Raw genomic sequence first — 56664 nt, 5'->3', positions numbered from 1 at the left:
CGGATGAGCGATCTGAACCGCACACCACTTTTTGATCTGCATGTTGAGCTGGGCGCCAAGATGGTGCCATTCGCAGGCTATGAAATGCCCGTGCAATATCCGCTTGGCGTGATGAAGGAACACCAGCATACCCGCGAGGCCGCAGGTCTGTTCGACGTCAGCCACATGGGCCAGGTGATCCTGTCGGGCCCGTCATGGGAGGCGGTCGCAACAGCGTTTGAAACACTGGTGCCGATGGATGTGCTGGGGCTGGGCGATGGTCGTCAGCGCTATGGGTTGTTCACCAATGACGCTGGCGGAATCGAAGATGATCTGATGTTTGCCCGGCGCGGCGATGATCTGTTCGTGGTGGTGAACGCCGCGTGCAAGACGGCCGATATTGCCCGCATGAAGGCGGCGCTCGAACCTGAGATCACCGTGACTGCCTTGACGGATCGCGCGCTGATCGCGGTGCAGGGGCCTGGCGCAGAGGCGGCGGTTGCCGCGATGGATGCCGCGGCGGCAGATATGACGTTTATGGATGTGCGAGACCTGACACTGGACGGGATCGCGGTTTGGGCCTCCCGGTCCGGCTATACAGGCGAGGACGGCTATGAAATTTCCGTGCCTGAGGCGCAGGCCGAAGCGCTGACGCGCAAGCTGTTGGCGCAAGACGGGGTCGAGGCGATTGGCCTTGGCGCACGGGATTCCCTGCGCCTTGAGGCCGGGCTTTGCCTTTATGGACATGACATCGACGCCACAACTAACCCTGTCGAGGGCGCATTGAACTGGGCCGTGCAAAAGGTACGCCGTGCAGGCGGCGACCGCGCTGGCGGGTTTCCGGGCGCAGAGCCCGTGATGGCCGCCTTTGAAAACGGCGCCGCCCGCAAGCGTGTGGGGCTGTTGCCTGAAGGACGCGCCCCGATGCGCGACGGCGTGCCGATTTTTGATGCGGCCGAAGGTGGCACACAGGTTGGTACGGTCACTTCCGGCGGTTTTGGCCCGACTTTTGGCGGGCCGGTTGCGATGGGATATGTCGCCACAGAGCACAGCAAAATCGGCACGCCCCTTTGGGGCGAGGTCCGCGGCAAACGTCTGCCATTGACGATTGCCAAGCTGCCCTTTGTAGCGGCAAACTTCAAAAGATAATCAACAAAGGAACGACAACATGAAATTTACCGAAGAACACGAATGGCTGCGCGTTGAAGGCGATGAAGTGGTTGTGGGCATTACGATCCACGCGGCAGAGCAATTGGGCGACGTCGTTTTTGTGGAACTGCCCGAAGAAGGCACAACCGTCAGTAAAGACGACGAAGTGGTGGTGATCGAATCTGTCAAAGCCGCCTCTGACATCCTTGCCCCGATTGACGGTGAGATCACCGAAGTGAACAGCGCACTGACCGACAATCCCAGCATGGTCAATGACGACCCGCAGGGCGAAGCGTGGTTTTTCAAGCTCAAGGTCAGCGATGCATCGCAGATGGACGAGTTTATGGATGAAGCCGGATACCAGGCCTTCATCGGGTAACGCATGATGCCCGCCGGGGATGCCTCCGGCGGGAATATTTACAGCCAAAAAGAAAAGGGCGGGTGCCATGACCTTCAAGCCTACCGATTATCTTCCGTATGATTTTGCCAATCGACGCCACATCGGCCCGTCACCCGAAGAGATGACGCAGATGTTGGAGACGGTTGGTGCCAAGTCTTTGGACGCGTTGATTGATGACACCCTGCCGGGCGGCATCCGCATGAAAGGCAAGCTGGATTTCGGCAAGGCCATGTCAGAGCGCGAAGTGCTGGAGCACATGCGCATCATCGCCTCCAAGAACAAGGTGATGACCAGCCTGATCGGTCAGGGCTATCATGGCACGGTTACCCCTCCGGCCATTCAGCGGAACATTCTTGAGAACCCGGCGTGGTACACCGCCTATACGCCTTATCAGCCTGAGATCTCGCAAGGCCGGCTTGAGGCGCTCTTGAACTTTCAGACCATGATCAGCGATCTGACCGGTCTTGAAGTCGCCAATGCCTCGCTCTTGGATGAGGCAACAGCCTGCGCCGAAGCGATGACCATGGCGCAGCGCATGTCCAAGTCCAAGGTCAGCGCCTTCTTTGTGGATCACGATTGTCATCCGCAGAACATCGCGGTGATGAAAACTCGCGCTGCCCCCTTGGGCATCGAGATCATCGTCGGCGATCCGGACAAGATGGAAGCGGACAAGGTCTTTGGCGCGATATTCCAGTATCCGGGCACCTATGGCCATGTGCGCGACTTCACCAGCCACATTGCCGCGCTGCACGAGAACAAGGGCATTGGGATCATTTCTGCCGATCCGCTGTCCCTGACCCTGCTGAAAGAGCCGGGGGAGATGGGCGCAGATATCGCCGTTGGCACCACACAGCGTTTTGGTGTGCCCGAAGGATACGGTGGCCCGCACGCCGCCTATATGGCCTGCAAGGATTCGATGAAACGGTCCATGCCGGGCCGGATTGTCGGGGTATCTATTGATGCCCATGGCAATCGCGCCTACCGCCTGTCGCTGCAAACCCGCGAACAGCACATCCGCCGCGAAAAAGCGACTTCCAACGTTTGTACAGCGCAAGCTTTGCTGGCGGTGATGGCGTCGATGTATGCCGTGTTCCACGGGCCGAAGGGCCTCAAGGCGATTGCACAGCGCATCCACCGCAAGACCGTGCGTCTGGCCGAAGGGCTAAAACAGGCGGGCTTTGAAGTGCGCCCTGCGACCTTCTTTGACACGATCACTGTTGAAGTTGGTCCATTGCAATCTGCCGTGATGAAATCAGCGGTTGAAGAGGGCGTAAACCTGCGCAAAGTGGGCGAGACCAAGGTCGGCATCACCCTGGATGAGCGCAGCAAACCCGCCACGATCGAGGCGGTTTGGCGGGCCTTTGGCATTGATCGTGCGGACAAGGACTACACCCCGCATTACCACATGCCGGAGAAGCTGATCCGGCAAACCGAATACCTCACCCACCCGATCTTCCACATGAACCGCGCCGAAACCGAAATGATGCGCTATATGCGCCGTCTGGCGGACCGCGATCTGGCGTTGGACCGGGCGATGATCCCGCTGGGCTCTTGCACGATGAAGCTGAACTCGGCCGCCGAAATGATGCCGGTGAGCTGGCGCGAATTTTCTTTGATGCACCCGTTTGTGCCGGACAATCAGGCGTTGGGCTACAAGGAGATGATCGACGATCTGTCCTCCAAACTTTGTGACATCACCGGCTATGACGCGATCTCCATGCAGCCAAACTCGGGCGCGCAGGGGGAATATGCGGGCCTGCTGACCATTTCGGCCTATCATCGCGCCAATGGCGAAGGGCACCGCAACATCTGTCTGATCCCGATGAGTGCCCATGGCACCAACCCGGCTTCGGCCCAAATGGTGGGCTGGAAGGTCGTACCGATCAAATCTGCCGAAAACGGTGATATTGATCTGGACGATTTCCGCGCCAAGGCACAGCAGCATGCGGAGAACCTTGCCGGATGCATGATCACCTATCCTTCGACCCATGGGGTGTTTGAGGAAACCGTAACCGAGGTGACCAGGATTACCCATGAACACGGTGGTCAGGTCTACATCGACGGGGCCAATATGAACGCCATGGTCGGCCTGTCGCGCCCCGGTGATCTGGGCGGCGATGTGAGCCACCTCAACCTGCACAAGACCTTCTGCATCCCGCACGGCGGCGGCGGACCCGGCATGGGACCCATTGGCGTAAAGGAGCACCTGATTGCGCATTTGCCGGGCCATCCGAACGATGGCGGCAGCGCCGTGTCGGCGGCGCCATATGGCTCGCCTTCGCTGCTGCCGATCTCATGGGCCTATTGCCTGATGATGGGCGGAGACGGCCTGACCCAAGCCACCCGTGTCGCGATCCTGAATGCCAACTACATCGCCAAGCGTCTCGAAGGAGCCTATGACGTGCTTTACAAGGGGCCATCAGGCCGGGTGGCGCATGAGTGCATCATCGATGTGCGCCCCTTCGACGAAAGCGCCGGTGTGACGGTGGATGACATTGCCAAACGTCTGATCGACTGCGGCTTCCACGCGCCCACGATGTCCTGGCCTGTGGCAGGTACGCTCATGGTTGAACCGACGGAAAGCGAGAACAAGGCAGAGCTGGACCGGTTCTGTGATGCGATGCTGGCGATCCGTGCAGAGATTGACGCCATTGAGAAAGGCGATATGCCGCGCGAGAACAACCCGCTTAAGAACGCGCCGCATACGGTTGAGGATCTGGTGTTGGAATGGGGTGAACGCCCCTATACCCGCGAACAGGGCTGTTTCCCTCCGGGTGCATTCCGGGTGGATAAATACTGGCCACCGGTGAACCGCGTTGACAACGTGCATGGCGACCGCAACCTGATTTGCACATGCCCGCCGATGGAGGATTACGCCGAAGCGGCGGAATGATCCGGCGGAATTGAGAAATGGCAAAAGGCGGGGCTAAAGGCTCCGCCTTTTTTGCATCTGGCCCGTTCAGGCGCTGTTCGGCTCTTGCCTCACAAGAAAATCAAAGACCTTGCGCAGCCGGTTCCATGTGGTGCGGTCCGGCGCGACCAACAGATGACCGTCGCGGCGGGCGGCGGTATAAGGCCCACCGTCCAGCATTTCCACATGGGCACCGGCCTGCGCACAGATCAATGCTCCGGCGGCGTGATCCCACGGGTGCAACATTCCTGTCAGAAGAAAATCCACATGGCCCTGGGCCACCATCCTGTATTCATGCGCAGAACAGCGCAGGCTGCTGATGCGGGCGAAACTTGGCAGAGTCGCAGCGACCTGTCGCAACACCGGCCCATTGAACAGGCTGAGCGGGATATATCCTGACAGGTTCTCAATCTGCTTGCCCATTGCAACCTTCAGCCGCGTGCTGTTGCCATTGGCCTTTTGCATTTCGGCGAGGTCCGTCGCGCTGTCCGCAATGGCCCAATCGTCGGCAATTGGATCGTAGATCAGCCCAAAACCGGGTTTGCCAAATTGCGTGACCGCAAGGATCACGCCAAAGACCGCCAGACCATGCGCAAAGTTCCATGTGCCATCCACCGGATCGAGAATGAACGCCAGGGGCGCAGCGGCCAAACCGTCCAACAGGGACGGATCTTTGGAAACAGCTTCCTCGCCGATCACCAAGGCATCGGGAAACGCGATCTTGAGCGCCCGTGTCATCATCGCCTCGGCCTCCAGATCGGCGCGGGTCACCAGATCGTCGGGGCGTGATTTGCTGCTGATATCTGCGGCAGCGAGGGCGCGAAAACGCGGCAGAATTTCTGCCTTGGCGGCGCGGCGGACAATGTTCAGGACGTGCTGCTGCTGCGCGGGGCGCAAGGCGGGGGGCAGGGGGGCAGGCAGGTCCTGGGTCATGTCACATCCGGTTGCTATTCACGGGCACGCAAAACCTGCGCGGGCCGGGCATTGAGAGACCTCAGCGCAAAGCCGAGGCCGGCAAGGACGGTGGCCAACACGCCGCCTGCAATGATCATCAGGGCCGATGGCCAGATGATTGTAAAGTCGGTTTCCATCACAAACCGGCTTACCGCCCAACCACCCAGCACCCCTGCAAGCAAGGCAACCGCCCCGGCAAACACACCCAAAAGCGCGGCCCGCAGCATGAAGCTGGCTGCGATGGCACGGCGTGATGCGCCCAGTGTTTTCAGAAGTGCGGCTTCGTAGGTGCGGGCCTGCGCCCCGGCTGCGGCGGCCCCGATCAACACCAGAAATCCGGTCAGCAGGGTCGCCAAAGCGCCATAGGACGTAGCGGCCGCCAGACCGGCCAGTACAGCAGAGACCCTGTCAATCGCGTCGCGCACCCGAATGGCGGTGATGTTCGGGTAGGCGCTGGCCAGATCGCGCAATATCTGCGCTTCGGCTTCCGCTTCGGCATAGACAGTTGAGATATACGTATGCGGTGCGCCGGACAATGCAGCGGGGTTCATCGTCAGAACAAATCCGATACCAGCGGTGGAAAAATCGACCTCTTGAAAGCTGGCGATGGTGCCCTTGATGTCGCGGCCCAGCACATTGATCGTCAGTGTGTCGCCCAAAGACAGGCCAATCTCTTCGGCCTCTTCGGTGGCAAAGCTGATCAGCGGCGGGCCGGAATAATCCTCGGCCCACCATGAGCCGGCAGTCAAACGGGCATCGGGGTCAGGCGCGGCGGCATAGGTCACGCCGCGGTCGCCGCGCACCACCCAGTGATCACCTGCAACCTCGTCGGCGGGCTGTCCATTGATCTTGGTGATAACCCCGCGCAGCATGGGGGCGCTGTCGATGCGGCTGACGGCAGGGTCATTTTCCAAGCGTTCAGTATAGCCGTCGATCTGATCTTTCTGGATATCGACAAAGAAATACGAGGGCGCAACATCCGGCAAATTGCCGGAGATCGCATTGCGCAGGTTTCCGTCAATCTGGCCCACAGCGGCCAGCACCGACAGGCCAAGGCCCAGTGACAGAACCACCGCGCCGGCTCCTTCGCCCTGACCGCTGATCGCGGCGAGGGCCCACCGCAGGCGGGGACGCCCACGTGCCAGCCGCGCCGCACGGCGCGACAACAGGCGCAGCAGACCAGCGGCGAGAACCAACAGCAAAAGCGCCCCGGCGATCCCGCCCAACGTCCAGAGTGTGAGCATCCAAGATCCGTTGAACCAGGCCGCCAGCCCGACCAGCGTGGCGACAATCAACCCGATCACTGCCAGATAGCGGGGCGCAGGAAGGCGCCGGGCGCCTTGCCATGCATCGCGGAACAATGTGGCGGCCCGCACGTCTTCGCTGCGGGCCAGGGGCCAAAGGGTGAAGGCCAGTGCGGTCAGCAAGCCATAAATTGCGGCCTCGGCCAAAGGCAGTGGGTAAAACGCAAAGCGTGCAGGCACCGGCAACCGCGCCTCAATCAGTGGCGACAGCAGCATCGGGGCAACCGCGCCAAGCACCACACCAATCATCACACCCAAGATCGACAGGATGCCGATCTGGAGGAAATAGGTCTGAAAGATCGTCGCGCGATCCGCCCCAAGGGCGCGCAAGGTGGCGATCACCCCGGTTTTGCCATTCAAGTAAGACCGCACAGCCGCAGACACACCCACGCCGCCCACCGCCAGACCGGAAAGCCCGACCAGCACAAGAAACGCCCCAAGACGTTCGACAAAACGGGCCACACCGGGGGCGCCGTTCCGCGCATCCGTCCAGCGCATTCCGCTGTTTTCGAATTGCTCCAATGCGTCATTCTTCAGCGCGTCAAGATCAGTATCTGGCGGCAAGGTCAGACGGTATTTGGAGTTAAACAGCGTCCCCGGTCCCAATAACCCCGAACCATCCAGCGCATCACTGCGCAAAAGGGTGCGCGGACCAAGGGCAAAACCGCTGGCCGCGCTGTCAGGTTCGCGCAGGATCAGCGCGGACAGGTGGTAGGTCTTGCGTCCAAGCTGGAAAGTGTCACCCGCCGCAATGCCAAGCCGGTCAGACAACGCCCGTTCCATCACCGCGCCGGGATGTCCTCCTTGATCGGCCAGCGCTGCGTCCAGGGGCATCGCCGGGTCAAGAACCATCTGCCCGACCAAGGGATAGGCATCATCAACGCCTTTGATCTGCGTCAGTGCCCTTTCGTCGCCCACCACTGCCATGGACCGAAACTCAACAATTTCAGAGACGGACGTTGCGCGGCCCGCGATCCAGTCCTGTTCCTCGGCGGTTGCAAACCGGTAGGTGAAATCCAGCTCTGCCGCGCCGCCCAGAAGGGCCGCACCTTCGCGCTGCAAACCAGCCTCAATCGCAGCGCGGACTGACCCAACGGCGGCAATCGCGGCTACGCCAAGCGCGAGGCAGGCCAGAAACAGACGAAAGCCTTTGAGGCCGCCGCGCATTTCACGGCGGGCAAAGCGGCTGGCAAGAGACAGGCTCATGCGATTTTGCCGTCGGCCAGGGCCACGGACCGGTCGCACCGCTCCGCGAGCGCGGGATCATGCGTCACCAGAACCAGCGTCGCGCCATAGGTGTCTCGCATCTCAAAGAGCAAATCCATGATCGCGCTGCCGTTTGTGCTGTCCAGATTGCCGGTGGGTTCATCGGCAAGCAAGATCGCCGGGCGGGGCGCACAGGCTCGCGCAAGGGCGACGCGCTGTTGCTCGCCGCCAGACAATTGGGCGGGGTAGTGATCAACGCGGTGGCCAAGGCCAACCGCCTCCAACGCCTCACGCGCACGATCAAAGGCATCCGTCTGACCCGAAATTTCCAGAGGCGTGGCAACATTTTCCAAGGCGGTCATGGTCGGGATCAGGTGAAAGGATTGAAACACAATCCCCATGCGTCCCTGCCGGAATCGCGCCAGGGCATCCTCGTCCATCGTGCTCAAATCATGGTCCAATGCCTCAACCGTGCCGCCGGTGGCCTGTTCCAGGCCGCCCATCACCATCAGCAAGGAAGACTTACCAGACCCCGAGGGACCAACCAATGCAACACTTTCGCCGCTGTGGACCTTCAGGGAAATTCCGCGCAGGATATCGACCTGTCCGGCATTGCCTCTGAGCGAAAAAGCCACATCTTTAAGCTGGAACACGAGGTCTGTCATAGGGCCGCCTTTAAATAGGTATCTGCTGGATATGGAGGTCAGTTTGAAATGCGCAAGGTAATGATTGGATTTCTGGCCTGTTTCGCAGGGACTGCGCAAGCCGATGAGGTGGTTATTGCCGCCTTGGGCGACAGTCTGACCCAAGGGTATGGCTTGCCCGCCGAACAAGGGTTTGTGCCGCAATTGCAGGCCTGGCTGGATGCGAATGGCGCGGACGTGCGATTGATCAATGCCGGGGTTTCCGGCGATACCACTGCCGGTGGTTTGTCGCGGGTGGACTGGACCCTGACACCAGATGTGGACGGTATGATCGTGGCTTTGGGCGGCAATGACGTGCTGCGCGGGCTGCCACCGGAACAAGCGCGGCAGAATCTGACCGGTATCCTGACCGCCGCCCAAGCCGCCGAGGTCGAGGTTTTGCTGGTTGGTATGCAAGCGCCGGGGAATTATGGCGAAGACTACAAGGCCGATTTTGAGGCGATCTACCCCGACTTGGCCAAGGATTTTGAAACACTCTATCTTGAAAGCTTTTTCGCGGGGCTGACAGAGGGAGAGGAAAACGAGGATCTGAGCGCCTATCGGGCGCTGTTTCAGGGTGACGGGGTCCATCCAAATGCCGAAGGTGTGGCGATGATCGTGGCCCGGTTCGGGCCGGAGCTGTTGGATCTGGTCAATCAGATAAAGGGCTAACCGATGCCCGGTCGCCTGTTTTTGACATCACCCCTTGCGGAGATAAGCGATGTTCTGGGCATCGATACATCAGCGTACGATAATGACCCGCCCCGCCATAACATTGCACCGGGCCAAGAGATTCTCTGCCTCACCACCAAGGGCGTTTCCCGCATGAGGTGGGGCATCATTCCAGTGGGCCGCGTCAATGCGCGGGGCCGTCCGGTGATGGAAACGCTGATCAACGCAAGATCAGAGACGGTTTTTGAAAAATCCGCCTATGAAGGCACAGGGCGGGCGGTTGTGCCGGTAGACGGCTGGTATGAATGGACCGGCGAGAAACGAAAAAAGACCGCGTGGCGGATATCGGCAAAGGATGGCGGATTGCTTTTCTTCGCGGCGATCACCGATGTCTGGCGCGGCCCCGGCGGCATCAAGGTGGAGCAGGTCGCCACAGTGACTTGCCCGCCAAACGCAGATGTTGAACCGATCCATCACCGCATGGGTGTTCTGCTGAGGCCGAGCGATATCGCGCTTTGGCTGCAAGGGCAGGTCTCAGAGGTGCAGAGGCTCATGGTCCCATGGCCCGAAGGCTTGTTGCGGATCGAGAAAGCGGAAGGCGTTGATTGGTCGGGAGCTTAAGCATCCTGATCCTTGCACATTTCTTTGGCATCCCGCGCCCATGGTGCATTTTCTTACCCTTTCAATAATTTTACCAGTTGATAAAAAAATGAATCCGTGAGACCGTTTTTAAAAATCAGGTCATTCAGGGGTGTACCAGATGTCATCAGACGTTTTTGCCGAAGGGATCAAGCCGGGCCGGTTGGATCAAGAGAGTTATGAGGCGCAGTTTTCGGATTTGCATCCGCCACTTGATGCGCATGAAGCGCTGGTGGCCGCTGATCGCTGCTATTTCTGCCATGATGCGCCCTGTATCACGGCCTGCCCGACGGACATTGATATCCCGCTGTTCATTCGCCAGATCGCCACAGGCACGCCGGATGCGGCGGCCAAAACGATCCTGAGCCAAAACATCATGGGCGGCATGTGCGCACGTGTCTGTCCGACAGAGACATTGTGCGAAGAGGCCTGTGTGCGTGAATTGGCCGAGGGCAAGCCGGTGCTGATTGGTCAGTTGCAACGCTACGCCACCGATCATTTACAAGAACAGGGCGTGCATCCCTTTGAACGAGGCGCGCCTTCGGGCAAGACGGTTGCGGTGGTCGGTGCAGGGCCAGCGGGCCTTTCTGCGGCGCACCGTTTGGCGATGATGGGGCATGATGTCGTGGTACATGACGCGCGGCCCAAGCCCGGCGGGCTGAACGAATACGGGATCGCCGCCTACAAGACCCCGGATGGTTTTGCGCAAGGCGAGGTGGATTGGTTGCTGAAAATCGGCGGCATTACCCTGAAACATGACGTGGCCTTGGGGCAGGGGATCACCCTGCAAGGGCTGCGCGATACCTACGATGCGGTTTTTCTCGGGATTGGTCTGGGCGGTGTGAACGCGCTTGGCGCGGATGGCGAGGACAAGGACGGCGTGACCGACGCGGTGGATTTCATCGCCGATTTGCGGCAGGCCAGTGATCTGGCCAGCGTACCGATTGGTCGCGATGTTGTGGTGATCGGCGGCGGTATGACCGCTGTTGATGCCGCCGTGCAGGCCAAGCTGCTGGGCGCATTGAATGTCACGTTGGTGTATCGCCGGGGCCGCGACCGTATGAATGCCAGCGCATTTGAACAAGACCTCGCAGCCTCAAAGGGCGTGCGGATCGTGACTCATGCAGTGCCAAAGGCGGTGCATGGCAACGGCGCGGTGCGTGAGATCGAATTCGAATACGTAGACGAGGACATGAACGGCACGGGCCAGACACTGCGCCTTGCGGCGGATCAGGTGTTCAAGGCGATTGGTCAGACCCTTGAGGGGGACGACCTGCCAGAGCTGGATGGCCGCAAGATCAAGGTGGATGGCACGGGTCGGACATCGCTTGATGGTGTATGGGCCGGGGGCGATTGTGCGTCAGGCGGTGACGATCTGACAGTGACAGCAGTTGCCGAAGGCCGCGATGCGGCTATGGATATGCATGAAGTGTTGAGCGCCTAATGCAATATTTTCACACCACCCTGCCTTTGAATGGACGAGGGGAATGAGCGGCGCTGTCGATCATATCGAACGGCATTATGCGCAGTCGGACCTCTTCGAGAAGATCATCGAAAAGCTTGCTCAGTCAGGGATCGAGGAGGCGCAGATCACTGCGCAAATCCTCAAGCCGATTGATGAGTTTCATATTGGCGGCATCGCGGCAACCAAGGCTTTGCTTGATCCGCTGGGGCTGACTGCGGACACGCGGCTGTTGGATATCGGATCGGGGATCGGTGGAACGGCGCGTTTCATTGCCAGTGAATATGGCATCAAGGTCGTCGGCATCGACCTGACGCCGGACTTTGTAACCTGCGCTGAAAAGCTGAGCGAGATTGTGGGCGCGAAGACGTCCTTTGAGGTGGGCAGCGGAACGCAGTTGCCTTTCGCCGATGTCAGTTTTGACGCGGCCACGTTGATCCATGTCGGTATGAACATCCAAGATAAGGACAAGCTGTTCGCGGAGGCTGCACGGGTTCTGACCGATGGCGGAGTCTTTGCTGTCTATGATGTGATGCTGTTCGGCGGGCAGCCGGAATTTCCAGTGCCTTGGGCGACCACGGCAGAGGATTCTTTCCTCGGAACGCCAGCTGACTACAAAACTGCGGCACAAAAGGCAGGTTTCACCCTTGAGATCCGCAATGACCGGGGTGCGTTTGCAAAACAGTTCTTTGCCGACATGCAGGCCAAGATAGCGGCCTCGGGGCCGCCGCCGGTAAGCTTGCCAATGCTGATGGGGGACGCAGCCCCAAACAAGATGGCCAACATGATTGGCGCGGTCCAGGCAGACCACATCCAACCCGTAGAAATGATTTTTAGAAAGGGCTGAGGCCCGACAGGAGACGCAAGATGGCAGATCTTTCTTCGAATTTTATCGGGATCAAATCCCCAAACCCGTTCTGGCTGGCCTCTGCGCCGCCGACGGACAAAGCCTACAATGTGCGCCGCGCCTTTGATGCGGGCTGGGGCGGTGTTGTGTGGAAAACCCTTGGGTTAGACCCACATGTCGTCAACGTGAACGGGCCGCGTTATGGCGCAATTTACGGTGCTGACCGGCGACTCTTGGGCTTGAACAACATCGAATTGATCACCGACCGTCCGTTGCAGACCAATCTGGACGAAATCAAAGAGGTCAAACGCGACTACCCCGCCCAAGCGATGATCGTGTCGCTCATGGTGCCTTGCGAGGAAGAGCCGTGGAAGATGATCCTGCCGATGGTCGAAGAGACAGGCGCGGATGGGGTTGAGCTCAACTTTGGCTGCCCACATGGGATGAGTGAACGTGGCATGGGCTCTGCCGTGGGGCAGGTGCCGGAATACATTGAAATGGTCACGCGCTGGGTCAAGGCGAACACGCGTATGCCAGTGATCGTCAAGTTGACGCCAAACATTACAGACGTGCGCAAGCCCGCCGAAGCGGCCAAGCGTGGCGGCGCGGATGCGGTGAGCTTGATCAACACAATCAATTCGATCACCTCGGTTGATCTGGACCTTTTTGCGCCGGAACCCACCATTGACGGAAAAGGCGCGCATGGCGGCTATTGCGGCCCTGCGGTGAAACCCATTGCCTTGAACATGGTGGCGGAAATCGCCCGCGATCCGGGCCTGCAAGGCCTGCCGATCAGCGGCATTGGCGGCGTGACAACCTGGAAAGACGCGGCGGAGTTCCTCGCGCTTGGGGCTGGCAACGTGCAGGTCTGCACCGCCGCGATGACCTATGGCTTCAAGATCGTGCAGGAAATGATCTCGGGTCTGAGCGATTACATGGACAGCAAGGGCATCTCATCCGTTGACGAAATCGTCGGCCGCGCGGTGCCAAATGTAACGGACTGGAACCAGCTGAACCTGAACTACATCGCCAAGGCGAAAATTAATCAGGATCTGTGCATTTCCTGCGGCCGTTGCTTTGCCGCTTGCGAGGATACTTCGCACCAGGCGATCGCCATGTCCGAAGACCGCACATTTACAGTCATCGATGAGGAATGCGTGGCTTGCAACCTGTGCGTCAACGTTTGCCCCGTCGAAGACTGCATCACGATGGAGGCAATGGCACCGGGCGAGACTGATCCACGGACAGGAAAAGTTGTCCAACCGGATTATGCCAACTGGACAACCCATCCCAATAACCCTGCGGCCAACGCTGCAGAATAACATCTCCTCCCGACCTGTTGACCTTACCCTTTCTTGAGAAAGGGCGAGGTCGGCAGCGGATCGGGCATCGACACTTCAGGAAGGCCGGCACCTGGTAAGGGGGCCGGTTTTTCTGTTTGGGTTTGCGCAGCGACGACCGAACTTCGGGTCGCATCCGCAGGGCGGGGAAAGGCGCCGCTGATCCTTTTGCGAAACAGCGCTGCATTTGCGCCTTGATCGCTGGTGCCACTGCTGCCAGATCCGGAAAAACCGGTGCTGTTGCCTGCCGCACGCCCCTGCGCGGCGGCGATGGTCGGCGCGATGACGGGAACAGTGTGGGTTTCTGCCGACACACCTGGCGGAGGCGCCTGTGTGACAAAGGGGTTTGAAAGTAAGATAGAACTCATCCTGTGCTCCGATCTTGATCAAGAGGAGCCCGCCACCCGCAATTACCTTGGGGCAAATGTGTAAATGATTTCCTAATACAGTGGACCAGCGTCAATTACGGTAAACCAAAGGTTCACGGTGCCAGCAATTTCCGAAACATGGTTTGCAGATGGGTGGCAGCGCCGTCAAAAACCTCTGCACCGCCCCCCAAAAGCGTATCCACCTGAACTTCGAAATCGGCATAATGCTGGGTTGTTGCCCAGATCGAGAACAGCAAGTGCCGTGGGTCCACCGGTGCGAGCTTCCCCGCCTTGACCCAACCCGTGATTACGGCACATTTTTCGTCAAACAATGGTTTCAGCCCATCATGCAATTGCGCCCCCATGCGCGGTGCGCCTTGCAGGATCTCGTTGGCAAACAAGCGGCTTTCGCGAGGCAAATCGCGGGTCATGTCCAGCTTGCGCTGCACGTAGGCCAGGATTTCCTCCAATGGATCGCCGCCCGCGTCCATCTCGACCAAAGGATCAAGCCAGGTTTCCATCAACTGGCTCAGCAGCGTGACGTGGATCTCTTCCTTGCCGTTAAAGTAATAAAGGATATTGGGTTTGCTCAGTCCGGCCTCAGTCGCGATCTGGTCAAGAGTCGCGCCGCGATACCCATGGCGGGAAAAGACTTCGAGGGCGGCATCAAGGATCACGCGGCGATTGCGCATCTGAATGCGACTTGGCTTTTTCGTATCTGGCACCGTGGCGAAATCCTTGTTGTTGCCGCAAAAACAGGCATCCTAGGTCTATACCGCCTTTGCAGGTAAAACCAGTTCTTGACAGGGAACATGGTAGACGCAATCGTGTATTTACCAAATGGTAAAATTTCTGATGATAGCCGATCAAGGAGCCCGCCCATGCCTGCCCCCGGAGAAAACCTTAAGATCAACCCCGATCGTTTGTGGGACAGTCTGATGGAGATGGCCAAAATCGGGCCGGGCGTGGCAGGCGGTAACAACCGCCAGACACTCACCGATGAAGATGGTGAAGGCCGGTCGCTCTTTCAAAAATGGTGCGAAGATGCAGGCTGCACCATGGGGTTGGACCAGATGGGCAACATGTTTGCCCGCCGCGAGGGCACAGATCCCGATGCATTGCCCGTCTATGTGGGCAGCCATCTGGACACCCAGCCAACAGGCGGCAAATATGATGGCGTTTTGGGGGTTCTGGGCGGGCTTGAGATCCTGCGCACGATGAATGATCTGGGGATCAAGACCAAACATCCGATTGTCGTGACCAATTTTACCAATGAAGAGGGCACGCGCTATGCGCCCGCGATGCTGTCATCGGGAGTGTTTGCTGGCATTCATACGCAAGACTGGGCTTATGACCGCGAAGATGCCGAAGGCAAGAAATTTGGCGATGAACTCAAGCGGATTGGCTGGCGCGGTGAAGAAGAAACCGGTGCCCGCAAGATGCACGCCTTTTTCGAACTGCACATTGAGCAGGGCCCGATCCTTGAGGCGGAGGGCAAGGACATCGGAGTTGTCACGCATGGGCAGGGTCTGAGCTGGACGCAAGTGACGATCCACGGCAAGGACAGCCACACCGGATCAACGCCAATGCCGATGCGCAAGAATGCCGGGCTGGGCATGGCGCGCATTTTGGATAAGGTGGACGAGATTGCATGGTCCCATGCGCCCCATGCCGTTGGCGCGGCGGGGCATATTGATGTCTTTCCCAACTCACGCAATGTGATCCCGGGCAAGGTGGTATTTACCGTTGATTTCAGGTCGCCCGAGTTGAGCGTGATCGAAGATATGGAGGCGCGCTTGCGTGTCGAGGGTCAGAAGATTGCCGATGACATGGGCCTTAAGATCGAATTTGAGAAGGTCGGCGGATTCGATCCGGTGGCCTTTGACGAAGGCTGCGTGACTGCGGTGCGCAATGCGGCGGAGCGTTTGGGCTATTCGCATATGAACCTGATCTCCGGTGCAGGACATGATGCCTGCTGGATCAACCGTGTTGCACCTACGGCGATGGTTATGTGCCCTTGTGTTGATGGTCTGAGCCACAATGAAGCCGAAGAAATTTCCAAAGAATGGGCGATGGCCGGGGCGGATGTGCTACTGCATGCGGTGGTAGAAACAGCGGAGGTTGTGGGGTGAGACGTGCGACGATCCTTTTGAAAAGATCGGGCCGGAATTTTCATAAATTCCGGCGATGACGGACAGCGGTCACCAGCCTTCAACAGCGCAGCGGGTTGATGCCTTGCTGGACGCCGAACTGGACGAGGCCGCAAACAGTCAGGACACCGTGCTGCGGCAGACAGCGCAGGATTTTGCGTCGCTGCGATGTCCGCCCGCCGAGGTCACTGTGAATTTCTCCGGCGGGCTGACCCAGCGTTGTTGGTCTGTCAGTCGGGGCGATGGCACCTACCGGGTGGTCTATCTGCCCAAGGCGGGATATTTCTCGCTATGTGTGGAGAGCGATTTTGGGCCGCTGGATATCGGTGTGCATGGGCCTGCGCTGGGTTGTTTTGGATCGGTTTGACTTGGGGCGCTGCCCCAAACCCCGGAGTATTTTGGGGCCAAAAAGAAAGAAGATGGGAGAAAGACGATGAGCAAGGTGATCAAGGGCGGAATGGTTTGCACGGCAGACCGGACGTGGAAAGCAGATGTGCTGATCGAGGGAGAAACGATCAAGCAGATCGGTGAGGACCTCAAGGGAGATGAATACATCGATGCCGAAGGCGCCTATGTGATCCCCGGCGGCATTGACCCGCACACCCATTTGGAAATGCCCTTCATGGGCACCACGGCGGCAGAGACATTCGAGACCGGCACATGGGCGGCGGCCTGTGGCGGGACAACGATGGTGGTCGATTTCTGTCTGCCCGGCGCGGATGGGTCGATCAAGAACGCGATCAACGAATGGCACCGCAAGTCGGCGCCGCAGATCTGTTCGGATGTGGGCTATCACATGGCGATCACCGGTTGGGACGAGAATGTCTTTAACGAGATGAAAGATGCCGTGGATATGGGGGTGAACTCCTTCAAACATTTCATGGCCTACAAAGGCGCATTGATGATCGAGGATGATGAGATGTTCGCCTCTTTCAAGCGCTGTGCCGAGTTGGGTGCCTTGCCGATGGTGCATGCAGAGAACGGTGATCTGGTCGCCGAGTTGCAGCAGAAGTATTTCGATCAGGGGATCACCGGTCCGGAGGGGCATGCCTATTCGCGCCCGCCGGAGCTTGAGGGCGAGGCGGCAAACCGCGCGATCACGATTGCCGATACTGCAGGTGTGCCCTTGTACATTGTGCATGTGTCCTGCGAGCAGACCCATGAGGCGATCCGCCGGGCGAGGCAGAAGGGGATGCGGGTTTATGGCGAGCCGCTGATCCAGTTCCTGACCTTGGACGAGAGCGAGTATTTCAACAAGGATTGGGATCATGCCGCGCGGCGCGTGATGTCGCCTCCGTTCCGGTCAAAGGACCATCAGGACAGTTTGTGGGCCGGGTTGCAAGCAGGCAGCCTCCAAGTGGTGGCCACGGACCATGCGGCCTTCAACACCGACCAGAAACGCGCCGGGCGTGATGATTTCCGGATCATTCCAAACGGGTCGAACGGGCTTGAGGAACGTCTGGGCGTGCTTTGGACCGAGGGTGTGGAAACCGGACGCCTGACGCCAAATGAATTTGTCGCCGCGACCTCGACCAATGTGGCGAAGATTCTCAACATCTATCCGCGCAAGGGTGCCATCGTTGAGGGGGCCGATGCCGATATCGTGGTATGGGATCCCAAGATCACCAAGACCATCAGCCCCGCCAATCACCATTCGATTTTGGATTACAACGTTTTCGAGGGGTTTGAGGTCACGGCCAACGCACGCTACACGCTCAGCCGCGGTGATGTGATCTGGGCCTGGGGCCAGAACAGCCAGCCACAACCGGGCCGAGGCAAGTTTATTCCGCGTCCTGCGTTCCCAAGCGCCAATGTGGCGCTGAGCAAGTGGAAGGCGCTGACCAGCCCGAAGATGATCAAACGAGACCCACTGAACATTCCGGCGGGTATCTGATAGGACAAGACATTCAAAAGGGGTGGCCGGGCGCTGCCCCTTTGCGAGGGACATGAAGTGACTGAAAAGCAGAGCGTGATCAGCGCCAAGAACCTAGACCTGACCTTTCAAACCAATGACGGGCCGGTACATGCGTTGAAAGACGTGAACCTTGAGATCAAGGACGGCGATTTTGTATCGTTCATTGGCCCGTCAGGCTGTGGCAAGACCACATTTTTGCGGGTCATGGCGGATCTGGAGCAGCCCACGGGCGGGACCGTGACCGTGAATGGTGTGAGCCCCGAAGAGGCACGACGCCAGCGGGCCTACGGCTATGTGTTTCAGGCGGCGGGGCTTTATCCCTGGCGCACGATTGGTGGCAATATCCGGCTTCCGCTTGAGATCATGGGGGTGCCACGCGCGGAGCAGGCCGAGCGGGTGCAGCGGGTTTTGGAGCTGGTTGAACTGGCCGGTTTCGAAAAGAAATTCCCCTGGCAGCTGTCGGGCGGGATGCAGCAGCGTGCGTCGATTGCGCGGGCGCTGAGCTTTGATGCAGACATTCTGCTGATGGATGAGCCTTTTGGCGCGTTGGATGAGATCGTGCGCGATCACCTGAATGAACAATTGCTGCATCTGTGGGAACGAACGGGCAAGACCATCGCCTTTGTCACCCATTCAATCCCCGAGGCAGTTTATCTGAGCACAAAGATCGTGGTGATGTCGCCGCGTCCGGGGCGGATCACGGATGTGATTGACAGCCCGCTGCCCAAGGACCGCCCTTTGGACATTCGCGACACGCCGGAGTTTCTCGAAGTGGCGCACCGGGTGCGTGAAGGGCTGCGTGCGGGGCATCAAGATGATTGACCCGCAGTGGACGCAGACAGGTCAGATGAGTTTTTCTAGCCAAATGAAGCAGGGGGGCGGCGCATGAGGGGATCTGTTGTTCCTGTTTTGAGCGTTGTCGGGTTTTTGCTGGTGATGTGGTACGCGGCTGCGGTCTGGCTGAATGCACCTTGGGCCTATGATAAAGCCACGCGCAGCGGTGAGGTTCTGACCACCTCGACCCTGATCGCGGATACGTGGTCACAAGAAAAGCCCAAACTGCCTGCACCACATCAGGTGGGCAAAGAGATTTGGAAAACCACGGTTGAGAAAAAGATCACCTCCAAACGGTCGTTGATCTATCATTCCTGGGTGACACTCAGCGCGACTTTGCTGGGCTTTGTAATGGGCACCGGGCTTGGCATTTTGTTGGCGGTTGGCATTGTCTACAATCGCACCATGGATATGAGCGTGATGCCCTGGGTCATTGCCTCACAGACCATTCCCATTCTGGCGATCGCACCTATGATCATCGTGGTGCTCAACGCGGTTGGCATTTCGGGGCTTTTGCCCAAGGCGATGATTTCGATGTATCTGTCGTTTTTCCCTGTGGTTGTCGGCATGGTCAAAGGCCTGCGCAGCCCCGATCAGATGCAGCTTGATCAGATGCGCACATGGTTTGCGAGCAAATCCCAGACGTTTTGGAAGCTGCGCCTGCCGGCGTCGATGCCATATCTCTTTACATCGCTCAAGATCGGCATGGCGGCGTCACTCGTCGGGGCCATTGTGGGCGAATTGCCAACAGGCGCGGTGGCCGGTTTGGGTGCACGTTTGCTCGCTGGTAGCTATTATGGCCAGACAATACAAATCTGGTCTGCTTTGTTGATGGCGGCGGCACTGGCAGCGACGCTTGTCGGCATCATTGGGATCATTCAGCGTGTCACGCTGAAACGGATGGGGATGGCGTGATGGGCTGGCTTGTCTTTGCAGCGGTTGCCTGGATCGCGGGTTGGATGCTCAACGTCTGGCTGGCGCGGCGCCCGCCGTCGCGGCTCACGGGGCTGGCCTCTCCCATCGTGTTTGGCATCACGTTGATTGCGGTCTGGGAAGGGGTCGTGAACGGCTTTGAGATCAATCAGGTCTTGTTGCCCGCGCCCAGCGTCATTGCCGTGCGCTTTGCATCCTCCACTGCGATCTTGTGGGTGGATTTTGTGCAGACGGTCCTCAAAGGCGCACTTTCGGGATATATCATCGGCTGTGGGTCGGCATTCCTGATTGCGGTGGCCATTGACCGGTTCCCGTTTTTGCAACGCGGGCTGTTGCCGGTCGGCAATTTTGTGGCCGCTTTGCCGGTGATCGGGATGGCGCCCATTCTGGTGATGTGGTTCGGGTTTGACTGGCAATCCAAAGCGGCGGTGGTCGTGGTCATGGTGTTCTTTCCGATGTTGGTGAATACTGTGCAGGGATTGCAATCAACCGATGCGATGCAGCGCGACCTGATGCGGACCTATGCGGCGGGCTATTGGAAGACCTTGCTGAAGCTGCGGTTGCCTGCTGCAATGCCGTTTGTGTTCAACGGCCTCAAGATCGGGACAACGCTGGCGTTGATCGGGGCGATTGTTGCCGAATTTTTCGGCTCTCCGGTCAAAGGCATGGGGTTTCGCATTTCAACATCGGTCGGACAGCTTGCGCTTGATCTGGTCTGGGCCGAGATTGTGGTGGCGGCGATTGTCGGATCAGCCTTTTATGGGTTGATGGCGCTGGTCGAAAAACATGTGACATTCTGGCATCCAAGCCAGCGGAAATAACTACGATATGAAGACCAACCAAGAGGGAGATAACAAAATGAAAAAATTTACAAAATTGGCAGCCGGTGCGGCGCTGGGTCTATGGGGGACCATGGCGCAGGCGGCAGACGATGTCACATTGCAGCTGAAATGGGTCACGCAGGCCCAGTTCGCGGGCTACTACGTGGCGCTGGACAAGGGCTTTTACGAAGAAGAAGGCCTCAACGTTACAATCAAACCGGGCGGCCCTGACATTGCGCCCACACAGGTTCTGGCTGGCGGCGGCGCAGATGTAACCGTTGACTGGATGCCATCTGCATTGTCAGCACGCGAAAAAGGCTTGCCGATGGTGAACATCGCCCAGCCGTTCAAAAGCTCTGGCATGATGTTGACCTGCCGCAAAGATGCAGGCGTGACCAGCACAGACGATTTTAAAGGCAAAACGCTGGGCGTATGGTTCTTTGGCAACGAATTCCCGTTCCTGAGCTGGATGAGCAAACTGGGCATTTCGACCGATGGCGGCGATGATGGCGTCACGGTGCTCAAGCAGGGTTTCAACGTGGATCCGCTTTTGCAGAAACAGGCCGCTTGCGTGTCAACCATGACCTACAACGAATACTGGCAGGTGATTGATGCGGGTCTGACACCGGACGATCTGCAGGTGTTCAAATACGAAGACCAAGGCGTCGCGACGCTGGAGGATGGCCTGTATGTTCTCGAAGACAAACTGTCTGATCCGGCGTTTGAAGACAAAATGGTCCGCTTTGTACGGGCGTCCATGAAGGGCTGGAAATATGCGGAATCCAATCCGGATGAAGCCGCGGAAATCGTTCTGGACAACGATGCATCCGGCGCACAGACGGAAATGCACCAAAAGCGCATGATGGGCGAAGTGGCCAAGCTGACCGCGGGCAGCAACGGCGCACTTGATCCGGCCGATTATGAGCGCACGGTGGCATCCTTGCTGTCTGGTGGTTCCGATCCGGTGATCTCCAAAGCGCCTGAAGGGGCCTGGACACATCAGATTACGGACAAAGCGCTGAACTAAAACGACCTTGCATTGAGACGCGAGAGGGCTGGCCACGCGCTGGCCCTTTTCATTTTGAGGAATAACCGATGAAAAAGGTAAAGGGCGATTTGATCGCCTTGGCACAGGCCGGTGCTTTTGATGTGATCGTGCATGGCTGAAACTGCTTTTGCACCATGGGCGCAGGAATCGCACGAGGAATTGCGAAGACATTCCCCGAAGCGCTGGCGGAAGACAAAAGAACGGGTAAGGGGGATCGCGGCAAGTTGGGCCAGATCTCGGTTGCCGAGATTGCACAGGGTGATCTTCGGCTGACGGTGGTCAATGCCTACACCCAGTTTGATTGGCGCGGGCAGGGGCGGAAGGCAGACTATGATGCAATTCGCAGCAGCTTTTCCATCATTGCAGATCGGTTTGCCGGAAAGCGGATCGGCTTTCCGATGATCGGCGCAGGGCTGGCGGGCGGAGACTGGCAGGTGATCGAAGGCATTATCGAAGCTGAGTTGGCCGGGCTCGATTACACATTGGTTGTCTTTGACAGCTAGTATCCTGAGCCTAAGTAAAAAGGGCCGGCGCAACGCCAGCCCTTTCCATCAAACGAATACGCGGCAGGTCTTATAGAACTGTCACAACTGTCCCGACGGGCACACGTTCGTACAGGTCTTTCACGTGCTCATTCAGCATCCGGATACAGCCGTTGGACACCGAGCGGCCGATGGAATTGGGCTGGGTGGTGCCATGGATGCGGAAATATGTGTCTTTGCCGTTCTGGAACAGATACAGCGCCCGTGCGCCCAAGGGATTGTCAGGGCCGCCGGGCTGGGCTTCGGTGTTGCCGATGAACCGCTTGTAGGCTTTGGGGTCGCGTTCGATCATCTCGTCGGTCGGGCGCCATGTGGGCCATTCTTTCTTGAGCGCAATCGTCGCCGTGCCGGTAAATTCAAGGCCGGCCTTGCCGACACCAACGCCATAGCGGATGGCTTTGCCCGGTGCGGTGACGAAGTACAGGTAATGGCTGCGCGGCAGAATCAGCAGTTGACCGGGCTGATACTGGCGTTTGATGCGCACCTCTTGCGGAGTGGGATCATAGGCGGCGGACTCTGCCATGGCGAGTTGTGGAAGGGCGGTGGCGGCCAGCGTGCTGGCCAAAAATGTGCGGCGGCGCATAGGTCGCTCCATGTTCGTTATGTAAAACCAATTTTATTGTCGCAAACTAAGGCGCGTTGGCAACCCTAAGGCAACAAAAAACCGGCCTACTGTTGCCAGTAGACCGGTCAATTTTGCGTGTGGGCAAATGCCCCCAGCCCTTAGGCCAGTGCGATGTTTGTCGCGCTTTCGCGGCCGTCACGGCCTGCTTCGACGTCGAACGTCACTTTTTGGTTGTCGGCCAGACCTGTCAGGCCTGCGCGCTCAACAGCAGAAATGTGAACGAAAACGTCCTTGCTGCCGCCATCGGGTGCGATAAAGCCGAAGCCTTTAGTTGTGTTGAACCATTTTACGGTGCCAGTGGCCATATCCGTATTCTCCATTTTAGTGCCATCCGCGTAGATGCGATGGCCCGGCTCTGTTGGTCTGGATCGAAACTGAGCGCCGTAAAAGGAGACAGGGGTCGAAATAGAATAACGTTTGCAACCCGCCTTATGGCAGTTTGATCAGATTCGCACAAGAGGGCGTAACAGGGCGGGCGAAAGCTTGCCCATGTGACAGTTCTCGTCCCTTTTTGCCTTATTCTCGGCCAAGTTAAGGCGAACAAACCCAATATATTAAGGAATACCCTGAAAAGACTGGAAAACACCAAGACCTAGAATTGTCTTAAATCGGTCGCAAAGAAGCCCGCAATAGGGGGATAACTTGGCCATATGCCAGAAGGTTGTGCCGATGGGGGTCGGTACCAAAATCTTGAACGAGAGGGAATAGAAATGCGCATACTTGCAGTTGATGACGATCCAATTATCCTTGATCTGCTCAAGGGTTCACTGAACAAAGACAACAGCGGCGATCTGATCTGCTGCGAAACGGCGGAAGCCGCGCTGGAGGTTCTGCAAGCTCAGACCACTCCGATTGACTGCTTCCTGCTGGATATCATGCTGCCGGGTATCGACGGGATCGAGCTGTGTGAGCAGATCCGCGCGATGAAATCATATCGCACCACACCCATTATCATGATCACCGCCAGCCGCGAAGCTGATCTGATGGGCCGGGCATTCCATGCGGGGGCAACTGATTTTGTGTCCAAACCGCTTGATGGGATCGAACTTGGCGCGCGGATCAATAGTGCGGGCATGCTCAATGACAGCCTGCACCGTGAGCGCCATGCGCAACACACGCTGGCGGAACTGACCGAAAAGACCAAGATCCGGTTTGATCAAGCCGTGTCGCTGGACACCGGCGGTGTCACCGATCTGCTGGCGCTTGAAAATGAATTGCTGCGGATGCCGGCGGGTGTCTATGCGATGAACCTTGTTGCCATCGACGTGATGGGCCTGCGCGGTGTATTGCGGGCTGCGGGCAGCCCCGCGTTCCGCCGCAACCTCGAACAGGTCGCCGAGGCTGCCAAAGAGGCACTTGATGGCCGGGTCTGGAAGATGGGCTATGCAGGCAGTGGCCGTTTCCTTGCTGTGGTCATGGGCCGTGCGCGGTTGAACCACGCAGATTTGCAGGAACATATGAACGAGGCGCTGACCAGTGGTTGGAATATGGAAACCAACGGCACGCCAATGCCACCGGAAATTCAGGTCACGCCAATGACTGACAAACGTCTGTGGACAGGGTTGAGCGCCAGCGACATGCTGCGCGAGCATCTCCAGAACAAGGACATGATGCAGGAACTGGCCGCCGACCGTGAGAACGAGCTGTTTGAACCGCTCGAGAACGCGGCCTGAACCTAGACCTCTTTTAATTCAAAAGGCGGGGCATGATCATCTCATGCCCCGCCTATTGTTTGTTCGGAAGTGTCCAGATCGCGATTAACGCACGAACTTTTTATGCTTCAAGCGCTTTGGCTCAAGCGCGTCGGCGCCCAGACGCCGCTTCTTGTCTTCTTCATAGTCTTCAAAGTTGCCTTCGAACCATTCGACGTGCGCCTCGCCTTCAAAGGCGAGGATGTGTGTGCAGATCCGGTCGAGGAAAAAGCGGTCGTGGGAGATGACCACGGCGCAGCCGGCAAAATCGACCAGCGCATCTTCGAGGGCACGCAGGGTTTCGACATCAAGGTCGTTGGTCGGTTCATCGAGCAGCAGGACGTTGCCACCTTCTTTGAGCAGGCGCGCCATGTGGACACGGTTGCGTTCCCCACCCGAGAGCAGGCCAACCTTCTTCTGCTGATCGCCGCCCTTGAAGTTGAAGGAGGAACAATAGGCGCGGGAGTTCACCTCGGCGTCCCCCAGTTTGATCAGTTCGGCGCCGCCGGTGATTGCCTGCCATACAGTATCATCATCGGCCAAGTCATCACGGGACTGATCAACATAGGAGAGATCAACGGTTTCACCATATTCGATGGTGCCTGCATCGGGCTTTTCCTGACCGGTCAGCATCTTGAACAGTGTTGATTTACCCGCGCCGTTGGGGCCGATCACGCCGACGATGCCACCGGGGGGCAGATCAAAGCTGAGATCTTCGACCAGCAGTTTGTCGCCCATGGCTTTGTTCAGGTTCGCCACCTCGATCACCTTGTTACCAAGGCGGGGGCCATTGGGGATGACGATCTGGGCACGGGTCAGTTTCTCGCGCTCTGACTGGTCGGCCATTTCGTTATAGGCGTTGATACGGGCCTTGGACTTGGCCTGACGGGCCTTCGCGCCCTGGCGCATCCACTCAAGTTCGCGTTCAAGCGTTTTCTGTTTGGACTTATCTTCACGGGCTTCTTGCGCCAGACGTTTGGCTTTCTGCTCAAGCCAGTCAGAATAGTTGCCCTCGTAAGGCACACCTTTGCCGCGGTCGAGTTCCAGAATCCAGCTGGTGATGTCATCCAGGAAATAACGGTCGTGGGTAACGATCAGGATGGTGCCTTTGTAGTCCATCAGGTGCTGTTGCAGCCATGCGATGGTTTCGGCGTCAAGGTGGTTGGTCGGTTCGTCAAGCAGCAGCATGTCAGGCGCTTCAAGCAGCAGTTTACACAGCGCGACGCGGCGGGCTTCGCCGCCCGAGAGGTCTTTGATGTTGGCATCATCGGGCGGACAGCGCAGGGCCTCCATCGAAACATCGATCTGGCTGTCCAGATCCCAAAGGTTCTGCGCGTCAATGTCATCTTGCAACTTGGCCATCTCGTCGGCGGTTTCATCCGAGTAGTTCATGGCCAGCTCGTTGTAGCGATCAAGGATCGCCTTTTTGTCGGCCACGCCCAGCATGACGTTTTCGCGCACGGTCAGGCTTTCATCCAGCTTGGGTTCCTGCGGCAGGTAGCCCACTTTGGCCCCCTCGGCGGCCCATGCCTCGCCCTGAAAGTCCTTGTCCAGACCGGCCATGATCTTCAGCAGGGTAGATTTACCCGCACCGTTTACACCGACGACGCCGATCTTCACGCCCGGCAAAAAGTTCAGGTGGATATTCTCAAAGGTTTTCTTACCGCCCGGATAGGTCTTGGAGACGCCGGACATGTGATAAACGAATTGATAGGCGGCCATGAGGGATTCCTGTCTGGTCAAAAGTGGATTCAGACCGCAATATCCCGCGGATGGGGCAAGATCAACGCAGACATGTCGGGTTGAAGCTATGCAGATGGCTGTTGGTGCTGGTTCTTGCGGGATGCAGTGCCGCGATTGAGCTGTCGCAGCCGCCCAACCTGTACCTTGATGGCCGGAACTATCCAGAACAGTTGGTGCCGATTGCCCTGCGTGTTGTGGATCCGCCGATCTTTTTCATGACGGACAGGGAGCCGGTGTATAAAAATGGCGTCGTAACAGATTATGGCACGGGCCGGTCCAATGCGATGGCCTTTGGCGCGACAGAGGTACGGTTTGGTGCGGTAGACTGGCCCGATCTTGTGGCACGTACCCATCTGGGCCAAGGCGGCCGGATTTCGCGGCTTGAGGTGCAAGAATTGCGCGAGATTGTCCGGTTTCCGGATATTCCACTTGAGGCGGAGCGAAAGGATGGCCGGTTTGAAGTTCTGCGAACGGCACAGGCGGATTACGACCGACATGCAAAAACGTTCCAAAACGCCATTCGGGAAGAGGTGCGCCGGACGGGCAATGGACGCATCTTGATTTTTGTGCATGGGGTACGCAACGAGTTTGACGCCTCGCTGCAAACACTGGCAAACATTTGGCATTTCACAGGGCGGAGGTCCGTGCCCATCGTGTTTTCCTGGCCCGCAGGCAACAATGGCGTCCTTGGATATTTCCGGGACCGCGAATCCGGTGACTTTAGCGTTTACCACGCCAAGGAATTTCTGCGCCTGCTCGCCGAGATTCCGGAGGTCGAAGATATTGATATCGTCACCCATTCCCGCGGCACATCGGTCATGACGCAAGCACTGCGAGAGTTGGTGATCCATCACCGTGCCAAGGGACGCGCGCCCAAGGCGGCGATGAAAACCGGCACGCTGATCCTTGCCGCGCCGGATTTGGACACCGGCATCGTGCGGCAGCGGCTTTTGTCAGAGCGCGTTTCAGAGGCTTTCGAGCAGATCAATATCTACGTGAACCCTGATGATGTGGCCTTGCGTTTGTCTTCGATCCTGACCAACGCCCCGCGCATCGGCGCGGCGACGGATAAGGACTTTGAAGAAGGCGAATTGAGGTATTTGCGCAAACAAGCGTTGATCCATTTTATCCGGGTCGAGAAATCCATTGGGTCTGACAGCCATTCATACTTTCGCGCCAATCCCGCGGTTTTGTCCGATATCGTGCTGGCCCTGCGCACCCGGGCCTTTCCCGGCGGTGAACTACGCCCGCTTGAAGAAGATCCGGATCTGATCTGGCGTTTGCATCCCGACTATCCACTGGACCGTTTGCCCGATTTGAAGGTGGATGTGGGCCGCTAAGGCGGCACCTTCCTCGTGGTGGCCCGATTGACAACAGCAGGCAAACACCGTTGAACCTGTGGGAAAATTACGGGGGCCGCATGTTGCGCCATCAATTTCCTTATGCCGCGCCGGGACAGGTTGTTGGTCTATTGGGCGGATCGTTTGATCCGGCCCATGCAGGGCATGTGCATATCACCCGTGAGGCGCTCAAACGGTTTGGTCTTGATCAGGTGTGGTGGCTGGTCAGCCCCGGAAACCCGCTTAAGGAACGGGGTCCAGCGCCCTTGGGCAAACGGATGGAACGAGCGCGGCAAGTGATGCAGCATCCGCGTGTGCAGGTCACCGATATCGAGGCCGCGCTGGGCACCCGCTACACCGCTCAGACACTTGCAAAGTTGCGTCAGAGTTACCCCAAGGTTCGGTTTGTCTGGTTGATGGGGGCTGATAATCTGGCGCAATTCCACCTTTGGCAGGACTGGCGTCAAATTGCCCAGACCGTTCCGATGGGCATCCTGGCCCGCCCCGGCCAACGTATTTCGGCCCGGATGAGCCGCGCTTCGGCGCTTTTTGCGCCCTACCGGATTCCGGGGCGTTATTCGCAATTGCTTGCCCAGGCGGAAGCGCCAGCGTGGTGCTTTGTGAATGTGCCGATGCATGACGCCTCGTCGACAGAAATCCGTGCGAGGGGTGGCTGGTCAGCGCAAACGGGTTGAGGCTAGGCCAGCGCCGATGATCAATACCAGACCTGCCCATGTGAGGGCATCGGGCAGTGTGTTGAACAGGGCCCAGCCAAGAAGAACCGCGGCAATCAGTTGGAAATAGACCAACGGGGCCAGCCGCGTGGCCGGTGCCAAACCATATGCATAAAGCAACAGCAGATTTCCCAGCATCGAAAACAACGCCGAGGCCAGTGTCATTGACGCCATTGGCAGGCTCGCCTCTGGCAGATTGGTCAGCCCAAATGGCAGCAGCAAGACCATGCTGATCGCCAATTGGGTAAAGGTCAGCGCCAAAGGTTTTCCCAGATGCGCAAGCCAGCGTGACATGGTCAGAAACGCGCCATAGAACAGCCCCGCAGCGACGGCCCAAAGCACATCGGCATCGCCGCCGGTTCCCGGTCGGACCACCAGTAAAACCCCACCAAAACCGAGCAGGATCAGAGCCGTGCGCACCACAGTGACCTGTTCACGCAGGAATAGGGTGGCCAGCACATAGCTGAACATCGGTCCGATAAAGAAGGCAGCAAAAACCGTGGCGATATCAACCGTGCGCAACGCGAACTGGATGCAGGTGATCCCGCCGCACAGCATCGAGGCGCGCAGCCAAATGCGCCAATTGCCAAGCAGGGCAAAGCTGCCTTTGGGCAGGAACGGCAAGACCAGCACCGTGCCGAGCGCAAACCGCGACCACGCCACAAAGACAGGCTGCGCACCCAGCCCTGAGGTCAGGATCTTGCCAGCGCTGTCCCCGACGGGGATCAGCGACATGGCCACCAGCATAATAAGAACCGCGCGTTGCATGGCACGCGCTTAACATGGGCGTAGGGGATTGAAAATCTGCTCCTCAGGTTCTTGTGGCGGACGCCGGACTGCGGTTTAACCGGACCATGGGTAACGATTTTTCAAGACGTGGTTTTTTGGGCTGTCTGGCCGGGTTCGGGATTGCTGGCACCGGTGCATTGGCCGCGCCGCCCGCCACCAGTTTGCGGCCCCATCTGCGCGGTGAGGGCTTTTACAAACGCGCCGTTCCGAGCGCGCAAGAAATTATCAGCGGCGAAAAGCTTTCGGGCCGGGTGGCCTTTGCGGTGGCGGATGCACAATCCGGCAAATGGCTGGAATGCGAGAACGAACAGACCGGCACCGCGCCTGCCAGCGTGGCCAAAGCCCTTACCGCGCTTTATGCGCTTGGGACATTGGGCGCGGCGCATCAATTTGAAACAACGCTCATGGCAACAGGCGGTGTGGTGAATGGCGAAGTGCAGGGCGATCTGGTTTTGGTGGGCGGCGGTGATCCGACCCTTGATACCGACGGTTTGGCACAGATGGCGGCACAGCTGAAAGAGGCAGGCATCATCGGGATCAAGGGCGGCTTCAAGGTGTTTGAAGCGGCCCTTCCGGTGTTGCGCCAAATCGATCCGGCGCAGCCCGATCAGGTTGGCTATAATCCTGCGGTCTCGGGTTTGGCGCTGAATTTCAATCGTGTGCATTTCGAATGGAAGCGGGGCAGCAATGGCTATGCCATCACGATGGAAGGGCGCAGCGAACGTTACCGTCCTGCCGTGACCATGGCGTCCATGCAAATCCGCGACCGCCGCGCCCCGATCTATACCTATGAAGACCAGCCGCAGCGCGACAGTTGGACCGTCGCCAAAGGCGCATTGGGCAAGAACGGTGCGCGTTGGTTGCCGGTGCGCAAGCCAGGGCTATATGCGGGGGATGTATTTGCCACTTTGGCTGGGGCGCAGGGTATCCGGTTGGCCAAGCCGGAGGTGATTGAAGCACTGCCACAGGGCGAGACCATCGTCACCCACCAAAGCGGCCCGTTGCTCGGTATTTTACAGGATATGCTGAAGTATTCCACCAACCTCACGGCTGAAATGGTCGGCCTTGCCGCGACGAAAAAGCGGATCGGTTTGGTAGCGGATTTGCAATCTTCGGCGGCCGAGATGAACCGTTGGACGATCAATGATCTGGGGCTGAGTGCACCCAAGCTTGTGGACCATTCCGGCCTGGGCGATGCCAGCCGCATGACTGCGCAGGATATGGCGCTTGCCTTGGTCAAAGTGCATGGCAGCACGCTGCGGAGCATTCTGAAGCCTTTCAAAATGCGCGACGAAAAAGGGCGGCCAATCAAGGATCACCCGATCACGGTCGAGGCCAAAACCGGCACCTTGAATTTTGTCTCTGGTCTGGCGGGATATTTCACGGCGGAGGATGGGCGGGTCTTGGCCTTTGCCATATTCGCAGCGGACGAAGACGCCCGCGCTAAGATCAGGCCTGAAGAACGCGAACGCGCGCCGGGTGCAAAAACATGGAACAGGCGTGCCAAGCGCGTGCAGCAAGGGCTGATCGAACGCTGGGCGGCACTCTATGGCACTTGAAGCGGATCTGACTGGCTGGGCCGCGCTGGAGCGGGAGCTTTCTCTATGGAAGCAAGCCGGAGAGATCCCGACATTCTGGTGGCGCGACGACGATACGCAGGGGCCGACAGCGGCGCTTGATCAATTGATCGGGCTATCGGATCGTTTTGGTGCGCCCTTGCATCTGGCTGCGGTGCCAAAGGGGGTTGAACCTGCCCTAGCGGCGCGTCTTGAACCTTGTGACCAAGTTTTTGTGGTGCAGCATGGCTTTGCCCACATCAATCATGAACCTAAAGGCAAACGTGCCTCGGAGATTGGCGAAAGCCGTGATCTACCGTTGCAGATTGCCGATCTGCGGGCGGGCTGGGAGATGTTGTTGGCTGCAGAGCTGCCCAATCTTTTGCCTATCGTCGCGCCGCCATGGAACCGCATTGGACCGCGCACCGTGCAGGCGCTTCCGCAGGTTGGTTACAAGATGCTGACTGCATTCGATCCCCGCCTGAGCGCCAAGACGCCAGAGGGGCTGTTGCAGGTCAATTGCCATATTGATCCGGTACGCTGGAAAGAAGGCGCGGCGTTTCGCGGAACCGACAAGACCTTGCAGCAAGTCGTATCCCACCTTGCCGCGCGGCGGACAGGACAGGCGGACCGGCAGGAGCCCACGGGGCTATTGACCCACCATCTGCAAACCGACACTGCGACCTGGGATTTTGTAGAGGCGCTTTTGGATCGGTTGACCGGGGAAGGAGGCGGCGCCTGGATCACGTTGGCGTCCCTGTTGAAGCAAGGGCAGGCCAATGGTTGAGATCCGTTTTGCCAGACCGGATGAACGCGAAGATGTGGTGCAGTTCATGCATCAAAGTTTCCCCCGCGCGAAATGGTCCATCGACGGTTGGCGCAAGCTTCTTTCCGGGCGCTGGGCGCAGGAAGATGACCCCTTTGCCGTGGTCGTGCGCGATCAAGGCAGGATGATTGGCGTGCTGGGCCTTGTGATGTCACGGCGGCAGATGGATTTTGGCACGGCCCGCCTATGCAATTTGACCTCATGGTACGTCGATAAGGCCTATCGCGGGCAAGGGATCGGGCAAAGGGTGATGCAATTGGTCACGGCAGATCCTGCGCTGACCTGTACCAACCTAAGCAGCGCGCGCGGGGCGTTGGGCGTGGTCGCCAATGTCGGGTTGCAGGTGCTCGACGATACCCGATTTATCTGGGAACGGTCGGGGCCATCAAGATTGCTGGTTCACGATGATCTGGATGGCACTGAAGGCGTGCTCTCAGAACGGGAGCAGCAAATTATGAAGGATCACGCTGACCTGAAACTCTGTCCCTTGGTGATCGAAACATCCGGCGGGCCGTGCTTTATGATGATCTCGGTCCAGCAAAAGGTCGATGCATATGTCACGCACGAGGTGATGTACCTAGGGGACCGCGCTCTCTTTGCCCGCTATGCCCGTGAAATTGCCGATGCGGTACTGCCGGAAGATCACGCGGCGGTTCTGTCGGTCGATAGCCGGTTTGTTGCGGAGGGGGTCGTGCCCGACCGCACAGAGCCGATCCCGGTGCCGCGATTCTATAGTCCGGGAAACCTGTCTCCGGAAGCCATTGATCACCTCTATACCGAGATCGTCTTGCTGGGGATGAAGTTATATTAAGCCTACGGCTGCCTTTAGATCAGGTGCCGCGCACGTGCCCCGCGCTCAATCGCGGCGGCGTGCAAGCGGTCGATGTTAAGCTCATACCGGATTTCTTCGAGCAGGCGTAGCTCTGTTTCTTCGAGCGTCCCGTCCGCCGCCGCCACATCACAGGACAGCGCATAGGCGGTTTCATAGAGGCGCTCAGGCAGGCCGCCGCGGATCAGCCCAAACAGCGCATCGAGGCCATCTTCTTGATCAAAAAGGTCAAAAACCGTTTTGCTGATGATGCTGAGGCGATCAATGTCAAAGCCTGCAAAGATCGGCAGGATATTCACTGCCGTCTGAATCTTGATCAGCTCAGTGGTACCGACATCCTCATCTGAGGCGGAAACAGCAACCATGAGAGCGATCAGGCAATCTTGAGGGCTGAGCGGGGAAGGGAGAGTATCCGGCATCGTGCTGCATCCTTTGCGGGGTCATGTTGCAGTGCAGAATATTGACGCTTCGACAGTGACGCAATAGGTAGACCCGCAGTCCTGCGCAAAGTGTGCGGGACAATATGAAATGGATGACCCCTATGTCCGAGACGCGTGACGCTGCAATGACAAGCAAAGCCTGGCCTTTTGAAGAAGCGCGCCGGGTGCTCAAACGCTATCATAAGGCGCCGCCGGAAAAGGGATATGTGCTGTTTGAGACTGGCTATGGTCCGTCTGGTCTGCCGCATATCGGCACCTTTGGCGAAGTGTTGCGCACCACGATGATCAAACGGGCGTTCGAAGAAATTTCGGACATTCCGACCAAGCTGATCTGTTTCTCCGATGATCTCGACGGTATGCGCAAGGTGCCGGGCAACGTGCCCCAGCAAGAGATGCTGGCCGAACATATGCACAAGCCGCTGACTTCGGTGCCGGATCCCTTTGGCACGCACGAAAGTTTTGGCCATCACAACAACGCCATGCTGCGCCGGTTCCTCGATACCTTTGGTTTTGAGTATGAGTTTTATTCGGCACGTGAGTTTTACCGCACGGGCCAGTTTGACAAGATTCTGCTGCGGGCGGCGGAAAAATACGATGAGATCATGGCAGTGATGCTGAAATCCCTGCGCGAGGAGCGCCGCCAGACCTATTCGATCTTCCTGCCGATCCATCCCGAAACCGGGCGGGTGATGTATGTGCCGATGAAAGAGGTAAATGCCAAGGATGGCACGATCACCTTTGACACCGAAGAGGGCGAGGAAATGACCCTGCCTGTCACTGGCGGCAATGTGAAGCTGCAATGGAAGCCGGATTTTGGCGCGCGCTGGGCGGCGCTGGATGTGGATTTCGAGATGTATGGCAAGGAACATGCCACCAATACGGCGATTTATGACCGGATTTGCGAGATCCTGGGCGGCAAAAAGCCAGAGCATTTCAGCTATGAGCTGTTTCTGGATGAGAACGGGCAAAAAATCTCCAAGTCTTCGGGCAATGGCATCTCCATTGATCAGTGGCTGACCTATGCGAGCACCGAAAGCCTGTCGTATTTCATGTTCCTCAAGCCCAAAACCGCCAAGCGGATGTATTTTGATGTGATCCCCAAGGCGGTGGATGAATATCACCAACAGCTTAAGGCGTATGAGACGCAAGACACCAAAGCGCGGCTCAATAACCCTGTTTGGCATATTCACGGCGGCGATGTTCCGACCTCGGATATGGTCGTTCCGTTTTCGATGTTGTTGAATCTGGCTTCTGTGTCCAGCGCCGAGGACAAGTCGCAACTGTGGGGCTTTATCCAGCGATATGCACCCAAAGCGACACCGGAAACCAACCCCGGAATGGACGCGGCGGCGGGTCATGCGGTGGCCTATTACAACGACTTTGTGAAGCCAAACAAGACTTTCCGTGCGCCCAGTGATCTGGAGCGGACCGCGTTGGAAGAGCTGCGCGACAATCTGAAATCCTGGGATGGTGGATTGGATGCCGAGGCGCTGCAAAGCATGGTCTTTGCCGTTGGCAAACCAAAGTTCGAGCCGCTGCGCGATTGGTTCACGGCCCTTTACGAGGTGTTGCTGGGTGCCAGCCAAGGCCCGCGCTTCGGTGGATTTATCGCGCTTTATGGCGTGGATGAAACTGTCGCGCTGATTGATGATGCGCTGGCGGGAAAACTGACAGAAGGCTGAAACTCTTGCCTCGGTGCTGCCGTGACTTAGCTTAAGTCATGTCAGCAAGGGAGCGAGAGAGATGCGAAGCTTTATTACATCTGTGTTCGGAGGGCTGGTTTTGTCGGCCCTCCTTGTCTTTGGTGCGGCGGCGCAGGTGCCGGAGGTGGAAGACACCATCAACCGCCAGATTGAGGCGTTCAAAGCGGATGATTTCGCTGAAGCCTTCACCTTTGCCACGCCGACCTTGCAGCGGCTGTTCCAATCACCACAGAACTTTGAGCGGATGGTGATCAATGGCTATCCAATGGTCTGGAGACCTGCCGAAGTGCGGTATCTTGAACAGGTGCAGGATGGGCCGGTGGTCTATCAAAAGGTACAGATCACAGATGCCAAAGGGTTCACGCATCTGCTTCTTTATCGGATGCAGCAGACCGCCGAAGGGTGGCGCATTGGCGGCGTTCAGTTGATGGCCGCACCGGGCGGCACTGCCTGATCGCATGATCCATGCGGTGTTGCACCTGCGCCGGACGATCCCGCACGGCGCAGTTAACCCCTGCCCGATACTTCCCTGAGCCAACCCGGCAATGCCGGGAGATGCGGCAATCTGGCGGTCCGTGATTTGCGGCCCCGAACAAAGGGAAAATGCGATGAACAAGGCAATTACCGAGGGTCTGGTGTTGGCTCCGACCCCCTATGCGAATGGTTTGGATGTCTATTCAAGCGGCGATGGGACAGCCGGATCTGATACCTACGACAACGATCCCAACGCCTTGTTTGTACCTGCAGATCAGGATTTTGGCGGCGCGCTGGAAATTCTGAAAACCCAAGGCGTCCAGAAGATCCGGTATATGGGGCAAACGCCGATCCTGCCGGGCTGCTATTTGCAAATCCGTGTGCGGGTTAAGGCGATCAGTGGCAATCTGCCCTCGGTGCGGATCGCGGGTTATCCGGCACTGGGCAATGGCGACCGCGTGGCCGGTCTGACAGAGTTTTCGGCCGCCGTTGATTTGACAAGCTATGGCGAAGTGGTCGAGGTACGGGCCATTGTTGGCACCGGCACGCGCGGCGGGGTCGATATGCCATGGGGCAATGAGCCGGTTTACGGACATTTTGGTTTGGATCTGATCGGGCCTAATGGCGGCATTGTGCGGGTCGATGATATCGAGATTGAAGATGTCACTGCCGTGTTCCTGCGCGGGATGATCTCAACAGTTGATGTGACCGATTATGGCGCCATCGGTGACGGCACCACCGACAATACCGCAGCATTTGAGGCCGCCAATGCGGCGGCCAACGGGCGCGAGGTGTTCGTGCCAGCGGGTGTCTTTCATCTGGAAAACGATGTGACTTTCGACACGGCGGTCAAGTTCGAAGGGCGGGTGACAATGCCTGTTGACGCCAAACTGCTGCTGCGCCGCAGCTTTGATCTGCCCAGCTATGTCGAGGCCTTTGAAGATGAGGCAGAGGCGTTTCGCAAAGCGTTTCAGGCATTGCTGAGCAACTCGGATCACGAAACGCTGGATTTGGGCGGGCGTAAGGTCACGATTACCGGACCACTGGATATGCAGGCTGCGGTTCCGGATCGCGACAGCTATGCCACGCGCCGGGTGATCCGCAACGGCCAGCTTGAGGCGGAAAACTCTGCCGCTTGGGACACTGACACCGTGACTTCCCAAGCGACTTATGATGCTGGCAGCAACCGCGTGCTGACCAATGTGGCGAATGTGGCGAATGTGCAGGTGGGGGCGCTGGTCGAAGGCACGGGCGTGGGACGCGAGGTCTATGTCGAGGACAAAAACGAAGCGACACAGCAAGTGACCCTGACGCAGCCGCTTTTTGATGCGGAAGGCACCCAGACATTCACGTTCAGGCGATTCAAATACCTTGTAGACTTCAGCGGCTTTAACCAGCTCAGCAAATTCGTGATGGCGGATATCGAGTTTCAATGTAACGACCGGTGCAGCGGCATCATGTTGGCCCGGTCAGGTATTTCATTTCATCTGCGTGACTGTTTCATCAGCCGCCCGATGGACCGGGGGATCACCTCGGCAGGCACAGGGTGTCAGGGGATGTTGGTGGATCGATGTCAGTTCCTGTCTGCCGAAGATCCGCTGGACGTGCCGAACCGCAAGAGCATCGGTTTCAATGCCAACACCAACGATGTGAAAATCCGCAACAACCGGGCGACCAAATTCCGGCATTTCGGGTTGCTTGCCGGGGCCAACAACATCGTGACGGGCAACCACTTTTTCCAAGGTGATACGGTGCAAGACGGTGTGCGATCCGCAGGGATTGTCCTGGCCAATACCCATGTCAGCAGCGTGATTTCAGGCAATTACATCGACAACTGCTTTATCGAGTGGACCAATGAGCATGATTCCGCGCCAGAGTTCAATTCGGAGTTTTCCTTTAGCGCACTCAGCATCACCGACAACATCTTTCTGTCCGGCGAAGTGGCACCATGGTTCAGCTATATCATTGTCAAACCACATGGCGCGGGGCACTTCCTGAGCGGAGTCACAATCACCGGCAACAGGTTCCGCAGCTTGAATGGTTCGATTGACCGGGTTGAGCGGGTCGATGACAGCTTTGCCGCTTTGGACATGTCGCGGTGCAAAAATCTGGTGATGGCGGCCAACTCGTTTCACGCTGTGTCAAACCCTGTTGAGAACCCGGCCTATGTGGAATTTGACCAGAACCAGCCGTCCACTGCGTGGGATATTGATGCCGGCCCTCAATTGCCGTTTTCCGGACAGGCCTTGCAGGTGGACAGCGTGATGCCATTTGGCCCGATCCGAAATGACAACAATGTTCGCCAATATGACATGCCCTATGTCGATCTGCAGCATGGGGCGCAGGGTGATCATATCCAACTGGTTTGGCCGACGCCTGTGAAAGGGACAGTGCAGGCCATGGTCCGTATGGACAAACGTTAAAGGGATCGCTCGGAACTTGCGAAGGGGATCGCTCAGAACTCGCGCCACAAGCCAATTTTGATGCGGTTTGTGGCGATGCCCTTAAGCGGTGCCTCAATCCCAAGCTGGATTTGAAAATCAGTTACGGGTGGGCGGATCACCAACGATGGAACGAAGGTGGCATAGGTGCTGCCATCGGCATGGCCGAGGTTCAGCTCGAGAATGCCTTTGGTGGTATCCCCCAGATCAACGCCAAAAGTCCCATCCAGCTTGGCGCGGTAGTCTTTGGTCTTGATGTCCCAAAGCAGCGACCCGTCCACGGTGACCCATCCGCCCTTCGCGCCCATCTGCATGCCGCGGCCCCAGGTCAGCCCGGTTTTGAACATAGGACGGGTGCCGTAGCTGCCCCAATCTGCGCCGATGCCAACCTCATAGGCCAGTTTGTTCTCCCCTTCCGCAGGACCAAGGGCGCGGCGAAAGAACAAAACCGCGCTTCCGTTCTTGCCAGAAGGATCGCTTGCCGTCAGGTTCAGGTCGGCGACCAGCGTTGTCTCCCTAGACAGGCCAAACTCCAGATAGGTGCTGCTTTGGGTTTCGAACGTCCGGGTGCTGCTGACGGAGGTCGACAGAAAGGTCTTACCCTCTTCACGCAGCCATGGGCCAGCGGCCAATGGGGCAGCGAGGCAGTGCAGGATCGCGGTAATCAAGAGAAAATAACGCATCGGGCCCTCCGGCCCTGATCGTCCTAAACGAAGGTTAACAAATCCTTACGAAACCGGCGTGCCAAAAAGACAAAAGGCCCGGAGCGACGAACGCTCCGGGCCTCCTTTGGGTCAGTGATCGGGTCTTACACGCGGACGGAACCGCCACGGGGACCGGCGATCAGCCAGACGATCAAGCCGACAACTGGCAACAACAGGATGCCGAGTGTCCAGAGGATCTTGCTCAGCGTCGAGGTGCTGGAGGTCAGAACCTGATAGATGGCGTAAATGTCAGCGATCAGGATGATCAGTCCAAGAAGTCCGTATTCCATTGTATTTCTCCGTTCGTGATTAGCAGGTGGTCTGCCGGGTTAACCGCGATAGGACCCGATCGGTTCCAATTCCGCCGAAATAATTCCGTCCAACGTGCCTGCCCTATTAGAAATCCTAAATTGAAGGCCGCGCGGCACGAGGGGTGCAATGGGTTCTAAGCGAATTTCAAATTCCCCTTGAAAACATAGGTTTGACTGCCGTCTGCTGACCATAAGGGATACCGATCTAAAACAATCATGTCATATTTTCGGGAACCAAATCGCGGGCCGACTGTTCTTTCTCCATGACGTTCAAACGCAACGGACTTGAAAGGAAAAGACAATGAAGTCGACCACAGCAATTATTGGCGGTGCAGCCGCCGCAGTCATTATCGCCGCCGGTATCTACATGATTGATATCGACCAGACACAAGAAACCCGCATGCCTGACGTGGACGTTTCTGTTAACGGCGGTCAGCTGCCAGAGTTTGAAGCAGAGGTCGGGTCTGTTTCCGTTGAGCAAGAAGATGTGACCGTCGAAGTTCCAGATGTGGAGGTTACGATGGAAGAGAAGCGCCTCTCCGTGCCGACGCTGGAAATTACGCCGCCATCAGACGACAGCTGATTGAGCAATACGAATGAAAAAGCCCCGCAGTCGTGCGGGGCTTTTTTCGTTTAGACTTCGGCATCAGCGGCCCTTGCGACGCTTCACTCCGCCGCGCATTCCCCCGCGGCCCATCGTGCTGCGACCGGAAGCCTTTTGTGCATCATCCACCGCCTTGTCGACCATATATTGCCGCGCCATCGGATCATCGGCAATCGCCAGATCAACCGCCTCAAGCCGTCTCACCTCGTCGCGCAGCCGCGCGGCCTCCTCGAATTCGAGGTTTTCCGCCGCCTTGCGCATATCTGTCCGAAGACCATCCAGCACCGCCTGCATGTTGCCGCCGGCCAGATTTTTGTCGATCTGCGTGGTGACGCGGTTCATGTCCACATCGCCTTTGTAGAGGCCAGACAGAATGTCCTCGACGTTCTTTTTGACCGTCGCAGGAGTGATCCCGTGTTTCTCGTTATAGGCAATCTGCTTGGCGCGCCGCCGGTCGGTTTCGGCCAGCGCCCGTTCCATTGATCCGGTGATCCGGTCCGCATACATGATCACCCGCCCTTCGGCGTTGCGGGCGGCGCGGCCGATGGTCTGGATCAATGAAGTTTCCGAGCGCAGGAAGCCTTCCTTGTCGGCATCGAGAATGGCCACCAATCCGCATTCGGGGATATCGAGCCCTTCGCGCAGCAAGTTGATCCCGATCAGTACGTCAAACGCCCCAAGTCGCAGATCGCGCAAGATCTCGATACGTTCGATGGTGTCGATGTCGCTGTGCATATAACGGACTCGAATACCCTGTTCGTGCATGTATTCGGTCAGATCTTCGGCCATGCGTTTGGTCAGTGTGGTACACAGCGTGCGATAGCCGCCGGCGGCCATCACACGCACCTCATCCAAAAGATCATCGACCTGCATCTCAACCGGACGTATTTCCACCTGCGGATCAAGCAGGCCCGTGGGGCGGATCACCTGTTCCGTGAACACGCCGCCGGTTTGCTCGATCTCCCAAGAGGCGGGCGTGGCCGAGACAAAGACCGACTGCGGGCGCATTGCATCCCATTCTTCGAACTTCAGCGGACGGTTGTCCATGCACGACGGCAGCCGGAAACCGTGTTCGGCCAAGGTAAACTTGCGCCGATAGTCACCCTTGTACATCGCGCCGATCTGCGGCACCGACACGTGGCTTTCATCGGCAAAGACAATTGCATTGTCCGGAATGAATTCAAAAAGCGTGGGTGGCGGCTCTCCCGGCGCGCGACCTGTCAGATAACGAGAATAGTTTTCAATCCCGTTGCACACGCCGGTGGCCTCCAGCATCTCAAGATCGAAATTTGTACGCTGTTCAAGCCGTTGCGCCTCTAGCAATTTCCCATCGGCGACCAGCTGATCCAGCCGCGTGCGCAGCTCTTTCTTGATGCCGATCACGGCCTGCTGCATCGTCGGCTTTGGCGTCACATAATGACTGTTGGCATAGACGCGGATCTGGTCGAAAGTGTCGGTCTTTTCGCCTGTGAGAGGGTCGAACTCGGTAATGCTTTCCAGCTCTTCGCCAAAGAAGGACAGCCGCCAGGCGCGGTCCTCAAGGTGGGCCGGGAAGATTTCAAGCGAATCGCCGCGCACGCGGAAAGACCCGCGCTGGAACGCGGCATCGTTGCGGCGGTATTGCTGGGCGACAAGATCCGCGATCACCTGCCGTTGGTCATAGCTGGTTCCGGCCTTGAGATCCTGCGTCATCGCGCCATAGGTTTCGACCGAACCGATGCCGTAAATACAAGAGACCGAGGCCACGATGATCACATCGTCCCGCTCGAGCAGCGCCCGCGTGGCCGAGTGGCGCATGCGGTCGATCTGTTCGTTGATCTGGCTTTCTTTCTCAATATAGGTGTCGGACCGCGCCACATAGGCTTCGGGCTGGTAGTAGTCATAGTAGCTGACGAAATATTCCACCGCATTGTCTGGAAAGAAGCCCTTGAATTCGCCATATAGCTGAGCCGCGAGGGTCTTGTTCGGGGCGAGAATGATCGCGGGGCGCTGGGTCTCCTCAATCACCTTGGCCATGGTAAAGGTCTTGCCTGTGCCCGTCGCACCCAACAGAACCTGATCGCGGTCGCCGTCAAAGATGCCTGTAGACAACTCCTTGATGGCGGTGGGTTGATCGCCCGCGGGTTCAAATTCCGTATGCAGGACAAATTTGCGACCACCTTCCAGTTTGGGACGGCTGCGCACATCCGGTGCCGGATTGGCCATGATCGGCATGGAATCGGGATTGCCGCCGGATTTGTCGGTTTGTGCGTAGGGCATGAAGGGGTCCTTGCGAGGGTCAGTCACATAGGTGACGTCTTTTGCCGCAGGATCAAGAGGCCGGAGCGGATTGCTGCCACAAACTGACAGGGGAGGTGACCCACATTAGGCATTTGGTCCCGCGGCAAACCCCGGGGGGCCAGCCCCCCGGACCCCCCGGAGGTATTTAAGGCCAGAAAGGGAGAGGAGCGGTTTTGTTGCGGATGGTGTGCCTATTGGATCAAATGCGGGATTTGTTACAGTGAAAGCCCGACGCTGTCTCTTGCCCCGCGCCCGCGAATATCGGATAAGCCCATAACGCTAGCAGCAAAGAGGCCGATATGCGCGCACGTATCTACCAACCCGCACGCACCGCGATGTCATCGGGCAACGCTAAAACCCGCGTCTGGCTGCTTGAGTTTGCCCCCTCCGAGGCACGTGAGGTGGATCCGTTGATGGGGTGGACCTCATCGTCCGATACGCAGTCGCAGGTACGTTTGCAATTCTCCACCAAGGAAGAGGCTGTCGAATATGCCCGCGAGCATGGCATCGATGCGCAGGTGCAGGATCCGAACAAGCGCAAGCCAAACATTCGCGCGGGTGGCTATGGTGAGAACTTTGCCACCGGACGCCGCGGCGCATGGACCCACTGAGCGTCACATTCGAGCAGCCAAACACCGCTGATGTCCGCGCCTTGCTGGAGCGGCATTTTGCGTTGATGCGTTCCTTGTCGCCTGCGGAAAGCTGTCACGTGATGGCACCCGAGACATTGCTGGACGCCGGCGCGACCCTGCTGGGCGTGCGCGAGGCTGGCGTTTTATTGGGTGTAGGTGCGTTGACACGCATTGGCGATGACGCAGGCGAGCTGAAGTCCATGCACACGGCGCAAGAGGCCCGCGGCAAGGGTGTTGCGCGGCGATTGTTGCAGGCACTTTTGCAAGAGGCACGCGACCGAGGGATGAACCAGATCAGTCTGGAAACCGGCAGCGCGGCAGAGTTTCAGGCGGCGCGGAGCCTCTATGAATCCGAGGGCTTTGAAGAATGCCCGCCATTTGCTGCCTATCAGCTTGATCCACTCAGTACTTTTATGACACTTCGGCTTTGATTTCTCCTGACGATCAGGCTTGCCAAGCCATGCCTGATGTTGGACAACCCCGCCAGCGGTCCCTTAGCTCAACTGGATAGAGCAGCTGACTTCTAATCAGCAGGTTGAGGGTTCGAGTCCTTCAGGGATCGCCAGTTTCTTCTTGATTAAACCGCGAATTTGCCGCTCCTTTTTTACAGGGGAGTGACAGATGACCAATCGTGGATTCGAGCAGGCAGAGTTTGAGGCGCGGTTGGGCCGGGCGCAAATGGCCATGGCCAAGGCGGATTTGGATGCCTTGCTTTTGACGACCGAAGCGCAAGTTCGCTATTTCACCGGTTATCTGACGCGATTTTGGGAAAGTCCAACGCGGCCTTGGTTCTTGATAGTGCCAGCCAGTGGCAAACCCGTTGCAGTGATCCCTTCTATCGGTGCGGCGCTCATGGGGCAGACCTGGGTGGAGGATATCCGCAGTTGGAGCGCGCCGGATCTGGCCGATGATGGCGTGAGCCTTCTGGGTGAGGCCTTGCGGGAATTGACGCCGGATCGCGGGCGGATTGGTGTGCCGGACGGGCATGAAACCCATCTGCGCATGCCTTTGGCTGATTTGCGCCGGCTTGAGGATCTGTTGCCGGCCCGGCAGATCGTTGGGGATGCGGGGATCATACGCGGTTTGCGGATGGTCAAATCGACGGCCGAGATCGCCAAAATCGAAAACGCCTGTGCCATTGCAGGCCGCGCCTTTGGCCGGGTGCCGGAGATTGCCGGTGCAGGGGTGCCACTGGACGACGTGTTTCGCCGGTTTCAAATGCTGTGTCTGGAGGAAGGTGCCGATTGGGTGCCGTATCTGGCAGGCGGGGCGGAGCAGGGCGGCTATACCGATGTGATCTCTCCCGCGCGGGCCGTGCCTTTGGCGGCAGGGGATGTTCTGATGCTCGACACCGGCATGGTATGGGACGGGTATTTCTGCGATTATGATCGCAATTGGTCGGTTGGCCCCGCTTCAACAGCCGTAAAATCCGCCCATGCACAATTGATCGAGGCATCAGATGCGGCCTTTGATATTGCCCGTCCGGGCGCGACGGCGGCAGATCTTTTCCACGCGATGGATGATGTTCTCACGCGGGGTGCGGGCGCAACAGAGGCCGGGCGATTGGGGCATGGCTTGGGCATGTCCCTAACAGAATGGCCGTCGCTGATTGCGCAAGATCACACGCCGCTGGAGGCGGGCATGGTTCTAACGCTTGAGCCGGGGATCGCCGTTGGGGGAAAGATCATTGTGCATGAGGAAAATATCGTGATCACGGATGGCGCGCCGCGTTTCATTTCGCCGTGGATTGGACCGGAGATTTCCACGCTGTGACGCATCTCAATTATGCCCTTGATGCGGATGACCCTTCCGCGCCGCCGATGGGTCTGATCGTGCTTCAGACCGACGAGACCCTTGAGGGCGACATGCGACACTATTTTGCAAAAGACCCAAGCCCGATCTATGTGACCCGCATCGCCAGCGCGCCGGAGGTCTCGCAAGACAGTCTGGCCGCGATGAAGGGAGACATATCCGCCGCCGCCGACCTTTTGCCCAAGGCACGGCCTTACCGGGTGGTGGGGTATGGATGCACCTCCGCCAGTTCGGTGATCGGATCGCAAGCGGTGGCAGAGCAGGTGCAAAAGACCTGCAAAGCGGCAGAGGTGACCAATCCGCTGCGAGCGGCGGTAGCCTATGCGGCGCACAAGGGCATCTCCCGGCTGGCCTTGCTCTCGCCCTATGTGGCTGAGGTCAATGAAACCCTGCGCGGGGCCTTCGCGGCGCAGGGGGTTGAGACGCCGGTTTTTGGCAGTTTTGGCGTTGCCGAAGAGGAAAAAGTGGTCCGAATCTCTGCGCGGTCTTTGATTGACGGGGCAATTAACCTTGGCCGTGATGGATCGGTCGAAGGTGTGTTCATGAGCTGCACAAATTTGCGAACACTGGGCGTAATTGATGAGGTTTCTCAGGCACTTGGAAAACCCGTTTTGTCCAGCAATCAGGCTTTGGCGTGGCATATGGCCCAGCTCAACAGCGCCGAGTAACCCGAATACTTGGTGCCAAATCAAGTTTCTAGTTGCGTATTGGACAGTGGTCCGTTTGAATTGGGATCGTTCAAATGTGACAGCGGGATGAACCTGCTGCGGTCAGAACGGGGAAGGGAGACGACGTGAATACATCGTCAAACGACGCGGCTTTCGTCGAGTTCGAACGCGTGCAAAAATCTTATGATGGCGAAGCTCTGGTTGTGAAGGATCTCAATCTTTCTTTGCCCAAAGGCGAGTTTCTGACCATGCTTGGGCCATCGGGCTCTGGGAAAACCACTTGCCTGATGATGCTGGCCGGATTCGAGACAGCCACCCATGGCGACATCCGGCTTGATGGCAAATCGATCAACAATATCCCGCCGCACAAACGCGGCATTGGCATGGTGTTCCAGAACTACGCGCTATTCCCTCATATGACAGTGGCTGAAAACCTGTCTTTCCCTTTGGAAGTGCGCAAGATCGGGAAATCCGAGCGTGAAGAAAAAGTCAAACGGGCGCTGGATATGGTGCAGATGGGCGATTTCGCCGGTCGCCGTCCGGCGCAATTGTCCGGTGGTCAGCAGCAGCGGATCGCCCTGTCGAGGGCTTTGGTATTTGAACCTGAGCTGGTGTTGATGGACGAACCACTGGGCGCACTCGACAAACAGCTGCGCGAAACGCTGCAGTTTGAAATCACCAATCTGGCACATGATTTGGGGATTACCACGGTTTACGTGACCCACGACCAGACCGAAGCGCTGACCATGTCAGACCGTGTCGCGGTGTTTGATGATGGCCGCATTCAACAGCTTGCTCCGCCAGATCAGCTTTACGAAGCGCCGGAAAACAGCTTCGTTGCGCAGTTTATTGGTGAGAACAACACGCTTGAGGGTGTGGTCAAGGAGATCAACAATGACCGCGCCCTGGTGCAGCTTGATGGCGGCGGACTGATTGATGCCAAGCCGGTAAACGTCAGCAAAGTGGGCGAACGTACACGCGTGTCAATCCGGCCAGAGCGGGTGGAATACAACAAGGACCGGCTGAGCGCGGATGCACATACGCTGAACGCCGAAGTGCTAGAATTTATTTATATGGGTGACATCTTCCGCACCCGCCTTCGAGTTGCAGGGCGGGACGATTTTGTCATCAAGACACGGAACGCACCTGATCAGGTGCGTCTGAAGCCGGGTCAGCAGATCGAAATCGGCTGGCTTGCAGAGGACTGCCGTGCGCTGGACGCCTAAGGGCAGGTGCATGGGGTTTGTCGTGGTCCAATACGTTGGTCCACGCACACAAAGGCGCGTCGGCCAAGCCCGTTGCCGTCACGCCAAGCATTCAACGGGTACATAACTGGGAGACTATCAATGAAAATGACCAAAGCTCTTTTGGCCACGACCGCACTGACTGTTGCGGCAAGTATGGCCTCTGCTGATGGCCACATGGCCAGCGAGATGACCATCGTAAGCTGGGGCGGCGCATACTCCAACTCACAACAAAAAGCCTACCACGACCCCTATATGGAGAAGACCGGCGTCAAGATCATCAACGATGAATCTTCTGCCGAAGCGGTGGCCAAGCTGCGTGCGATGAACGAAGCAGGCAACGTGACATGGGATGTGGTTGACGTTGTTGCGGCGGATGCGATCCGTCTGTGCGACGAAGGTCTGGCCATGGAAATCGACCCTGATGAGCATCTGGCGGCTGCGCCCGATGGCACATCTGCGGCGGACGACTTCGGCGACCTGCTGGTTTCCGACTGCTTTATCCCGCAGATCGTCTATTCCACGACATTCGGCTATCGCACAGACATGGTCGGTGACACGCCGCCAACATCCGTTTGCGCGGTCTTCGACACCGAAGCCTACCCAGGCAAGCGGTCCCTGGAAAAGCGTCCGATCAACAACATGGAATGGGCTCTGATCTGTGACGGCGTAGCCAAGGATGAAGTCTATGACGTTCTGGAAACAGCCGAAGGTCAGCAGCGCGCGCTGGACAAGCTGGGCACGATCAAAGACGACGTGATCTGGTGGTCCGCTGGTGCCGATACACCGCAGCTTCTGGCTGATGGCGAAGTTGTGATGGGCTCCACTTACAATGGCCGTCTGTTCTCGGTCATCGAAGAGCAAAAGCAACCGGTTGCCATGCTTTGGGACGCGCAGGTGTTTGACCTTGACGGTTGGATCATTCCGGCAGGTCTGAGCGACGAACGTAAAGCCCGTGCGCTGGACTACATCATGTTCGCGACGGACACGCAGCGTCTGGCCGATCAGGCCAAGTACATCAGCTATGGTCCGGCACGTGCATCCTCTGCACCGCTGGTCGGTCAGCACGCGGATCTGGGTATCGACATGGCACCACACATGCCAACAGATCCCGAAAACGCCAAGAACACCTTCCTCTACAACTACGAGTTCTGGGCTGACTACCGCGATGACATCGACGCGAAATTCCAGGCGTGGTTGGCACAATAAGCCAGCCTTGAATGGCTAAGCTATCATCAGGGGCCGCCATTGGCCCCTGATCCCCTACGATAGGAGAACACCTCGATGCCCAAGGGATATATCATTGGCCATATTACGGTCAGAGACCCCGAAGCCTACAAGGAGTATGTGGAGCGCGACACGCCGATCCTCAAACGTCTTGGTGGCAAATTCCTTGTGCGCGGCGGGCAAAGCCAGCTGATGGAAGGTGACGCATTCGAGCGGCACGTGGTGCTGGAGTTCCCATCGTATCAAGAGGCGCTCGCCGCCTATAACGACCCTGAATATCAAGAGGTTGCCAAAATCCGGCAACGCACCGCCGACAGCACGATCCTTGTCGTGGAGGGCGCAGAATGACCGACAAAACCGCAACTACCGCATCCGATGGCCCCATGTTGGCCGCCGATGGCACAACATTAAAATCCAGCTTGAACCGCGCACTGCGCCGCCAGAAACTGCGGGCGCTGATGTTGATCGCGCCGCTTTTGATCTTTGTGCTTTTGACCTTTATCGCGCCGATCGCCGATATGCTGTTCCGCTCTGTCGAGAACCAGATCGTGTCGGATACCCTGCCGCGCACCACGGCTGCGCTGGCCGATTGGGACGCAAAGGGTGAAACGCCCCCGCCAGAGCCCGTTTTCAAGAACCTTTATGAGGACATGTTTATCGCCAAGGAACGCAAACTGCACACGCGCCTTGGCTCCCGCCTCAACTACGAATTGACGGGCGTTTCCAGCCTGTTCCGCAAATCGGGTCGCAAGGTCGAAGACATGGGCGAGGTCTATCAAGACCAGTTCGAAGACCTCAACAAGTACTGGAAGAAGGGCGAGAACTGGAACGTGCTGATGGGTACCTCCAGCTGGCTGGCTGCGCAGAACGCATGGGACAAGAAATCAGAGGAGCCACAGCCACGGCTTGAAATCAAACCAGAGATAGCCGCGCTGCTGCCGCAGACGTCCGAAAAGTTCAGCCTGTTTGCCGAGTTTGTTCAGGTGGACGAAAATGACAACCTGGCCAAAGAAGATCCATGGGCGATTGTCTATTCCGCACTTTATGATGATTTGACTGCGGGCGCGAATGTCGCCGGCTATTCCGGTGAGGGGGCCGCAGAGTTGCAAGAAGCCGCCGCAGCGGTTTCTGGTTTTGAAACCGTGAATTTCACCGAGGCCTTTACCAAGATCGACAAGGATTGGGCCAGCATTGACGTCTGGCGCACCTTGCAGGTTTACAGCCCCGAATTCACCGCCGGGTATTTCCTGAATGCGGTGGATATGCAGAAAACCATCGACGGCCCCGAAATGCGCCCCGAAAATGAACAGCTTTATCTCAAGTTGTTTGTGCGGACGCTGTTCATGTCCATGGTGATCACCGGCAGCTGTATCCTGCTCGGCTATCCCGTTGGATTTATCCTGGCCAACCTGCCTGCGCGGACGGCAAACCTGTTGATGATCCTCGTGCTGCTGCCTTTCTGGACCTCTCTTCTGGTTCGGACATCGGCATGGAAGGTGATGTTGCAACAACAAGGTGTGGTGAATGACACCTTGGTCTGGCTGGGCGTTGTGGCCGATGACAGCCGGCTTGCGCTGATCAATAACCAAACAGGCACGATCATCGCGATGACGCATATCCTGCTGCCGTTTATGATTTTGCCGCTGTATTCGGTGATGAAGACGATACCGCCAAGCTATCTACGTGCGGCCAAGTCGCTGGGCGCAACCAACTGGACCGCCTTCTGGCGGGTCTATTTCCCACAATCGGTGCCGGGCATTGGTGCGGGGTCGATCCTCGTGTTCATCCTGTCCATCGGCTACTACATCACACCCGAGATCGTGGGCGGCACGACCGGCACGTTCATCTCGAACCGGATTGCCTATCACATTTCCAGCTCGCTCAATTGGGGCCTTGCGGCTGCATTGGGTGCGATCCTGCTGGCCGTGGTTCTGGGGCTGTATTGGGCCTATGACCGCATCGTCGGCATCGACAACGTAAAATTGGGGGGCTGATCCATGGCTGCTTTGACACCTATCTCCCGCACGCCTGTTTCGTTCTATGTGCCCGTGGTTGCCGCCGCTGGCGCTGTGGCGGGACTTTTTGTCGGGACCGCGCAGGGCGCCAGCCTGCTGGGCGTGGTTCTGGGGGCGGTCCTGCTGGCCGCCGCTGCGTTCGTGATGACCCAGATCATTAAGGCGGAAAGCCCGAGCCGCTGGGGTCTTGTGGTGATCCTTGCCATCGTCGGGTTTTTCCTTGGCGGCCTTCCGGCGATGATCATCGGTGCGGCCTTCGGTTGGTTCTTTGGCTGGTTCAGTTTCTGGCTGTACGAGGGACGATACCGCGCACGGGTTGCGCCCTATCTGACCCCTGGTCAGGTTCTGTGGCATTTCACCTTCCGGGTGATCTGCGGCGCAATCCTTGTGTTCCTGATCACGCCCATCCTTGTGGTTATGCCGCTCAGCTTTAACGCCGAGGATTTCTTTACCTTCACGCCCGAAATGCTGCGCTTTGATCCTGAAGGCTACTCGCTCAAGCATTACCGCGACTTCCTGACCAACTCTGACTGGCAGAATGCACTGAAGAACTCCGTTCAGATCGCGCCAATGGCGACCCTTCTATCGGTAAGCTTTGGCACCCTGGCCGCCATTGGCCTCAGCCAGCCGCACGTGCCGTTCCGCCGGGCGATCATGGCGATCCTGATCTCGCCGATGATTGTGCCGCTGATCATCTCGGCCGCTGGCATGTACTTCTTCTATAGCCGGATTGGCCTGCAAGGCACCTATATCGGTGTGGTTCTGGCGCACGCCGCACTTGGCATCCCGTTCGTGATCATCACCGTGACGGCCACGCTTGTGGGCTTTGACAACTCGCTGACCCGCGCCGCTGCGAATATGGGGGCAGGGCCGGTGACGACCTTCTTCCGGGTGCAGATGCCGCTGATCTTGCCGGGTGTAATCTCGGGCGGTCTTTTTGCCTTTATCACCTCGTTTGATGAAGTGGTCGTGGTGCTCTTTGTTGGGTCTGCTGGCCAGAAAACCCTGCCATGGCAGATGTTCACGGGCCTGCGGGAACAGATCAGCCCGACCATTCTGGCGGTTGCAACGATCCTTGTTGTGGTCTCCATCGCGCTGTTGACCGTGGTCGAGGTTCTGCGCCGCCGGTCCGAGCGGCTTCGCGGCATGTCGCCGGCTTAACCCGCGCAAAAAATGTTGACGTAAATTGCCAAGGGGAGTAGCAAACCCCTTGCGCAGCTTGCCCGCGATGGCGTCGTGGACCCTGCTTGCCGCGCGGCCATCGTCCTACGATGCCTCCCCCGTTCTGAACGCCGGAACGTGTGGTCGGGCGTCTTCTGTCCGACCTTGAGACAGGAGACCCACCATGGTCGATATCGCAAACCGCCCTGAATTTTTCACGTCCCACAATGGCGACAAAGCCCCATTGCCGTTTTCCAAGGCAGAATACGCCCGCCGTCTGGCCAAGCTGCGCAGCATCATGGCCGCACGGGACATTCCCGTTGTGCTGCTGACCTCGATGCACAACATCGCCTATTACTCCGGCTTTCTGTACTGCTCCTTCGGGCGTCCCTACGGCTGTGTGGTGACGCAAGAGGCCTGCACAACCGTCTCGGCCAACATTGACGCCGGACAGCCATGGCGCCGGTCGGTAGAGGACAATGTCATCTACACCGATTGGAAGCGTGACAACTACTGGCGGGCGGTGGCGGGGCTTACCGGCGGGGCCAAGCGGATTGGCATCGAAGGGGATCACCTGACGCTGGCGATGCGCGACAAGGCAACCGAAATACTGGGCGCAACCGAACTGCCGGACATCGCGCCTGACACGATGACCGCACGGATGATCAAATCGGACGAAGAGATTGCCCTGATCAAAGGGGGCGCACGTACCGCTGATGTTGGCGGCGCGGCCATCCACGCGGCGATCCGCGAAGGGGCAACCGAGATCGAGATCGCGATGGCGGGCCGTGACGCCATGGAGGCCGAAATCGCCCGCGCCTACCCCGATGCCGAATACCGCGACACCTGGGTGTGGTTCCAATCGGGGCTGAACACAGATGGCGCACACAACCCCGTCACCAAGCGCGCCCTGCAAAAAGGCGATATCCTGTCTCTGAATACCTTCCCGATGATCTCTGGCTACTATACCGCGCTGGAACGCACATTGTTCCTCGGCCAGCCAGACGCCGAAAGCCTGCGTCTGTGGGAGGCCAACGTGGCCGCACACGAACTGGGCATCAGCCTGATCAAACAGGGCGCGACGTGCAGCGGCATTACCGAAGAGATCAACCGCTTTTTCGCGCAGGAGAACCTGCTGCAATACCGGTCGTTTGGGTATGGCCATTCCTTTGGCATTCTCAGCCACTACTATGGCCGCGAGGCCGGTCTGGAGTTGCGCGAGGATATCGACACCGTTCTGGAACCGGGCATGGTTGTCTCGATGGAGCCGATGCTTTGGGTGCCCGAAGGAACCGCGGGGGCGGGTGGCTACCGCGAGCATGATATTCTGGTGATCAGCGAGGATGGCGTGGAGAATATCACCGGCTTCCCCTATGGGCCGGGTCACAACATCATCGACAGCTGAGAACAAGATGGAACCGGGGGCAAGGGGGCTGCGTTTGTCTACATGAGTTTCAAACGCATCCTTGCCCCCGCTATCGCCTGTGCCCTGTCTATGCCCGCCTTCGCTGACGTTGTGGGCAACGTCGACGTGGACTGGCTTGGCAATGACATCGTTGTCGAGGCGGTGCAGGATCCCAAGGTCAAGGGTGTCACCTGCCATCTGTCCTATTTTGAACGCGGTCTGATCGATCGGTTGCAAAAGGGCAATTGGTTCGAGGACCCTTCGAACTCTTCGATATCCTGTCGCCAGACCGGACCCATTGAAATTGGAGATATCGAGCGTGACAACGAAGGCGAGAATGTCTTTAGCGAGCGCCGTTCGATCATCTTCAAAACGCTTCGGGTCAAACGGATATTTGATGCGAAGAACAACACCCTGATTTACATCAGTCACGCGCGGGATGTGCAAAACGGCTCTGCCAAGATGTCGATGTCTACCGTCCCGTTGTATCAACCGACGCAATAGTAGGATCTCGCGCCAAGATCCGCTGATCTTTGCTTGGGCCGCAGGTACCCGCTATGCGCGTGTCTCAACCTGTTCTATACTGATGGAAAACAAACAGGGCAGCAGGCACATGGATATTTCACGCAGAACAATGATTGCTGGTTTGGGCGCGTTTGGCCTTTCGGCTTGTTCCACTGGCGGGCGCAGTGTCGTCCCGGTACAGACAGGCGGCTTGCCCGCTGATCTGCGACCGCAGTTCAACACCGGATACAATGCATGGGTCGCCGCCTTTCGCGGTCGTGCCGAGGCGCAAGGCATCTCCATCTCGGTCCTGAACAGCGCGTTTCGCGGCGCGGGGTATTTGCCCGGCGTGGTCAAAAGGGACCGCAATCAGACCGAATTTACCCGCACTCTGGAAGACTACCTTGCCATCGCAGCGTCGGATGAACGGGTGTCCAAGGGCCGCGCCGCCTATGCCCGCCATCGCGGCACACTGGCGGCGATCGAAGCACGCTATGGCGTGGCCGCCGAGATCGTCGCGGCGGTCTGGGGCTTGGAAAGCTATTACGGCGAACGGCGCGGCGATGTGCCGGTGATCTCGGCCACATCCACATTGGCCTTTGACGGGCGCCGCGGCGCGTTCTTTGAAAAACAGCTCATTGCCGCTCTCAAGATTTTGCAGAACGGCGATATCAGCCCCGCGCGCATGACTGGATCATGGGCAGGAGCAATGGGGCATACCCAGTTCATCCCGACTTCTTATCAAGCCTTCGCTGTCGATTTCACTGGGGACGGACGGCGCGATATCTGGTCCGAAGATCCGTCTGACGCATTGGCCTCAACGGCGGCGTATCTGTCACGCAACGGATGGACACGGGGGCGCAAATGGGGCGGCGAAGCGGGCACCCTGCCTGCAAGCGCCGGATCGGTGATCCAGCCACAACCGGGCGGGCCAAAATTTGTCGTGACCTCGAATTTCCGAGTGATCAAACGCTACAACAATTCCGACAGCTATGCGATTGGCGTGGGGCATCTGGCAGACCGGATCGCCGGTGGTGGCCCGATCAAAGGCAGCTTTCCACCCGATAAATATGGGCTGACCAAAGCGGACCGGCAGCGCCTGCAGGAACGGCTCACGGCGCGCGGCTTTGACACCGATGGCGCGGATGGGGTGATCGGTCCGAACAGCCGCAAGGCGATTGCGGCCTATCAATCGAGCATTGGCCAAACACCGACGGGCGACCCCTCAATCGCGTTGCTTCGGACGCTTGGCTGAGAGCGGCGAAAACCCGTTAATATTTGAAAAAGTATCCCGCCCGGCGGGCGGAGGATTTGGCGAGTTTAAGCCCGATTAAAGATATGGCGACAAGTTTTGCCAATCTCAGGCAAATATAGTGGGAAGTTTTCCACCTCGATCTTCTGCCTTGTGGAAGTGGTGGATGTTGTCCACTATTTGTTTGGAGAATACTCCCTTTATGGTAGAATATCTGCACCCAAACTCATGGGATGAAGTTTGATGCAGAAGCACACCTCAGGCACTTTCCCGCAAGGCGGTCAGTGTAAGCACGCGCTTTCGGACGCTCCGGACGGCCAAATGGGAAGGCGAGAAGCCAAAGGATACTAACCATGAAGATCCTAGTCGTTGATGACGATATCCTAATCCTTGAAATTCTAGAACTGTTCCTATCCTCGATTGACTACGAGAATGTCCAATTCGCCAAATCCGGCGAAGAGGCATTACAATTGATCGAGGCGTCAAGCACACCTTTTGAGTGCATCTTGCTTGATATCAATATGCCGGTTCAGACCGGGATCGAATTGATCCCGATGATCCGGCGGCACAACGGGTATGAATTTGTGCCGATCATCATGCTTACCGCGCAGCATGACAAAAAGAACATCGCCGAGGCATTTGTGGCGGGTGCATGGGATTATGTCACCAAGCCGTTCGAGTTCTTTGAACTGGAGACACGTCTATACGGTGTCGAAACGCGGATGGTCGAATTGGCACGCCGTTCGCAAGACGTGTCAGAGGATGCAGGCAACGGTGACACAACACTCAAACGGTTCTGTGCCTTGCACCGCCCTGTAACACCTGCACAGATCACTGAAAGTGGCCTGGTTGGGCTGGGCGCCTTTGAAAACTGCTTTGCCCGGATCAGCAACACCCTACACGGTAACGTCAGCCTTATGGCGCTGAGACTGAACAATTTGCCAGAGGTGACGCAATCGCTGCAGGAACCGCAGACACATCAATATCTGGTGAAACTTGCCTCTGTGATCGCCTCGCACGCTCAACCCTGGCAGGGGATCGTCACGTATTTGGGCAAAGGTGCATTCCTGATCCTGTCCTTTGCGCCGGTGCGCAGGCCGGCAATGACCCTCAAAGATGCGATCACGACGGCGATTGGTGAAGTGGACAGCCAGCTTTTGAGTGCGCAGGATTTGCGCACTGATTACAGCAGCTGGCAAATCCATGGCAATGAAGTGCCGGAAGGGGTTGAGCCTTCTTACCTTTTGTACGCAGTGAAAAATCATCTGGATCAGAGCGTCAGACTGCAGTAACAGGCTTTTACAACCATACGTGGCGGAACATCCCCCTTAGGATGTGTTGCGGTGTCGACTTCAAGTTGACACCACCCTCCTGTTTGGTTTTGCTGAAGTAAAGATTAACCAATGAAGAGACTGACCCTGCAATGAGCGGCGGAATTACCCTGTTTTCAAATATCAGAATGGTTGGGGTTCTAAGTATTGCCGCATTGATAGGCATCCTGATTGCAGGGCGGCTCGAAAAGCTGGGCGATAATGCGTATCTGAATGACAACAAGTTGCAGACAACGCTGCAACTGGTCGAGCTGCGCGAGAACATCCGCAAAGAGATCATCGACCGTATCCTCAAGTTGAGCGAACTCGCCACGATTGTCGGTCAAAATCCGTCCATGGAGGGTGATCAGCTGTCTGCCCGCGCAGAGCAATTGATCGAGACAACGCCGGATTTGATTTCTATTGGGATTGCGCCGGATCTTGTCGTTACAAGAGTGATCCCGGCCGAGGGCAACGAACGCGCGATTGGTCTCGATTATCGCAGTAACAAGCAACAATACCCAATGGTGAAACAGGCCATGGAGACCGGCAAGGGATTGATCACCGGGCCGGTCAACCTCGTGCAGGGTGGACGGGGCCTCATTCTGCGCCAACCGGTCTATGTCGGGGATGGGGTAGATAAATCTCCATGGGGTATCATCTCCGTTGTGCTGGACTATGAAAAGTTTCTCACCAACCTGGGCTTGCCGGACATCGGCCAAGACTATGAGATCATGATCCAGGATACGACCAATGGCGGGGCGTCTGATCACGTTCTCTTTGGGGATCAGGACATTCTGGGCCAAGACCCGGTGCTTTTGACGCTGGATTTCCCTTATGGTGTTTGGCAATTGGCGGCCGTCCCCGTTGGCGGTTGGCCCCTGCACAAACCCGATCACAATTCTGATCGTCTTCTTGCCTTTATCGCCATTGGTCTTGCGCTGTTCTTGCTGTGGTACGTCATCCGGCTGGCGGACAACCGTCGTATCGCCGAGGTGCGGCTGTCGAATGCCATTGATGCACTGGATCACGGGTTCATCATGTTCGACCCCAATGACCGATTGGTGCTGAACAACAAGAAATACCTCGACATCTACAACCTGAACCGCGACGCAATCGAGCCGGGCGCATCATACGAAGATTTGGTGTTGCGTGGGCTCAAGCGCGGGATTTTCCCATCGGCTGTTGGCCGCGAAGAAGAATGGCTTGCCGAATGGAACGCAAAGCGCGGGGGTGATTTCGATGCAGAACATTTCCTGTCAGATGGCCGCGTGATCAAAGCCTCGGACCGGACCATGCCTGACGGCAGCATAGTCGGCCTGCGCATTGATGTCTCCGAGCTGAAAGAGGCTCAATTGGGGGCGGAGGCGGCGAACAAGGCCAAATCGGACTTTATGGCCGTTCTCAGCCACGAATTGCGCACGCCGCTGACCGTGATCCTCGGCACAGCCCGCCTGTCCAAACAGGTTGAGCGTCTGCCCAAGGCCAAGGAACTGACCGCGTCGATTGATGCGTTGCCGGACAGTGAAGGCGCGGCGCTCAAGACCCAACTGTCCGGGGTCTACGAGATGATCTCTGGCATGATGGAAAAGCTGGAGCGGTCCGGCGAGCATCTGCTGTTCTTGGTGAACGAAATTCTGGATTTTGCCAAGATCGAGGCCAGCGGCCTGTCCCTTGATATTCAGCCCAATGACATTGGCGAGATCATCCAAACGGCGGCTGGCCAGATGGCCCCGATGGTTGAACAGAAGGGTCTGGAGCTAAACGTCCAACCTGTGTCTGCGACTTTGGATCTTGATGCCAAGCGGATCCAGCAGGTTTTGATGAACCTTCTGGGCAACGCCACAAAATTCACCGAAAAAGGCAGCGTTTCCCTGATCGCAGAGATTGTCAGAGACCAGATCGAAATCAGGGTCAAAGACACCGGCATGGGCATTCCGCCCGATCAGGTCGAGAGGGTGTTTGAGCCCTTTCATCAAGTGGATTCGTCCAACAAGCGGGGCATCGGCGGCACCGGTCTTGGCCTCGCCATCTCGCGCGAGATTGTCGAGGCGCATGGCGGAACGCTCACTGCAACAAGTGTCGAAGGTGAAGGCAGCGTGTTCAAGGTGACATTGCCGCTTCAGAGCGCTGAATGAGCCCTCCGGATTGCCCCGACAATCGCGGGCCGTTCCAGAAGGCTCAAAC

General features: G+C 57.8%; 52 protein-coding genes, 1 tRNA gene and 1 pseudogene. 41 read left to right on the top strand and 13 right to left on the bottom strand.

Features of this window, described 5'->3' with window-relative positions:
* Window positions 1–3 precede the first annotated feature (3 nt).
* The 3 genes from gcvT (at window position 4) to gcvP (ending at window position 4421) form a co-directional block, all read left to right on the top strand.
* Window positions 4–1128, top strand: a complete 1125-nt coding sequence (gene gcvT, locus K3754_RS17185; protein ID WP_259938827.1) for a glycine cleavage system aminomethyltransferase GcvT — start codon at window positions 4–6, stop codon at window positions 1126–1128.
* A 19-nt stretch (window positions 1129–1147) separates the two neighbouring features.
* Window positions 1148–1507 carry a glycine cleavage system protein GcvH gene (gene gcvH / locus K3754_RS17180; RefSeq protein ID WP_203209921.1) on the top strand — a complete coding sequence of 120 codons (360 nt, stop codon included), beginning with the start codon at window positions 1148–1150 and terminating at the stop codon, window positions 1505–1507.
* A gap of 67 nt (window positions 1508–1574) precedes the next feature.
* Complete coding sequence (gene gcvP / locus K3754_RS17175) at window positions 1575–4421, top strand: aminomethyl-transferring glycine dehydrogenase (protein WP_259938826.1); 2847 nt, start codon at window positions 1575–1577, stop codon at window positions 4419–4421.
* 66 nt (window positions 4422–4487) lie between these two features.
* Here the strand turns inward: gcvP and K3754_RS17170 are convergent, their stop codons facing one another.
* From K3754_RS17170 to K3754_RS17160, 3 genes are read right to left on the bottom strand one after another with little or no spacing between them, the layout of a single operon-like run.
* On the bottom strand, window positions 4488–5372 hold the full coding sequence (locus K3754_RS17170) for an inositol monophosphatase (RefSeq protein WP_259938825.1): 885 nt from the start codon (window positions 5370–5372) through the stop codon (window positions 4488–4490).
* A gap of 14 nt (window positions 5373–5386) precedes the next feature.
* A complete protein-coding gene (locus K3754_RS17165) occupies window positions 5387–7903 on the bottom strand; it encodes an ABC transporter permease (protein WP_259938824.1) in 2517 nt (838 codons plus the stop codon).
* Window positions 7900–8568, bottom strand: coding sequence for an ABC transporter ATP-binding protein (locus K3754_RS17160; RefSeq protein ID WP_203209925.1), 669 nt, complete (start codon window positions 8566–8568; stop codon window positions 7900–7902). Before K3754_RS17160 ends, K3754_RS17165 begins: the two co-directional genes overlap by 4 nt.
* Before the next feature lie 48 nt (window positions 8569–8616).
* On the opposite strand from K3754_RS17160, the gene K3754_RS17155 reads away from it, so the two are divergent.
* The 5 genes from K3754_RS17155 to preA all read left to right on the top strand — a co-directional run bounded on the left by K3754_RS17155 (window position 8617) and on the right by preA (window position 13528).
* Entirely contained in the window at window positions 8617–9258 is a 642-nt protein-coding gene (locus K3754_RS17155; protein ID WP_259938822.1) for an arylesterase, read from the top strand.
* A gap of 3 nt (window positions 9259–9261) precedes the next feature.
* Window positions 9262–9879 carry an SOS response-associated peptidase gene (locus K3754_RS17150; protein WP_259938820.1) on the top strand — a complete coding sequence of 206 codons (618 nt, stop codon included), beginning with the start codon at window positions 9262–9264 and terminating at the stop codon, window positions 9877–9879.
* A 139-nt stretch (window positions 9880–10018) separates the two neighbouring features.
* Window positions 10019–11341, top strand: coding sequence for an NAD(P)-dependent oxidoreductase (locus K3754_RS17145; protein ID WP_259938819.1), 1323 nt, complete (start codon window positions 10019–10021; stop codon window positions 11339–11341).
* Between the two features lie 43 nt (window positions 11342–11384).
* On the top strand, window positions 11385–12206 hold the full coding sequence (locus K3754_RS17140; protein ID WP_259938817.1) for a class I SAM-dependent methyltransferase: 822 nt from the start codon (window positions 11385–11387) through the stop codon (window positions 12204–12206).
* A 20-nt stretch (window positions 12207–12226) separates the two neighbouring features.
* Complete coding sequence (gene preA, locus K3754_RS17135) at window positions 12227–13528, top strand: NAD-dependent dihydropyrimidine dehydrogenase subunit PreA (protein ID WP_203209930.1); 1302 nt, start codon at window positions 12227–12229, stop codon at window positions 13526–13528.
* Between the two features lie 23 nt (window positions 13529–13551).
* On the opposite strand, the gene K3754_RS17130 is transcribed toward preA, so the two are convergent.
* Together K3754_RS17130 and K3754_RS17125 are read right to left on the bottom strand one after the other, a co-directional pair.
* The gene (locus tag K3754_RS17130) at window positions 13552–13914 is read right to left on the bottom strand and encodes a hypothetical protein (protein ID WP_259938816.1); all 363 of its coding nucleotides are present in this window, start codon (window positions 13912–13914) and stop codon (window positions 13552–13554) included.
* 113 nt (window positions 13915–14027) lie between these two features.
* Window positions 14028–14606: a TetR family transcriptional regulator C-terminal domain-containing protein gene (locus tag K3754_RS17125; protein ID WP_259943392.1), complete on the bottom strand. Its 579-nt coding sequence runs from the start codon at window positions 14604–14606 to the stop codon at window positions 14028–14030.
* Between the two features lie 189 nt (window positions 14607–14795).
* On the opposite strand from K3754_RS17125, the gene K3754_RS17120 reads away from it, so the two are divergent.
* The 8 genes and pseudogenes from K3754_RS17120 to K3754_RS17085 all read left to right on the top strand — a co-directional run.
* On the top strand, window positions 14796–16046 hold the full coding sequence (locus K3754_RS17120) for a Zn-dependent hydrolase (protein ID WP_259938814.1): 1251 nt from the start codon (window positions 14796–14798) through the stop codon (window positions 16044–16046).
* 55 nt (window positions 16047–16101) lie between these two features.
* The gene (locus K3754_RS17115) at window positions 16102–16431 is read left to right on the top strand and encodes a hypothetical protein (RefSeq protein WP_259938813.1); all 330 of its coding nucleotides are present in this window, start codon (window positions 16102–16104) and stop codon (window positions 16429–16431) included.
* Window positions 16432–16497: 66 nt separating this feature from the next.
* Window positions 16498–17958, top strand: coding sequence for a dihydropyrimidinase (hydA, locus tag K3754_RS17110; RefSeq protein ID WP_259938811.1), 1461 nt, complete (start codon window positions 16498–16500; stop codon window positions 17956–17958).
* Between the two features lie 57 nt (window positions 17959–18015).
* Window positions 18016–18801, top strand: a complete 786-nt coding sequence (locus K3754_RS17105; protein ID WP_203209936.1) for an ABC transporter ATP-binding protein — start codon at window positions 18016–18018, stop codon at window positions 18799–18801.
* A 63-nt stretch (window positions 18802–18864) separates the two neighbouring features.
* Window positions 18865–19728 carry an ABC transporter permease gene (locus K3754_RS17100; protein ID WP_203209937.1) on the top strand — a complete coding sequence of 288 codons (864 nt, stop codon included), beginning with the start codon at window positions 18865–18867 and terminating at the stop codon, window positions 19726–19728.
* Entirely contained in the window at window positions 19728–20567 is an 840-nt protein-coding gene (locus K3754_RS17095) for an ABC transporter permease (protein WP_259938810.1), read from the top strand. The genes K3754_RS17100 and K3754_RS17095 overlap by 1 nt, the downstream gene beginning before the upstream one ends.
* A gap of 37 nt (window positions 20568–20604) precedes the next feature.
* Window positions 20605–21594 (top strand): ABC transporter substrate-binding protein, encoded by a 990-nt coding sequence (locus K3754_RS17090; protein WP_203209939.1) that lies wholly within the window; start codon window positions 20605–20607, stop codon window positions 21592–21594.
* Window positions 21595–21746: 152 nt separating this feature from the next.
* A pseudogene (locus tag K3754_RS17085) lies at window positions 21747–22118 on the top strand (macro domain-containing protein); the annotation flags it as partial.
* Between the two features lie 70 nt (window positions 22119–22188).
* Here K3754_RS17085 and K3754_RS17080 read toward each other — a convergent pair.
* Both K3754_RS17080 and K3754_RS17075 read right to left on the bottom strand, forming a co-directional pair.
* Window positions 22189–22740, bottom strand: coding sequence for a L,D-transpeptidase (locus K3754_RS17080; protein ID WP_203209941.1), 552 nt, complete (start codon window positions 22738–22740; stop codon window positions 22189–22191).
* Between the two features lie 140 nt (window positions 22741–22880).
* Window positions 22881–23087, bottom strand: coding sequence for a cold-shock protein (locus K3754_RS17075; protein ID WP_025049574.1), 207 nt, complete (start codon window positions 23085–23087; stop codon window positions 22881–22883).
* Between the two features lie 405 nt (window positions 23088–23492).
* On the opposite strand from K3754_RS17075, the gene K3754_RS17070 reads away from it, so the two are divergent.
* Complete coding sequence (locus tag K3754_RS17070; RefSeq protein WP_203209942.1) at window positions 23493–24455, top strand: response regulator; 963 nt, start codon at window positions 23493–23495, stop codon at window positions 24453–24455.
* 84 nt (window positions 24456–24539) lie between these two features.
* Here the strand turns inward: K3754_RS17070 and ettA are convergent, their stop codons facing one another.
* Window positions 24540–26195, bottom strand: coding sequence for an energy-dependent translational throttle protein EttA (gene ettA, locus K3754_RS17065; RefSeq protein WP_203209943.1), 1656 nt, complete (start codon window positions 26193–26195; stop codon window positions 24540–24542).
* Between the two features lie 23 nt (window positions 26196–26218).
* Here ettA and K3754_RS17060 point away from each other — a divergent pair, with 23 nt between their 5' ends.
* On the top strand, window positions 26219–27556 hold the full coding sequence (locus K3754_RS17060) for an alpha/beta hydrolase (protein WP_259938807.1): 1338 nt from the start codon (window positions 26219–26221) through the stop codon (window positions 27554–27556).
* 83 nt (window positions 27557–27639) lie between these two features.
* The gene (locus tag K3754_RS17055; protein ID WP_259943391.1) at window positions 27640–28251 is read left to right on the top strand and encodes a nicotinate-nucleotide adenylyltransferase; all 612 of its coding nucleotides are present in this window, start codon (window positions 27640–27642) and stop codon (window positions 28249–28251) included.
* Here K3754_RS17055 and K3754_RS17050 read toward each other — a convergent pair.
* Entirely contained in the window at window positions 28234–29058 is an 825-nt protein-coding gene (locus K3754_RS17050) for a DMT family transporter (protein ID WP_259938806.1), read from the bottom strand. The genes K3754_RS17055 and K3754_RS17050 overlap by 18 nt on opposite strands.
* Before the next feature lie 86 nt (window positions 29059–29144).
* On the opposite strand from K3754_RS17050, the gene dacB reads away from it, so the two are divergent.
* From dacB to K3754_RS17035, 3 genes are read left to right on the top strand one after another with little or no spacing between them, the layout of a single operon-like run.
* A complete protein-coding gene (gene dacB, locus K3754_RS17045) occupies window positions 29145–30638 on the top strand; it encodes a D-alanyl-D-alanine carboxypeptidase/D-alanyl-D-alanine-endopeptidase (RefSeq protein WP_259938805.1) in 1494 nt (497 codons plus the stop codon).
* Window positions 30628–31422, top strand: a complete 795-nt coding sequence (locus K3754_RS17040) for a polysaccharide deacetylase family protein (RefSeq protein ID WP_259938804.1) — start codon at window positions 30628–30630, stop codon at window positions 31420–31422. Before dacB ends, K3754_RS17040 begins: the two co-directional genes overlap by 11 nt.
* Window positions 31415–32272, top strand: a complete 858-nt coding sequence (locus tag K3754_RS17035) for a GNAT family N-acetyltransferase (RefSeq protein WP_259938803.1) — start codon at window positions 31415–31417, stop codon at window positions 32270–32272. The genes K3754_RS17040 and K3754_RS17035 overlap by 8 nt, the downstream gene beginning before the upstream one ends.
* A gap of 14 nt (window positions 32273–32286) precedes the next feature.
* Here the strand turns inward: K3754_RS17035 and K3754_RS17030 are convergent, their stop codons facing one another.
* Window positions 32287–32709, bottom strand: coding sequence for a tellurite resistance TerB family protein (locus K3754_RS17030; RefSeq protein ID WP_203209948.1), 423 nt, complete (start codon window positions 32707–32709; stop codon window positions 32287–32289).
* Window positions 32710–32831: 122 nt separating this feature from the next.
* Here K3754_RS17030 and K3754_RS17025 point away from each other — a divergent pair, with 122 nt between their 5' ends.
* From K3754_RS17025 to K3754_RS17015, 3 genes are all read left to right on the top strand, one after another.
* Entirely contained in the window at window positions 32832–34412 is a 1581-nt protein-coding gene (locus tag K3754_RS17025; protein ID WP_259938802.1) for a lysine--tRNA ligase, read from the top strand.
* A gap of 61 nt (window positions 34413–34473) precedes the next feature.
* Window positions 34474–34887, top strand: a complete 414-nt coding sequence (locus K3754_RS17020; protein WP_203209950.1) for a DUF4864 domain-containing protein — start codon at window positions 34474–34476, stop codon at window positions 34885–34887.
* 154 nt (window positions 34888–35041) lie between these two features.
* The gene (locus K3754_RS17015) at window positions 35042–37330 is read left to right on the top strand and encodes a glycosyl hydrolase family 28-related protein (protein ID WP_259938801.1); all 2289 of its coding nucleotides are present in this window, start codon (window positions 35042–35044) and stop codon (window positions 37328–37330) included.
* A gap of 32 nt (window positions 37331–37362) precedes the next feature.
* Here K3754_RS17015 and K3754_RS17010 read toward each other — a convergent pair whose 3' ends face one another.
* Window positions 37363–38031: a hypothetical protein gene (locus K3754_RS17010; protein ID WP_259938799.1), complete on the bottom strand. Its 669-nt coding sequence runs from the start codon at window positions 38029–38031 to the stop codon at window positions 37363–37365.
* Window positions 38032–38156: 125 nt separating this feature from the next.
* Window positions 38157–38342 carry a PLD nuclease N-terminal domain-containing protein gene (locus K3754_RS17005; protein WP_025049588.1) on the bottom strand — a complete coding sequence of 62 codons (186 nt, stop codon included), beginning with the start codon at window positions 38340–38342 and terminating at the stop codon, window positions 38157–38159.
* Window positions 38343–38664: 322 nt separating this feature from the next.
* On the opposite strand from K3754_RS17005, the gene K3754_RS17000 reads away from it, so the two are divergent.
* Window positions 38665–38946 carry a hypothetical protein gene (locus tag K3754_RS17000; protein ID WP_259938797.1) on the top strand — a complete coding sequence of 94 codons (282 nt, stop codon included), beginning with the start codon at window positions 38665–38667 and terminating at the stop codon, window positions 38944–38946.
* A 63-nt stretch (window positions 38947–39009) separates the two neighbouring features.
* Here the strand turns inward: K3754_RS17000 and uvrB are convergent, their stop codons facing one another.
* A complete protein-coding gene (uvrB, locus tag K3754_RS16995; protein WP_311201442.1) occupies window positions 39010–41226 on the bottom strand; it encodes an excinuclease ABC subunit UvrB in 2217 nt (738 codons plus the stop codon).
* A 320-nt stretch (window positions 41227–41546) separates the two neighbouring features.
* Here uvrB and K3754_RS16990 point away from each other — a divergent pair, with 320 nt between their 5' ends.
* The 15 genes from K3754_RS16990 to K3754_RS16920 all read left to right on the top strand — a co-directional run bounded on the left by K3754_RS16990 (window position 41547) and on the right by K3754_RS16920 (window position 56615).
* Entirely contained in the window at window positions 41547–41858 is a 312-nt protein-coding gene (locus K3754_RS16990) for an ETC complex I subunit (RefSeq protein ID WP_259938796.1), read from the top strand.
* The gene (locus K3754_RS16985; protein ID WP_259938795.1) at window positions 41846–42310 is read left to right on the top strand and encodes a GNAT family N-acetyltransferase; all 465 of its coding nucleotides are present in this window, start codon (window positions 41846–41848) and stop codon (window positions 42308–42310) included. Before K3754_RS16990 ends, K3754_RS16985 begins: the two co-directional genes overlap by 13 nt.
* A gap of 57 nt (window positions 42311–42367) precedes the next feature.
* A tRNA-Arg gene (locus K3754_RS16980) sits at window positions 42368–42444 on the top strand.
* Window positions 42445–42500: 56 nt separating this feature from the next.
* Window positions 42501–43652 (top strand): Xaa-Pro peptidase family protein, encoded by a 1152-nt coding sequence (locus tag K3754_RS16975; protein ID WP_259938794.1) that lies wholly within the window; start codon window positions 42501–42503, stop codon window positions 43650–43652.
* Window positions 43649–44359 (top strand): aspartate/glutamate racemase family protein, encoded by a 711-nt coding sequence (locus K3754_RS16970; RefSeq protein WP_203209957.1) that lies wholly within the window; start codon window positions 43649–43651, stop codon window positions 44357–44359. The genes K3754_RS16975 and K3754_RS16970 overlap by 4 nt, the downstream gene beginning before the upstream one ends.
* A gap of 125 nt (window positions 44360–44484) precedes the next feature.
* Window positions 44485–45585, top strand: coding sequence for an ABC transporter ATP-binding protein (locus tag K3754_RS16965; protein WP_025049595.1), 1101 nt, complete (start codon window positions 44485–44487; stop codon window positions 45583–45585).
* Between the two features lie 120 nt (window positions 45586–45705).
* Entirely contained in the window at window positions 45706–46812 is a 1107-nt protein-coding gene (locus tag K3754_RS16960; protein WP_203209958.1) for an extracellular solute-binding protein, read from the top strand.
* Window positions 46813–46887: 75 nt separating this feature from the next.
* A complete protein-coding gene (locus K3754_RS16955; protein WP_203209959.1) occupies window positions 46888–47178 on the top strand; it encodes a DUF1330 domain-containing protein in 291 nt (96 codons plus the stop codon).
* A complete protein-coding gene (locus K3754_RS16950) occupies window positions 47175–48824 on the top strand; it encodes an ABC transporter permease (protein ID WP_259938792.1) in 1650 nt (549 codons plus the stop codon). Before K3754_RS16955 ends, K3754_RS16950 begins: the two co-directional genes overlap by 4 nt.
* Window positions 48825–48827: 3 nt before the next feature.
* On the top strand, window positions 48828–50006 hold the full coding sequence (locus K3754_RS16945) for an ABC transporter permease (RefSeq protein ID WP_203209961.1): 1179 nt from the start codon (window positions 48828–48830) through the stop codon (window positions 50004–50006).
* A 184-nt stretch (window positions 50007–50190) separates the two neighbouring features.
* On the top strand, window positions 50191–51411 hold the full coding sequence (locus K3754_RS16940; RefSeq protein ID WP_259938790.1) for an aminopeptidase P family protein: 1221 nt from the start codon (window positions 50191–50193) through the stop codon (window positions 51409–51411).
* A 42-nt stretch (window positions 51412–51453) separates the two neighbouring features.
* Entirely contained in the window at window positions 51454–51915 is a 462-nt protein-coding gene (locus K3754_RS16935; RefSeq protein WP_259938789.1) for a CreA family protein, read from the top strand.
* 109 nt (window positions 51916–52024) lie between these two features.
* The gene (locus tag K3754_RS16930) at window positions 52025–53170 is read left to right on the top strand and encodes a lytic murein transglycosylase (protein WP_259938787.1); all 1146 of its coding nucleotides are present in this window, start codon (window positions 52025–52027) and stop codon (window positions 53168–53170) included.
* A 350-nt stretch (window positions 53171–53520) separates the two neighbouring features.
* Window positions 53521–54459, top strand: coding sequence for a PleD family two-component system response regulator (locus K3754_RS16925; protein WP_203209965.1), 939 nt, complete (start codon window positions 53521–53523; stop codon window positions 54457–54459).
* Between the two features lie 167 nt (window positions 54460–54626).
* Entirely contained in the window at window positions 54627–56615 is a 1989-nt protein-coding gene (locus K3754_RS16920) for an ATP-binding protein (RefSeq protein WP_259938786.1), read from the top strand.
* Window positions 56616–56664: the final 49 nt, after the last annotated feature.

Origin of the sequence: Sulfitobacter sp. M368, from assembly GCF_025141875.1 — a bacterium.
In the GTDB taxonomy this organism is placed as follows: domain Bacteria; phylum Pseudomonadota; class Alphaproteobacteria; order Rhodobacterales; family Rhodobacteraceae; genus Sulfitobacter; species Sulfitobacter mediterraneus_A.
Note: the sequence above shows the minus strand (reverse complement) of the source record. Positions and strands in the feature narration are given on the sequence as shown.

What these genes read in the sequence shown, in the direction of transcription:
- gcvT (WP_259938827.1), top strand. Translation starts at nt 4, where the DNA reads ATGAGCGATCTGAACCGCACACCACTTTTTGATCTGCATGTTGAGCTG.
- gcvH (WP_203209921.1), top strand. Translation starts at nt 1,148, where the DNA reads ATGAAATTTACCGAAGAACACGAATGGCTGCGCGTTGAAGGCGATGAA.
- gcvP (WP_259938826.1), top strand. Translation starts at nt 1,575, where the DNA reads ATGACCTTCAAGCCTACCGATTATCTTCCGTATGATTTTGCCAATCGA.
- K3754_RS17170 (WP_259938825.1), bottom strand. Translation starts at nt 5,372, where the DNA reads ATGACCCAGGACCTGCCTGCCCCCCTGCCCCCCGCCTTGCGCCCCGCG.
- K3754_RS17165 (WP_259938824.1), bottom strand. Translation starts at nt 7,903, where the DNA reads ATGAGCCTGTCTCTTGCCAGCCGCTTTGCCCGCCGTGAAATGCGCGGC.
- K3754_RS17160 (WP_203209925.1), bottom strand. Translation starts at nt 8,568, where the DNA reads ATGACAGACCTCGTGTTCCAGCTTAAAGATGTGGCTTTTTCGCTCAGA.
- K3754_RS17155 (WP_259938822.1), top strand. Translation starts at nt 8,617, where the DNA reads ATGCGCAAGGTAATGATTGGATTTCTGGCCTGTTTCGCAGGGACTGCG.
- K3754_RS17150 (WP_259938820.1), top strand. Translation starts at nt 9,262, where the DNA reads ATGCCCGGTCGCCTGTTTTTGACATCACCCCTTGCGGAGATAAGCGAT.
- K3754_RS17145 (WP_259938819.1), top strand. Translation starts at nt 10,019, where the DNA reads ATGTCATCAGACGTTTTTGCCGAAGGGATCAAGCCGGGCCGGTTGGAT.
- K3754_RS17140 (WP_259938817.1), top strand. Translation starts at nt 11,385, where the DNA reads ATGAGCGGCGCTGTCGATCATATCGAACGGCATTATGCGCAGTCGGAC.
- preA (WP_203209930.1), top strand. Translation starts at nt 12,227, where the DNA reads ATGGCAGATCTTTCTTCGAATTTTATCGGGATCAAATCCCCAAACCCG.
- K3754_RS17130 (WP_259938816.1), bottom strand. Translation starts at nt 13,914, where the DNA reads ATGAGTTCTATCTTACTTTCAAACCCCTTTGTCACACAGGCGCCTCCG.
- K3754_RS17125 (WP_259943392.1), bottom strand. Translation starts at nt 14,606, where the DNA reads ATGCGCAATCGCCGCGTGATCCTTGATGCCGCCCTCGAAGTCTTTTCC.
- K3754_RS17120 (WP_259938814.1), top strand. Translation starts at nt 14,796, where the DNA reads ATGCCTGCCCCCGGAGAAAACCTTAAGATCAACCCCGATCGTTTGTGG.
- K3754_RS17115 (WP_259938813.1), top strand. Translation starts at nt 16,102, where the DNA reads ATGACGGACAGCGGTCACCAGCCTTCAACAGCGCAGCGGGTTGATGCC.
- hydA (WP_259938811.1), top strand. Translation starts at nt 16,498, where the DNA reads ATGAGCAAGGTGATCAAGGGCGGAATGGTTTGCACGGCAGACCGGACG.
- K3754_RS17100 (WP_203209937.1), top strand. Translation starts at nt 18,865, where the DNA reads ATGAGGGGATCTGTTGTTCCTGTTTTGAGCGTTGTCGGGTTTTTGCTG.
- K3754_RS17095 (WP_259938810.1), top strand. Translation starts at nt 19,728, where the DNA reads ATGGGCTGGCTTGTCTTTGCAGCGGTTGCCTGGATCGCGGGTTGGATG.
- K3754_RS17090 (WP_203209939.1), top strand. Translation starts at nt 20,605, where the DNA reads ATGAAAAAATTTACAAAATTGGCAGCCGGTGCGGCGCTGGGTCTATGG.
- K3754_RS17080 (WP_203209941.1), bottom strand. Translation starts at nt 22,740, where the DNA reads ATGCGCCGCCGCACATTTTTGGCCAGCACGCTGGCCGCCACCGCCCTT.
- K3754_RS17075 (WP_025049574.1), bottom strand. Translation starts at nt 23,087, where the DNA reads ATGGCCACTGGCACCGTAAAATGGTTCAACACAACTAAAGGCTTCGGC.
- K3754_RS17070 (WP_203209942.1), top strand. Translation starts at nt 23,493, where the DNA reads ATGCGCATACTTGCAGTTGATGACGATCCAATTATCCTTGATCTGCTC.
- ettA (WP_203209943.1), bottom strand. Translation starts at nt 26,195, where the DNA reads ATGGCCGCCTATCAATTCGTTTATCACATGTCCGGCGTCTCCAAGACC.
- K3754_RS17050 (WP_259938806.1), bottom strand. Translation starts at nt 29,058, where the DNA reads ATGCAACGCGCGGTTCTTATTATGCTGGTGGCCATGTCGCTGATCCCC.
- dacB (WP_259938805.1), top strand. Translation starts at nt 29,145, where the DNA reads ATGGGTAACGATTTTTCAAGACGTGGTTTTTTGGGCTGTCTGGCCGGG.
- K3754_RS17040 (WP_259938804.1), top strand. Translation starts at nt 30,628, where the DNA reads ATGGCACTTGAAGCGGATCTGACTGGCTGGGCCGCGCTGGAGCGGGAG.
- K3754_RS17035 (WP_259938803.1), top strand. Translation starts at nt 31,415, where the DNA reads ATGGTTGAGATCCGTTTTGCCAGACCGGATGAACGCGAAGATGTGGTG.
- K3754_RS17030 (WP_203209948.1), bottom strand. Translation starts at nt 32,709, where the DNA reads ATGCCGGATACTCTCCCTTCCCCGCTCAGCCCTCAAGATTGCCTGATC.
- K3754_RS17025 (WP_259938802.1), top strand. Translation starts at nt 32,832, where the DNA reads ATGTCCGAGACGCGTGACGCTGCAATGACAAGCAAAGCCTGGCCTTTT.
- K3754_RS17020 (WP_203209950.1), top strand. Translation starts at nt 34,474, where the DNA reads ATGCGAAGCTTTATTACATCTGTGTTCGGAGGGCTGGTTTTGTCGGCC.
- K3754_RS17015 (WP_259938801.1), top strand. Translation starts at nt 35,042, where the DNA reads ATGAACAAGGCAATTACCGAGGGTCTGGTGTTGGCTCCGACCCCCTAT.
- K3754_RS17010 (WP_259938799.1), bottom strand. Translation starts at nt 38,031, where the DNA reads ATGCGTTATTTTCTCTTGATTACCGCGATCCTGCACTGCCTCGCTGCC.
- K3754_RS17005 (WP_025049588.1), bottom strand. Translation starts at nt 38,342, where the DNA reads ATGGAATACGGACTTCTTGGACTGATCATCCTGATCGCTGACATTTAC.
- K3754_RS17000 (WP_259938797.1), top strand. Translation starts at nt 38,665, where the DNA reads ATGAAGTCGACCACAGCAATTATTGGCGGTGCAGCCGCCGCAGTCATT.
- uvrB (WP_311201442.1), bottom strand. Translation starts at nt 41,226, where the DNA reads ATGCCCTACGCACAAACCGACAAATCCGGCGGCAATCCCGATTCCATG.
- K3754_RS16990 (WP_259938796.1), top strand. Translation starts at nt 41,547, where the DNA reads ATGCGCGCACGTATCTACCAACCCGCACGCACCGCGATGTCATCGGGC.
- K3754_RS16985 (WP_259938795.1), top strand. Translation starts at nt 41,846, where the DNA reads ATGGACCCACTGAGCGTCACATTCGAGCAGCCAAACACCGCTGATGTC.
- K3754_RS16975 (WP_259938794.1), top strand. Translation starts at nt 42,501, where the DNA reads ATGACCAATCGTGGATTCGAGCAGGCAGAGTTTGAGGCGCGGTTGGGC.
- K3754_RS16960 (WP_203209958.1), top strand. Translation starts at nt 45,706, where the DNA reads ATGAAAATGACCAAAGCTCTTTTGGCCACGACCGCACTGACTGTTGCG.
- K3754_RS16955 (WP_203209959.1), top strand. Translation starts at nt 46,888, where the DNA reads ATGCCCAAGGGATATATCATTGGCCATATTACGGTCAGAGACCCCGAA.
- K3754_RS16950 (WP_259938792.1), top strand. Translation starts at nt 47,175, where the DNA reads ATGACCGACAAAACCGCAACTACCGCATCCGATGGCCCCATGTTGGCC.
- K3754_RS16945 (WP_203209961.1), top strand. Translation starts at nt 48,828, where the DNA reads ATGGCTGCTTTGACACCTATCTCCCGCACGCCTGTTTCGTTCTATGTG.
- K3754_RS16940 (WP_259938790.1), top strand. Translation starts at nt 50,191, where the DNA reads ATGGTCGATATCGCAAACCGCCCTGAATTTTTCACGTCCCACAATGGC.
- K3754_RS16935 (WP_259938789.1), top strand. Translation starts at nt 51,454, where the DNA reads ATGAGTTTCAAACGCATCCTTGCCCCCGCTATCGCCTGTGCCCTGTCT.
- K3754_RS16930 (WP_259938787.1), top strand. Translation starts at nt 52,025, where the DNA reads ATGGATATTTCACGCAGAACAATGATTGCTGGTTTGGGCGCGTTTGGC.
- K3754_RS16925 (WP_203209965.1), top strand. Translation starts at nt 53,521, where the DNA reads ATGAAGATCCTAGTCGTTGATGACGATATCCTAATCCTTGAAATTCTA.
- K3754_RS16920 (WP_259938786.1), top strand. Translation starts at nt 54,627, where the DNA reads ATGGTTGGGGTTCTAAGTATTGCCGCATTGATAGGCATCCTGATTGCA.